The sequence below is a fragment of the Yoonia sediminilitoris genome (assembly GCF_003058085.1).
Classification (GTDB): Bacteria; Pseudomonadota; Alphaproteobacteria; order Rhodobacterales; family Rhodobacteraceae; genus Yoonia; species Yoonia sediminilitoris.
The window spans coordinates 1-57,671 of the sequence record NZ_QBUD01000003.1; the positions used below are offsets into that span (position 1 = coordinate 1).

Genomic DNA, 57,671 nt, shown 5'->3' on the forward strand with positions numbered 1-57,671 from the left:
GGTTCGTCAGTTCACAAAATGCGCGACGTCAGGAACAATGCGAAACATCAGCCACAAGCGCCATTGCCGCGCGAGCGGCTTCGTCCATGAGCCCATCCTGTGAATTCACTTTTTCGCTGCGTGCGCACGCAGCAGGAATTTTGCCGCGTACGCATCATCTTGAGCTCTGCAATGCGGCGCAGAATGAGGCCATTGGTAACGGGTGTAGCGAGGTTTTGTCAGGCAATGAGCAAGATGCGGACGGAGCGGTCATTGGTGTTTACGCAGCATTGCATTTTTTAGTGCGGCTAATTTCTTGCTGTGATGCGGCTCAAGTCACGGAAGCGGTCATTGCCGAACAGTTTTAGCGTCCCGTCAAAGCGGCTCTCTCGCTGAATGACACTTGAACTTGAGTGGTGTGGGACAAACCAGGCTTTTGCTGGTGCGGCCAGAGCAGTCGCAACTTTTTCTCGCACTTGCGGAAACACGTGTCTCGCTACTCAGCAAATTTTAGCGAGGCGGCCTTCGCGTGCTTAGACACTAGGAAAGACCAAACAACTAAACGCGGCATAATAAAGTACATGACGACTTGCGAAGGACGCCGAGCTTGAGAGTTCCTCACCCAATGGCCGCATTTCCAAAACAGATTTACCCGTGGTCCGTAAGATGCGTCGCAAGGAGAGAATGAATCAGGAGCGCGTTTCGGACAAAGTGGGCCGCTGTTTTGCGACCTGCAATAGACGGCCGTCATTCATATCCCAAACCAACCGCAGATTCATTCGCCAATATAGGTCCGATACAGATCCGAAATCGCAGAGGTCACCTGTCCGGGTTTGCCAAGGCCAACGGGACGCCCGTCAATCATTGTAACGGGCGTAATGCCGCCTAAGGTGCCCGTGACAAATGCTTCATCAGCGGCATAGGTTTCTGCCAGCGTATAGTCCTTTTCGAATACAGGCTTTCCCGCATCACGCCATAGCTTGATGACCTTTGAGCGGGTGATCCCATTGAAACACATTGATCCTGTGGAGGTCCATAATTCCTCGCCACGGATGATGAAAAAGTTGGTGGAATTGCAACTGGCGACGAACCCGCGATCATCCAGCATGAGCGCCTCATCCGCGCCCATATTGATGGCTTGGATCAGGGCCTGAATGAAATTCAGCCGGGAATGAGAGTTGAGTCGCAGATCAAACACATCAGGTGTTGAGCATCGGATGGTTGAGGTCAGCAGTTTGAGCCCGCGCGCCTTGAGAGTCGCATTGGGTTGCTTGTATTCCGCCACGATCACGATGGTCGCGGGACCAGTGATAAATCGCGGATCCTGATTGGGCGTCGACTTTACCCCGCGCGAGATCATCAAGCGGATATGCACACCGTCTTGCATGTTGTTATGGCGCAGGGTTTTCCAGATTTCCCCCACCAGCGCATCACGATCCATGCCGATATCAAGCTGGATGGAATTGGCCCCTTCATACATCCGCGCCATATGCTCATCCACGGCCAACAGCTTGCCATTGACCAGCCGCATCCCTTCCCAGATGCCGTCACCAAGAACAAAGCCTGCGTCAAAGACGGGCACCATAGCCTTGTCGCGGGCAAAGAACGCGCCGTTGACATAAACCTCTACGGTATCGTTTCGTGAATCTGGCGCATAGCTTTGGGCACTGTCTTGGGGGGCATTTGTCATGGATGTGTCCGTTCAGAATTCGAATTGCTTGTGGCGGGCGAGGAACGCCTGAGTGAGTGGGTTTTGCGGGTTTTTCAGAACTTGCTCGGGCGGTCCTTCTTCTTGGATGATGCCGTCTGCCATGAAAATCACACGGTTAGCCACGTGATAAGCGAATCCTATTTCGTGGGTGACAAGCAGCATGGTGCGGCCTTCATCAGCGATGCCGCGAATAACGTTCAGCACTTCACCCACAAGTTCCGGGTCCAGCGCCGAGGTGGGTTCGTCAAACAGCATCAATTCCGGGGCAAGTGCCAGCGCGCGTGCAATGGCGACCCGTTGTTTTTGGCCACCGGACAGGCGCGAGGGGTATTCGTCTGCCTTTTCGGCCAGACCGACGCGCGCCAGTTCTTCACGGGCGCGGGCATCGCTGCTGGCTTTGTCTTTACCCTGCACGATACGCAACCCTTCGGTGATATTGCCGAGCACGGTTTTATGGGGGAACAGATTGAATTGTTGAAACACCATTCCGACCTTTTGGCGCACCTTGGTCAGTTCATCTTCAGAGTAGACACGCGGCTTACCAGGGCGTTCTGTGCCGATTGTTTTCCCCGCATGGGTAATCGCACCATCCGAGGGGATTTCCATAAAATTCAGGCAGCGCAGGAACGTGCTTTTACCAGACCCCGACGCGCCCAGAATGGCGATGCAATCCCCTTGCTGCACGTCCAGATCAATGCCGCGCAAGACGTGGTTGTCCCCGAATGATTTATGCAGCCCGCGTATGGTCAGGATTGGCTCTTGTGACATGGATTAGTCTCCTTTGGCCAAACGCCGTTCAAGCGCATAGGTGGCCCGCACAATGGGGTAGAGGATTACGAAAAACGCAATCGCAACGACCGTGTAGGCCTCAATCGGGTTGAAATTGACCGACGCAATCAGCCGCGCCTGATGCAAGACATCCGCATATGCAATCGCTGAGGCCAAGGTTGTCATTTTGAAAATCTCGATACCGCGATTGGTAAGCGCGGGCATCATGCGCCGCACGGCTTGGGGCAGAATTATGCGGGCCATGATTTCACGGTAACGCATGCCGATGGCGCGCCCGGCCTCCCATTGACCGGGGTCGATGGTTTGGATGCCTCCACGAAAAATCTCAGCTGAGAAAGCCGCGGAATTTAGGGTGATCCCTAGAGCTGCGGCCATCAGGGCCGATATTTCAAACGGCGCGAGGATCGGGAACGCGAAGTAGAACCAAAAGATCTGCACCAGAACCGGCGTGTTGCGGAAAAATTCGATAAAACAGGCGGCAGGCCAGCGTAACCAGCGGCGCACCGAGTATCGCGCCAGCCCCATCGCCAGCCCCAGCGACAATCCCGCAAAAAGGCAGATGACAAAGATGCGCAGGGTGTTGGTCAGGCCAACCCACAGCGCCTCGCGGTATTCCCATACCGACCCGAAATCCCAAGTGTATTCCATATCAGCGCACCGTGCTGTCGCCGCTGACGGCAAGGCGGCGTTCGACCGCCTGCACACAGAGGCTCAGCCCAAAAATAACAGTAAAGTAGATCAGTGCGGTTACCGTGAAGACTTCGATGGGCCGGAAGGTTTTCTGCGCCAGTTCGTTGGCTTGATACAGAAGGTCTGCATAAGAGACCGTGGCCACAAGTGTGGTGGTTTTCATCAATTCGATCGAGCGTTCGGTGAAGGCTGGGATCATGCGTTTGACCGCTTGCGGCAGGATAATGCGCCGCATCGCTTGTGGGCGTTGCATGCCGATGGCGCGTGCAGCCTCCCATTGGCCGCGTTCGATGGAAACGATGCCTGCGCGAAACACCTCGGCAAAGAACGCCGAGGACTGAATGGAAAACGTGATGGCCGCCGCAAGGTAGGGCGTCATCTGGATATCCATCAGGATCGGCAGGGCGAAAAAGAACCAGAAAAGCTGCACAAGCGGCGGAGTGGTTCTGAAGAATTCAATGATGAATCCCGCAGGCCACGCCAACCACTTGCGCGGGGACAACCGCGACAGCGCCAGCATCAGACCCAGCGGCAGCCCGAAGGCCAGCGCCGTGCCGGTAATCGCCAGCGTCCCAAGAAGCCCCTGCCACAAAAGGCCAGAGTTTTCGATGACGGCGGTAAAGTCCCACTCATACATTGCCTTTTCGCCCTGCTGTTTGGGTTACAGGCGTTCGCGAATGATCGCGGGCACCGTGGACGGATCAAGGCCGAAGTCGCTGAGGAACTCTTCGTACCACGTTTGGGTTTGGCCGGACTTATAGTAGCCGTCGATCTGCTCATTCACCCAGTTTACAAATGCGGGATCGCTTTCCTGACGCACGGCCACGGACGAAGGACGCGATTCAACTGGCTGAGGCACAACGATCTGACCTGATCCCAATTTCTGGCGGGCCGCGATCAGTGGGGGATGGAACAGCGTGACCGCATCTACACGACCAGCCTGGAAGGCAGCAATGGCTTCGGCGTTTCCGGGGAACCGTTGAATATCTGCGTTGGGAGCGTTTTCCGTCAGGAAGGCATCCATGCTGGTCGCCTGTGGGACTGATACGCTGATGTCAGGCGAATTCAGATCGGCCCAATCTGTGAGCTCAAGATCATCACGCGCCAAGACGGCCAACGAATAGTAAAGCAGCGGCGTTTCCGGGAAATTGACCGCCTCTTTGCGCGCATCCGTCGCATCCAGCACAAACATCAGATCAATGCGATCCGCCTGCAACGCCGCGACTGCGGTGCCCCATGTAACCTCAACAGGTTCAAATTCTACGCCAAGGGTTTCGGCCATCGCCTTGCCCATCGACACGCCCAGACCGCCGGTCCATTCACCGCTGACGATATCCTTGGAATACCAAGGCGGGGCTTGTGTGACGCCGACGCGCAACACGCCGTTGTCGCGGACCTGATCCATCGTGCTGTCTTGGGCTTGGGCCATTGTGCCCATTCCCAGCGTCGCTGCGGCAACTGCGGCGGCCAATACCATACGTCTTTTCATCATTCTCTCCTTGTTGGTTTCTGGTTGTGGTCTTGTTCTTTCAATGCGCTTCGGGATTCGACAAATGCCTTGGTCGTCTCAAGCCCCAACCGCATGTGATCGCGAAGGTTGTCTTGCATCGCGCCAAGGCTGTCACCCAGCGCAAATCGTATGTAGTCGTCATGACTTTCACGCTTGGGCACGCTGGTTCCATGCGCGCGGCGATGCGCAGCCCAGTACATTTGAAGATGCCCACGCAATCCGGTCCACGAGTTCTTGAGAATGCGATTGTTTGCATGCTCGTACACAAGGCCGTGCAAATCGAGTTCCGCTTCAATGGCAGCCACGTGATCGCCCTGGTCAATCGCTTTCTTCAGAATATCGTTCCGACGCAGCAATTCTTGTTCAAAGTCACCGCTGCGCCGATCCCAAATCTGTTCAAACGCAAACTGTTCGAGACAGGTGCGCATGGCGTAGATATCATTCACATCCTCAAGCGAGATGTCGACAACGCGGGTGCCGATGTAGGGTACGCTGATCAACAACCCCTCATCAATCAGTTGCCGCATCGCTTCGCGCAGCGGCCCCCTGCTTGTTCCAAGTCGTAGTGCAAGCGCATTTTCGATCACTTGACTGCCAGGCTCAAGCTCGCCTGTCAAAACGGCGTGCCGCAGAAGCGTAACGATCTGGGCGCTCAGTGTCTGACGTTTTAAAGGTGAAGAAAGCATGAATCACTCATCAATTTTGGTGCCTCTGATAGATAGTTGACGGTAGATTGAAGATTGTCAACAATATTGGCAGTTGTAGAGTTTCGCGCTCATGGCAAAGCCAAGATGTACGGCGCCCCCCAAATTGAAATCGACGGAGTTGGTTAACTCTTCCACAGATTACCGCAGCCTTTCCAAATATCTGCCCAACAAAAGATCACTGCGGTGAAGACCCATGAAGTTCAAAACCCCCAATGCTGATCATGAAAGGAAATGCTGCGGCCTGGAATAAGGGGCGGATCATCGGTCAAAAACGACCTTTGCTGCCAAAACAGGTCTGGGCGATCCGGACGCGGCTCGAACTGGCAGGTTATCTACGCGATCTGGCGCTGTTCAACGTCGCCATCGACAGCAAGCTTCGCGGCTGTGATCTCGTGAAATTGGCCGTGTCTGACCTTGTGAAAGATGACCGCGTGCGAGAACGCGTGTCGGTCATCCAGAGCAAGACCAAGCGGCCGGTCCAGTTTGAACTGACGGAAAACACGCATGAAACCGTCTTGGCCTGGGTCAAATCACCCGAGATGTTCGCGTGTCCGTTTATGTTCCCCAGCCGCTTCCATGATCGGCCAGACATTTCAACCCGCCAATATGGTCGCTTGGTGCGTGATTGGGTCACAGCGATCGGGCTAGAACCAAGTGGATATGGCACTCATTCGCTCCGCAGGACAAAAGCAGCGGAGATCTATCGAAGAACTGGCAAACTTCGCGCGGTCCATCTGCTACTTGGTCACACAAAGGTCGATAGTATTGTACGCTACCTTGGCGTGGAACTCGAAGACGCCCTGAGCATCGCTTAGCGTATCGATTTCTGAGCTATCTTGGCGAACGGTTCCGCCGTTCGCCATTCTGAAGCGGGTGTCTGTCCCTCGTGCGGCGTTGGTCGGTGCCGAGCCCAAAGCAGAAGTACCGAAGTCTTGCTGCCCGCACACGTTGCATGACAACCGCCGCAGATGAACAGGTCTTGGTGGAATTGCGCAGCGTTTATACCAGTCGTTCATGCAGTCTGCAGCGAGGAAATGGGGACGGTTTTCCACATCGCAGGACGAACCCATCCTTAGCCGCCATACGCCGCATTTCTAAAATAGGTATGCTTGTGGACAAATGAGAACAACGCCAATGTGGGCGTCACCAAGACCGTTGCAGCAGCTTAAACGTCTCCGAAAGCATCGGGTTGTCCTTGCGTTGGTCCAGCGCGATGAAGCACAAACACGCAGGCACGGAGACCGCATCGGCGACAACCAGGCCGAAGGTCTGCTTTTGGTGCAACGCGATGGAGTCTCGACACAAGCTAAGGCCGATGCCTGAGCGGACCATCTCTAGCATCGACGGTTCCTGATCGACCAAAGCAACCACGTTCGGGCGACAGCCAAGGTTTTTGAAGACAGATGCCAAGAGCCGATGGTGGACGGATTTTTCTGGGGTACCGATCCAGGGGAGCGCCGCCAGCGATGCCCAATCGGCATTTTCAACCTGCTTTTGCCAGCCATCGGGGGCGATCACCCGGTACGTAAAGTCAGCCAGCTTGATTGTGTGCACCGTTTCCTCGTTGTCGGAACCGATACCGGGTAGATCATCCGGGCCGGACAGATAAAACCCCGCGTCGATCCGGCCCTGCTTGAGCCACTTCAGAATATCTCCACTGACCCCATGCACAAGTTCAGTCTCGATATCGGGATGCTCGCTACGCAGGAGCGCCAGCAACCGTCCCAGCCGAATGAACTCAGGATCGACAATGGTGCCAATCTTCAGCTTGCCGCTGACATGCCCGACACGCTTGCTGGCATGTCGGCGAAACTCGGCCATGGCTTGCAGTACCTGCTCTGCCTTTTCCAACATCGCGCTTCCGTCAGGGGTGATACTCAATCCGGTTGCTGAGCGGGTGAACAGCGTGATTCCTGTCTCTTCGCTCAGTCGCTTGATCTGATGGCTGATCGCCGGCTGGGTCAGGTTCAGCACGTCTGCCGCGCGCGAAACACTGCCCTCGCGCGCCACGGTCACGAAGGCTAAAATATTGTTAATGTTAGAAATACGCTCCATATAAAAAATACTAATATCGCAGAGTGAGATTTGTCATTAGGTTTTTTCCGGCCATTGCCACATGAGACACTCACCAAACGGCTAAACGGCAAAGAACGGATGCTCACATGACTGACGGCAGGACCAGCTTCGACTATATCGTGATCGGCGGCGGCTCGGCCGGGTGCCTGATGGCCAACCGGCTGAGTGCCGACCCGAAGAACCGGGTGCTGCTGCTGGAGGCGGGCAAACCCGACACCTATCACTGGATCCATATTCCTGTCGGCTACCTTTACTGCATCGGCAACCCGCGCGCGGATTGGATGTACAAGACGCAAGCTGCCAAGGGTCTGAACGGGCGCAGCCTGCTCTATCCCCGTGGCAAGACACTGGGTGGCTGTTCGTCGATCAATGGCATGATCTATATGCGCGGTCAGGCGCGTGACTATGACAAATGGGCTGAACTGTCAGGGGATGACGCTTGGAACTGGGAAAACTCGCTGTCCGATTTCAAGGCGCATGAGGACCATTACAAGCTGGATGACGGTTCCGACCCAGCCACCGGTGACAACAGCCGGTTTTCTGACATGCACGGACATGGTGGCGAATGGCGCATCGAAAAGCAGCGCCTGCGGTGGGACGTGCTGGACAGCTTTGCCGACGCGGCGGCCGAGGCCGGCATTGAAAAGACCGACGATTTCAATTCAGGTGACAATGCAGGCGTGGGTTATTTCGACGTGAACCAGCGGTCAGGCTGGCGTTGGAACACCTCCAAGGCGTTCTTGCGCCCCGCCAAGTCGCGTGAAAACCTGACCATCTGGACCGAGGCCCAGGTCGAGAAATTGACGCTCGACAAGGATGCGGATGGACAGTTGCACTGCACTGGCGCCAAGGTACATCGCGCGGGCAAACCTGTGTCTGTCAGCGCCGTCAAAGAAGTCGTGCTGTCGGCAGGCGCGGTGAATTCACCGCAGATCCTGCAACTGTCGGGGATCGGCCCATCGGCGCTGTTGAAAAAACACGGGATTGAGGTTGTGAAGGACGCACCACAGGTCGGAGAAAACCTGCAAGATCACCTTCAAATCCGTGCGGTTTACAAGGTCAAGGGCACCAAGACGCTGAACACGCTTGCGAATTCGCTGGTCGGCAAGGCCAAGATCGGCCTCGAATATGTCATGAAACGCTCCGGCCCGATGAGCATGTCGCCCAGCCAGTTGGGGGCCTTCACCCGGTCGTCCCCTGACCGCACGCATGCCAATCTGCAATACCACGTCCAGCCCCTTAGCCTTGAGGCCTTTGGCGACGATCTGCATGATTTCCCGGCGATGACGGTCAGTGTGTGCAATCTTAACCCCACCAGCCGTGGTCATGTGCGCATCGCTTCGGGCGACTTCCGGGATGCGCCTGACATCTCGCCCAACTATCTGGACACTGATGAAGACCGCAAAGTTGCGGCCCAGAGCCTGCGTCAGGTGCGCGAGATCATGGCGCAGCCTGCGTTGAAAGCCTACGAGCCTGAGGAATACAAACCCGGCATCCAATATCAGACCGACGAGGAATTGGCCAAGCTGGCCGGTGACATTGCCAGCACGATCTTTCATCCTGTCGGTACAGTCAAAATGGGCCGCGAGGATGACAATACCGCTGTTCTGGACCCGCACTTGCGCCTGAAGGGCGTGAACGGTTTGCGGGTCGTTGATGCTTCAGTGATGCCGGAGATCACCAGCGGCAACACAAATTCACCCACAATCATGATCGCAGAGAAAGCCGCGGGCTGGATTCTGGCGGGCCAGTAAACTCTGCTGGCGAAAAGACAAGAAAAGGCCGCGGGAGGTCCTATGCGCAATTCATTTTCCAAACTGCCCCTGACGGGTGTGAAGGTTGTCGATTTCGGTCAGTACATCGCGGGACCAGCAGTTGCGATGTTGCTGGGTGATCTAGGGGCAACCGTAGTTCGCATCGACCCGCCGGCTGGCCCAATGTGGGACAGTCCTGCCAATGCGACGCTGAACCGCAACAAGGTGATTGTGAACCTCGACCTCAAGACCAACGACGGCCTTGAAAAAGCGCACGCGCTTTGTGCCGAGGCCGACATCATCGTAGAGAACTTTCGCCCCGGAAAGCTGGCGGCGCTCGGCATTGATTTCGCCGAGATGCGGATCGCCCGCCCAGAGCTGATCACCATTTCGCTACCTGGTTTCGCCTCAAACGACGCAGAAAAGCGTGAGCAACGTGCTTTTGAAAGCATCATCGCAGCCAGTTCCGGCGTCTTTACCGATATGGGCCTGAACCGTGTTCTGATGGGTCTGAACCCGTCGTTTTCGCCACTACCGTTGGCGTCGGCCTATGCGTCACAGATTGCGGCGTCCGCGACTGTTCTGGCGCTGCAATCGCGACAGATCACCGGCCTTGGCGACCAGATCGAGGTGCCGTTGGCTGCCGCTGTGATGGAGGGGCTGTGCTACAACTCGATCAAGGTCGAAAACATGCCGGAGCGCTATCTGACCCAGCGCGAAGTCGAGATAGAGCGCCGCAGGCTTGAAGGTCTGCCGATGAACCTCAGCTATGAAGATCTTCAGGAGCTGCTTGATCCGTTCTTTCGCAGTTACATGTGCAAGGACGGACGCATGTTCTATGTTGTCTGCCCCAGTCATAAACACCATGCCCGTCGCTGTCTGGAAGTGCTGGGCATCTATGACGAGTTGGTCGAAGACGGGCTGACCTCGGAAGAAGATACCTACAAACCGTGGTCCGAGTGGGAACATCGGACATCGCTGGGTGTCTATCCAATGCCCAAGGACTGGGCCGACAAGATTTCGGCGCGGATGAAAGAGGTGTTCATGACCCGCACCTCCCACGAATGGAAGAAGATGTTCGGGCGCGGGCATGTTCCTGGTGCGGCGCAACGCTGGTTGCAGGAATGGGTGCACGACGAATTCGCCGAAACATCCGGCCTGATGATCGACGTCAACGACCCGGTTTATGGGGACATGACCCAACCCGGACCGGTGGTCTGGATGGAAGAAAGCGGGGAAGAGGCGTTAGGACCTGAACCGCGCCGTTGGGTGGAATTCGACGAGGCGCTGAAAATCCTCAAGAAAATCCGCACTGAAATCCCCGAACCATCGGACGAAACCACACAAGAGGGCTGGCTTTCCGGTGTGCGGGTGCTGGATCTGTGCAACGTGATCGCCGGGCCGCATTCGGCCAGCTATCTGGCGCGGTTCGGGGCGGAAGTGATCAAGCTCGACCCCTCGCAGCCGATGTATGATAGCTGGAACACCGTGATCTATGGGCTAAGCCAGATGCGCGGCAAGCGTTCGATCCTCGCCGATATAACCTCGCGGCACGGGCGGCAGGTTTTCGAAGATCTGGTGAAATCTGTCGATGTGATCGTCTGGAATGCGCCCGACAACCAGATCAAGAAAATGGGTCTGGATGCAGAAAGCCTGCGCAAACTGAACCCCGATGCGTTGTTCTGCAAGCTCGATTGCTTTAGCGGCGTGCGCCGCGGCACGCGCACCGACTACATCGGCTATGACGATTTGGTGCAGGCAACGACGGGCATCATGCTACGTTTCGGAGGTGCGATGGACCGCCCCGAAGAACACGCCCATGTCGGCACAATTGACGTGATGTGCGGATTTGGTGGCGCGCTCGGTGTGGCGGCAGCATTGTATCAGAAATACCGTCATGGCCGCATTGGTCGCGGCCGCACTTCGCTTAGTGCAAACAGCGGCTTGCTGCAGGTCCCGTTCGCATACGACTACAAGGGTCGTGATCTTTACGATGAACCATCAGGCCCTGAAACCAACGGCTACGACGCGCTAGCGCGATTTTACAGCACAGCGTCAGGGCGCCACATCCTGCTCAGCGCCTATGAGTCCGATCTGCCCCGGTTCCGCAATGTTGAAGGTTTGGAAGAATTGCCGGATCTGCCCGAGGAAGACCGCGCCGCTTACCTGGCAACTGCATTCCAGGGCCAACGTGCCGCTGAATGGGTCGAACGATTGCGCGCAGCGGACATCGGGGGCGCAGTCTGTGAGTTTCTCGATGCGATCAGGGCAGAGAATTCGCGCGAGACGGACGGCACACCAGGCACGGAAAACGGCAGCTATTCGTTCTCAGTCTATCCCGATCACCCTAGCGGGCACGCAGTCACCCAACTTGACCCTTACGCGGTCCGCACAATGCGCGGAGCCGTTGCGGCAGTTCGCCCGGCCGAGAAGTTCGGGACGTCGACCCGAACCATTTTGAAAGAACTTGGATACGCCGATCAAGCCATCGAGGCGATGATCAAATCTGGCGGTGTCAGCGAATCCTGGAGCGACGAATACTTGCCTAGCTAAGGCAATCACCGGGCCGCAGACACTCTGTGACCCTCTCACCCGAGCTTGATGACACATGCTAACGCAACTTCGTTGCGTTGGGAGGAAGAATACCTGTGTCCAATGCTCTCCTGCCATTTAGGAGGAAACATGGCTAACAAACCCCCATTGATGGACTTACACATCAAAACAGCAGATCGCGGCTTTTACACCGGATTCAGCAAAGACGTCGCGATCACATCCAAAATTCTAATTGCCGCGCTCATCGTTTGGGCCATTGCAGTCCCGGAGACAGCCGCAAAAATACTTGGTGATTTGAACGGCTCATTGCTTGGCACATTCTCAAGCTGGTACATCTATGTTGTCGCACTGTTTTTGATTGTATGTGTGGTTCTCGCACTTATCCCAAGCACTGGCCGTTTGAAGCTTGGTCTTGAAGGCGACACGCCAGAATTCTCCAACTTCTCTTGGTTCTCAATGATGTTTGGTGCAGGGATCGGCATTGGCATGCTTACCTTTGCAACCGCAGAGCCGATGTATCATTTCGCGACAAACCCGAACGTGATCATGGGGCAAGCAGGCGCATCTTCCGCTGATAACGTCAATAACGCCTACCTGTGGTCGTTCCTGCACTGGGGCTTCACCGCATGGGCTTGCTACGCAATTGTTGGTCTGTCACTCGCCTACTTCTCGTACCGTCGTAACTTGCCATTGACCATTCGATCCGCGCTGACACCACTTTTTGGTGAAAAGCTCTCAGGCGTCTTGGGTCACATCGTGGACGTCGTCGCCGTTGTTGCGACCATTCTTGGCGTTGCTCAAACACTTGGATTTGGTGTTCAGCAATTTGTTTCCGGTCTGCACCGGATTGGTTTTGGCGACTGGCTGATCGTTGCTGAAACAGGTGACCCATCCACTGCCGGTGTGATCACTGCGCTTTTGATTATCATGGGTGCGTCCACGCTGTCTGCCCTGTCGGGTGTTGGCAAAGGAATCAAATGGCTCTCTAACATCAACATGGGCTTGAGCTTCTTCCTGCTCGCTTTTTTCTTGCTCTTTGGATCCACATTCTTTGGCTTGAGCGCACTTGTTGAGGGTCTGATTACCTACATCATTCAACTGCCCAAGTTGCTTTTCGCCGTTTGGGCAACTGACGGCGTGGAAGGGAGTGAAGCCGCTCAACTGGCAAGCTGGCAAGGCGGTTGGTCCGTCTTCTATTGGGCCTGGTGGATCGCATTTGCGCCATTCGTCGGCGTGTTCCTTGCGCGTATTTCACGCGGTCGCTCCGTTCGCGAATACATCCTTGGGGCAATCATCATCCCATCTGTGATGTGCTTTGTCTGGTTCACGATCGTCGGTGGCACAGCCATCGATCTGACGCTGAACGGCGGCGCAGCAGATGCGATTTCCGGAGCAGGCCAGCAAAACCAGTTGTTCGCGATGCTCGACTTCATGCTCGGGTCTGGTTTGGCATGGGTTATGGCCATCATTGTTGTTGTTCTGCTGCTCACATATCTTGTGACAACGGCAGACTCCGCAATTTTGATCGTAAATACGATTAATGCAGCAGGCGCTGAAAAGCCATCGGGCCGCCCACACATCCTTTTCTGGGGGGCGGCATTGTCCTTGGTCGTTGGTGGCCTGTTGATCGCGGGCGGTGTTGGCGCAATCCAATCCGCCATGGTCATCGGCGCTTTGCCATTCTCACTTGTGATGGTTCTGATGAGTGTCTCACTTATCAAAGCAATTGTGCGAGACGGTATGCGTGCGAAGAACGGTGTGCAGGCAGTTCACGCTGCCGAATGATACTGAAGGGGGGCCACGCGCGCCCCTTTCTTTCGTCTGGCGTCAAAGCCCTGGTGAAAACAACCCACGATCCTGGCGCACAGTATCGATGATGAAGCGTGTTGTAGCGGCGATATGCGGGATCGCATCCATTGCTTCGTGCCAGACCACCCAATAACTTCGTTCGGCTTTCGTCTCGGGAAACAACGGGACGAGTTCGGGGTCGTCGCGAACGGTAAAGTCGTGCAAGATCCCGATCCCCGCGCCGGAGCGCACGGCCGTCAACTGAGCCAAGGCGCTGGATATCTCAATTTGAGACTCCCAACCCGGCCAGAAGCTTTTGTTGAAATCAAGTTCTGGTGTATAGATCAGATCATCCACATACCCCACGAGTTCATGTTCGCTTAGATCGTCCGCAGTGTCTGGTACGCCGCGTCCTGCCAGATAGGATTTCGCGGCATAAAGCCCGAGCGAATAATTGGTTAGCTTGGCCGCCTTGAGCCGCCCCTTTTGCGGCCGCCCAATGACAATGGCAATGTCCGCTTCGCGTTGGGAGAGCGAAAAAGAACGCGGCGCGGGAACAAGTTGTACCTTCAGATCAGGATAGAGGGCCCTTAGTTTGGGAAGATGTGCTGCAAGATAGGACGTCCCAAAGCCGTCAGGCGCGCCTATGCGCACGGTCCCCTTGATGCTGGTTGCAACTCCCGCATCGTTGGTCGTGTGCAACCCAAGCATCGCCTCTTCGGCGGCAAGCGCGTTTGGCATCAGAGCGCGACCCCTGCGGGTCAAACTGCACCCAACCGTGCGCCGATCAAATAGCTTTTCTCCAATGGCTTCTTCAAACTGGGTGATCCTGCGATTGACCCGCGCTTGTGACGTACCAAGCCTTTGGGCCGCGCGCAGGATCTGCCCTTCGCGTGCCACGGCCAAAAAGAAGCGCAGATCATCCCAGTTCAACTCTTACATCCATTTTCGGATAACGGTTCGTCAATATTATGTATATTTTTGGAGACATCAAGACGGTAAAGGTGACTCAGATTTCAGGAGGACCCCATGACCGAACTTACACATTACATCGACGGCGCGCATGTGCAGGGCGCATCCGGCCGCACGCAACCCGTTTTCAACCCCGCCATCGGCGCGTCCGAGCGTAGCGTTCCGCTGGCCTCGACCCAAGAAGTGAACACCGCCATCGCAGCCGCCAAGGCCGCTTTCCCCGCGTGGTCGAAAACCCCGGTTTTGCGCCGCGCGCGCATTCTGGACAAGTTCAAGAATATCCTGTGGGACCGTGCTGATGAGCTGGCCGCAATCCTTGCATCCGAGCATGGCAAGACCCACGACGACGCGGTGGGTGAAGTGACCCGCGGCCTTGAGGTTGTGGAATTCGCGGTCGGCGCACCCAACTTCATGAAGGGCGAGTTTTCCGAGAACGTCGGCTCCGTCGTCGATAGCCACAACATACGGCAGGCACTTGGTGTTTGCGCGGGTATCACGCCGTTCAACTTTCCCGCCATGGTGCCGATGTGGATGTTCCCAGTGGCCTTGGTGACAGGCAACACATTCGTGCTGAAACCATCCGAACGGGTGCCTTCTGCATCGCTTAAAGTGGCCGAGTGGCTAACCGAAGCAGGCCTGCCCGCAGGCGTCTTTAACGTCGTCAACGGTGACAAAGAAGCAGTTGATGCACTGCTGCACAGCCCAGACGTCAAGGCCGTCAGCTTTGTTGGTTCCACCCCGATTGCAAAATACATCCACCAGACCGGCACAGCCAACGGCAAGCGCGTGCAGGCCCTCGGCGGCGCCAAGAACCACGCCATCATCATGCCGGACGCTGATCTGGAAATGACCGCGAATGCGCTGATGGGTGCGGCCTATGGATCCGCTGGTGAGCGCTGCATGGCGATCTCGGTCGCGGTTCCCGTAACGGACGCTGTTGCCGACGCGCTGATCGACATCATGGTGCCCAAGATCAACGCGCTGAAAATCGGCCCGACCACCGACAAGACGTCTGACATGGGGCCGCTGGTCACAGAGCAGCACCTTGCCAAGGTGCGTGGCTACATCGACGCGGGCGAAGCCGAAGGTGCCAAGGTTGTTGTCGACGGGCGTGACTTTTCGCAGGACATGCAAGGCTACGAGGATGGCTGTTTCCTCGGCGGCACCCTGCTGGACAATGTCACAGAGGACATGACCGTCTGGAAGGAAGAAATCTTTGGTCCGGTTCTGTCCGTGGTGCGCAAGAGTTCCTACCAAGAAGCGCTCGATCTGGTACACAGCCATGACTATGCCAACGGCACTGCGATTTTCACCCGCGACGGTGACACTGCGCGCAGCTTTAGCCAGGACGTCGAGGTCGGCATGATCGGGATCAACGTGCCGATCCCGGTTCCGATGGCGTATCACTCGTTCGGGGGATGGAAATCTTCGATCTTTGGCGAACATCACATGCACGGCATGGAAGGTGTGCGGTTCTACACCCGCATCAAGACCACCACGACCCGTTGGCCCTCCGGTCAGCGCACTGATCCGGAATTCACGATGCCAACTCTGGGATAAACCTCCGGTCGGTGGACGTCAGTCATGCCTATCATCTGTGCAAATGAAAGCGGCCCGGCAAATGTCGGGCCGCTTTTTGCTGCTGTCTGACCTGGTTCATCACATGAACACAAACTGCGTTCGATAGTCGCCAAACTTTGGCGGGCTGGATCGTCCTCATTCAGCGTCTCGCCTTTTCATTGCTTCGACATGTTTTGCCAGTGTCCGAAAAGCGCCTAAGGCGTTTCAGGGTTTTGGTGGCTCAAGTTAAGGGTAAGGCGATCCAGATGGATGGGAAAGCATGCAGCAGTAAGCAGATTTCATATCCTCCTAATTCCGGCGGTTTGATCGACCGCTTCGGCGACATCAGCTGCAACGCAGCGATAGCTATGCCGCGGATGCAAGGGTTTTCTGCATGAGCAAAAGCTGCACCTGCACAAGTCCGCTTTGTCCGCATAGCAGACCTCTATGCAATCTGCAGCGAAGGTCTCCTATGAGCCAAAGCGCCCATTTTCTCTGATGTATCGAATGGCGGCTATTACAGGCCACATCCAAAATACGTCCCAACCCTAGCGAAGCTAGATTGTACCAGGCGGCGGATTTGCCGCAATGAGCGGCACACAGAGGGTGTATAATTAGGGGGGTATGAATGTGATTAATCATTAAATATTATTATATAATAATGACTTAGACTAATTATATGGTGCCCGCGGCCGGACTCGAACCGGCACGGCCATAAGGCCAAGAGATTTTAAGTCTCCAGTGTCTACCATTCCACCACGCGGGCACACGCCCTTCCTAGAATGGCCAGCTATCCACGGCAAGTGCAGATCAAAGGTCGGTGCCAACTGGCCCAATCAATAGCGCGCGCTCATGCAGCCACGGGTTCAGCGCAAGTGCTTCGCGCAGAGCAACCTGCGCTTCGTCGTTCCGGCCCAATCCGATGAGTGTCAGAGCCTTGCCTGAAAGTGCTGCGATATGCAGCGGGTTCAATGCCAGCGCTTTGTCCAGATCAATCAGGGCGGCACTGTAATCCTGACGCAGGTAGCTGGCAAAGGCGCGTTGGTTATAGCCTTCCGCATAGTGCGGGCAGTAGGCGACAAGCCGGTCAAAACTCTCTTGCGCGCCCAAAAAGTCATAGACGCTGCGCTTGCGCATCCCGTCATCCAAAAGGGCCTGCGCCGGTTCATCCGGTGCCGTCGTCCAGAGCGCCCAGAGTTCAGCCCCTAGCAGATCGGCCTGTTCTTGCGTCTGGGCGCGGCCAAGGGACGTGATAATCTGGGACGTGCGCGCAGAATTTTCAGCGGCAGGCGGGCAGCTTTCGGCGAACGCGGGCGCAGCCAGCAGGCAAAGCGAATAAATCCATTTCATAGTCTATTATCTGACGCACGCGCCCCACGGGTCAAGCTATCCCGGGGCGACTGGCGCCAACCCTTCTTCTTTCACCGCCTGCATCGCCACATAGGTGGAGGTGTGAGCCACATAAGGAAGCGTCGATAGTTTCTCTGCCAGAATGGCCCGGTAGCCGGTCATGCCAGACGTGCGGACTTTGAGCAAATAATCAAACGCGCCGGCGATCAAATGACATTGCTCGACCTCGGGAATGCGCAAGACAGCGGCGGCAAAACTGGCAAGGGCCGCTTCGCGGGTGTCGGTCAGCTTCACTTCGACAAATACCACATGATCCCGACCCAGGCGGATCGGATCAAACAACGCCCGATAGCCGCGGATGATACCTGTATTCTCAAGACGGCGCAGGCGCGCCTGTGTCGGCGACTTGGACAGCCCAATGCGCGCGGCAAGTTCCGTGACGCTGATCCGGCCTTCTGCAGCAAGAATATTCAGAATCTTGTCATCAAACCGATCAAGATCAACAGTGCGATTGTCAGCCATTGCCACCTCATTTCAGGCAAAAACACCACGATTTTTTAAATTTGCAGCCGAAATTACTTTCTCGGCTACGCTATCATGGTGTCAAGCCGAAAGGAGCCATTCATGCCAAATGACATTTCCCCGTTGCCGACTGATGCGATCGACCAAGCCATGTATCTTGATACGGAAACCGCGCTCAGGTCACTTGTCGAAACCGCCGGGCTGTCCGATGCCGACCGTGCGCGAATCAGCGCACACGCCGCTGAATTGGTGCGCCAGATCAGGGCCAGCGCAGACCCCGGTTTGATGGAAGTGTTCCTTGCAGAATACGGGCTTTCCACCGACGAAGGCATTGCACTGATGTGTCTGGCAGAGGCGCTGCTGCGGGTGCCGGATGCAGATACGATCGACGCACTGATCGAAGATAAGATCGCGCCGTCGGACTGGGGCAAACACCTTGGGCATTCGACGTCATCACTGGTCAATGCATCGACTTGGGCGCTGATGCTGACCGGTCGGGTTCTTGATGATGATCAGGCGGGTATTACCGGCCATTTGCGCGGTGCGGTCAAACGGTTGGGCGAGCCGATGATTCGCAAGGCTGTCACCCGGGCGATGCGCGAAATGGGGCGGCAGTTCGTCTTGGGCGAGGATATCGGCAAAGCGATGAAGCGTGCCGCAGGCATGCAGGCCAAGGGCTATACCTACAGCTATGATATGCTGGGTGAAGCGGCACGCACGGACGCAGATGCCCGGCGCTATCACCTGTCCTATTCCAAGGCGATCAGCCTGATCGCCAAGGACTGCACCCATGCCAATATCGCGCAGAACCCTGGTATTTCGGTCAAACTGTCCGCTTTGCACGCCCGCTATGAGATCGCCCAGAAAGACCGTGTCATGGCCGAACTTGTCCCGCGCGCCCGGTCGCTTGCCTTGCTGGCGAAATCCGCTGGCATGGGGCTGAACATCGACGCAGAAGAGGCCGACAGACTGTCGCTTTCGCTGGAAGTGATCGAGGCAGTCCTGTCGGAAAAGGCGCTTGCCGGATGGGATGGTTTCGGGGTGGTCGTCCAAGCCTACGGACAACGCGCGCCGCTGGTTATTGACCACTTGCATGACATGGCAAAACGTCTGAACCGCAAGATCATGATCAGGCTCGTCAAGGGCGCCTATTGGGACAGCGAGATCAAGCGCGCGCAGGTCGCTGGGCTTGATGGTTTCCCTGTATTCAGCGCCAAAAGCCATACAGACGTCAGCTACATCAGCAATGCGCGCAAATTGCTGTCTGCGACTGACTGTATTTACCCCCAGTTTGCGACACATAACGCGCATACTGTTGCTGCGATCCTTGATATGGCCAAAACCATGGGGCGCAGCCCGCAGGAGTATGAATTCCAACGGCTCCACGGCATGGGCGAAACCCTGCACGGGCTTGTCCTGCGGTCGGAAAAGACCCGCTGCCGCATCTATGCGCCGGTTGGCGCCCACGAAGACCTGCTTGCTTATCTGGTGCGGCGGCTGCTGGAAAACGGAGCCAACTCAAGCTTTGTCAATCAGATCGTCGATGAAGACGTGCCCGCAGAAACCGTCGCCGCCTGCCCCTTTGACAGTATTGATGACGCGTTGCCCTTGCCGACGGGCCCCGACCTTTTTAAGCCAGAGCGCACAAACAGCAAAGGCTGGGACATCACCCATCAGCCCACGCTCAACCAGATCGCCAAAGACTGCGCACCCCACCGCAACGCGCAATTCAACGCGGGCCCCTGCCCTTCTTATGGCGACAAATATCCCCGCCGGAGGCTCCTGCCTGCGCAAGATATCCTGAACCCCGCCAATCCAGGCGATCTGGTCGGTCAGGTGCAGCAATCACAGGCAGACGACATTGCAGAGGCGCTCGAAAATGCGCGCCCGTGGCAGGCTGACCTCGCAAACCGGCGCGCCGCCTTGCTTGCGGCGGCCGACGCTTATGAGGCCAACGCGGGGCTGCTTTTCGCCATCCTGACCCGTGAAGCGGGCAAAACCTTGGCCGACGCAGTGGCCGAGTTGCGCGAGGCTGTTGATTTCCTGCGCTATTACGCCGCGCAAGCGACCCCCGACAATCAGCCGCGCGGCATCTGGACCTGCATCAGCCCATGGAACTTTCCGCTGGCGATTTTCACTGGCCAGATCGCGGCAGCGCTGGCGGCAGGCAATGCGGTGCTGGCCAAACCGGCAGAGCAGACGCCTCTTATCGCCTATCAGGCGGTACGGTTGCTACATGAGGCGGGGGTGCCGCAAACGGCGCTTCAGCTTTTGCCCGGCGGCGGATCGGTTGGGGCCGCGCTGACCTCTGATGCGCGTATCGGTGGTGTCGCTTTCACCGGGTCCACCGCCACCGCGCTCAGGATTCGCAGCACAATGGCTGACAACTGCGCCCCCGGCACACCGTTGATTGCGGAAACCGGCGGGTTAAACGCGATGATCGTCGATAGCACGGCCCTGCCCGAACATGCCATTCGCGACATCATCAACGGGTCGTTCCGGTCCGCAGGACAGCGCTGCTCGGCACTGCGCTGCCTTTATGTGCAGGAAGATATTGCTCCCAACCTGCTGGCAATGCTCAAGGGTGCCATGAACGAATTGACCATGGGTGACCCGTGGCACCTGTCCACAGACGTGGGGCCCCTGATTGATGCAACGGCACAAAGCAATATCAGCGCATACATCGCTGACGCCGCCGCCGAGGGACGCATCATCCACCAGTTGCCCACACCTGCTGATGGCCATTTCGTGGCCCCAACCGCGATCCGGGTAAACGGTATTGCCGACATGGACCGTGAAATCTTCGGCCCCGTCCTGCATGTGGCCACCTTCAAAGGCGACGCACTGGAAAAAGTGATCAATGACATCAACGCAACCGGCTACGGTCTGACCTTTGGCCTGCACACAAGGATTGATGACAGGGTCCAGACAATCGTTGAACGTGTCACAGCAGGCAACATCTATATCAATCGGGACCAGATCGGTGCCGTCGTTGGTAGTCAGCCATTTGGCGGCGACGGTCTGTCCGGCACCGGGCCGAAAGCAGGCGGGCCGCTTTATCTGCCACGCTTTTCCAGTCACCTGGCAACGCAGACAGATGCAAAATGGGACAACACCGCAGACATGAACAGTCTGCAATCCCAACTCAAAACCCCCGCTTTGCCATCTGCCGATCAGCATCTGGACCTGCCCGGTCCGACCGGCGAATCAAACCGCTACGCCCAGCACAGCCGCGGACCTGTCTTGTGCCTTGGGCCCGGCCCGGATGCAGCCGAGGCACAAAAGAAGGCGGTCCAAGCACACGGTGGGCAGGCCATCAAACCAAGCGGCAGTGTCGATGCAAAGACCCTCACCCAGCTTTCACCGCTTGCCGCTGTGATCTGGTGGGGTGATCCTGACACCGCCCGCAGCTATGAGCAGGCATTGAGCGAACGCACGGGTCCGATTGTCCCCCTGATCACCCAGATGCCCGATGTGGCCCATGTCATGCAGGAACGCCACGTCTGCATCGACACCACTGCAGCAGGTGGCAATGCGGCCCTGCTCGCCGAGGTGGCCGCCTTGGGCACTTGACCAGCCATACGTGATCGGGGACGGTCTGCCCCATGTTCCCGATCCGCGATCACAACCCGTCAGAAAGCGTGCCATATATCACCTATGGTTTGATCGCGGCCAACATCGGCATCTATCTGATCACCTTGATCCTGTTTCCCGACGACAGGGCGCTTTATCGGCTTTACGCCGATTACGCGATGATCCCGGCCCGATTGACGGTTGAACAGACCTACTCCACCCTGTTCACATCGACTTTCCTGCATGCAGGCTTCATGCATCTTGCTGGCAACATGCTGTTTTTGTGGGTCTTTGGTGACAATCTAGAGGACAAGATGGGCCATGCGCCCTTCCTGATGTTTTACCTGCTCAGTGGTCTGGGCGCAGGTATGGCGCAATATCTGTCAGAGACGATGTCACCGGTCCCCATGGTTGGTGCTTCGGGGGCGATTGCGGGAGTGATGGGGGGCTATCTCTTGATGTTTCCCAAGGCCCGCGTCGACATCCTGATATTCTTTGTGGTGTTTTTCCGGATTTTGCCCGTCCCGGCGTGGATCATGCTTGGGCTGTGGTTCGGGATGCAGTTGTTCAATGGCGTTCTGTTCAACACGGTTGGCGGGGGCGTGGCCTATTGGGCGCACGCGGGCGGCTTTGTTGCGGGTATGATCCTGACCTTTCCGCTTTGGCTGCGCGCTGGCGGCACGGGGTTCTGGAAGCGCACAGGCGGCCACCCCGACCATCCGGCGGCAACCTATCGGCGCAGCAGCGTCCCACTCGTGCGGCGCTAGATGGCCCGGATCACTTTCGCAAAGCTGGCGAAAACAGGCTCGTTTGCACAGATCAGCGCCCCATCGTTCAAGATATCGCCTTCTGCGTCCATCGGCTCGATCATGCCACCCGCCTCGCGCAGGATAATGATGCCAGCAGCAATGTCCCAAGAGTTCAGGCTACGTTCCCAATATCCGTCATAGCGACCGGCGGCGACATAAGCCAAATCCAACGCGGCAGAGCCAAAGCGGCGGACCCCGGCACAGACAGGCAACAAACGCGCAAGTTGCTGGAACGTCTCGGGTAAATCACCACGCCCGGCCCACGGCAGGCCCGTCGCAAAGATGCAATCATGCATGCGCGAGCGGCCAGAAACACGCAGTCGGCTTTCGTTCAGCCACGCGCCGTTGCCTTTTTCCGCATAGAACATCTCGTCCTTGACCGGGTCATAGACGACACCGGCCACGATCTGACCCTTATGTTCAAGGGCGATGGACACCGCCCAGTGCGGCAAGCCATGCAGAAAGTTCGTCGTGCCATCCAGCGGATCAACAATCCAGCGGCGGGTCGGGTCTTCGCCTTCGATTTCGGCACCTTCTTCGCCAAGAAACCCGTATGACGGGCGCGCGTGTAGCAGGTCTTCCTTGATCATCGCTTCGGCCGCCTTGTCCGCGCGGCTGACAAAATCGCCGGGGCCTTTTGTGCTGACCTGCAAATTCTCGACTTCGCCGAAGTCCTTGACAAGGGCACGCCCTGCCTTGCGGGCAGTTTTCATCATAACATTCAGATTAGCGCTTCCAGCCATCGGAGACTCCTACGTGTGGGACAAGCCGGGCGTATAGGCGCAAGACCCAACGTGAACAAGGGGCGTTTGCACCGATTTGTTGCCAGGGCTTAACGAGTTGTTTTCTCTCTTCCGGCATAAACTGGCAAAATTCATTGAGACTGAATATGCGCACAGAAGTTGTCGAACAGTTTTTCAAACAGTCACGCGCTGCGGCAAAGGCCTGCGTGCGTGAAGTGGGGAAGCGTGCGGGTCTGGCCGGTATGATGACGCTCATTTGTAGCCTTGCGGGCTACACGGCGAGTGCGGCAATGATTTTTGTGATCATTGCGCTCGCCGAAACTGTCACTTTGCCGATGAACAGATATGGTGCCAAGGCCGACAGCCAGATGACACCGCGCAAGGTCGGGCTTCTTTGGCTCGCCAATTGCTGTTTGTTATTGCCCTATCTGGCATACGGGATCGTTCTAAGCCAAAGCAGCAGTCTGCCCTTTGTGATAGCGGCCTATATCTGGATTTTCGGGATCTTGTTGCATGTCAGCTATACGCCGGACAACCTGTCATTCTATAGCTGGCCGCTTGTGGGCCTGTGTGGCGGCGCAAGCATTGCTATGCTGTTGATGGTGGCAAACAATCCCGCTTTTGCCGCCCCCACCTGGCAATGGATCATTACAGCGGCCTTGTTTCTACTCTGCGGGATCAATGTCTTTTCCACGATGCATTGGCACCGCAGCACGCAAGCAACATCGGTACAGGCGCGCGACACCGCGCTATCAGCGCTAAACAAACTGGAGGCGCTTTCGGGGAACGACAATCTGACAGGGCTGATGAACTGGCAGATGTTCGAAGATGCCGTTAAACAGGCCGCCAGAGAACAGGGGGATATCACCGTCTTTGTCATTGACGTTGACGGGATTAAACCGATCAAAGACAGCTACGGCCACGCCGCGGGCGATGCGATGACTTGTGCGGTTGCGGACCGACTGCGCGATCTGGCCGGGCCGAACGGATTTGTCGGGCGGCTGTCCGATAGCGCGTTCGGGCTTGCCTGCCACGATATCGGTGGACCGGCGCAGGCACAAATGCAGGGCGACAAGATCGCGTTTTCACTGCGTCAACCACTGACCCATGACAACAAGAGGCTCAATATCGGCACATGCGTTGGGATCGCGCAGCTCGGCAAAGACATTGATTCAGCGGTCGACCTTTTATCGGGGGCCGATCAGGCAATGGCACTGTCGCGGCAGGACCCTGATCACAGGGCAATCGTCTTCGACAAACGTGCATTTCCAGTCCGCGTCACATTGAAGGATCGGGCTGTGCTGCTGGCAGCCATGCAAAGCGGTGAAATATTGCCCTACTATCAACCCAAGGTCTGCACCGAAACAGGTAAAATCATGGGATTTGAGGCGCTGTCACGGTGGCAACATCCCGACCGCGGGCTTTTGTCACCGATGTCATTCCTTCCGATGATCGCCGAGTTGGGCCTGCATTCAGAGTTCATGTTGCACACAGCGGCGCATGTGCTTGATGACATTCAAACATTAGTGGCCGATGATCTTGACCCTGGGCAAGTCTCCATCAACATCCCCGAAGTGACGTTGGCCACCGTGTCGGGCCGCACCGAACTGTCCAACCTGATCGACAGATACCCCGACTTGCGCAAGTATCTGACCTTCGAGATAACCGAGGATGTTTTCATCGAACATTCCAGCGGCATTATCCGCGAATCGATCGCAGCTTTCCACAAGGCGGGTGTGCGGATTTCACTTGATGATTTCGGAACCGGATTTGCTTCTTTTCAGCACCTGCGCGACTTGGAATTCGATGAGCTCAAACTTGATACCCGCTTTATCAGCGATCTGGGCACCGACCCAGCAGCGACCGTGCTGATCGATGGTTTTCTGACGATTGGTGACGGGCTGGGCGTGCAGGTGATTGCCGAAGGTGTGGAACATGAGGTGCAGCTTGAGATGCTGCGCAAAATGGGCTGCAAATACGCGCAGGGCTACTATTTCGGGGCGGCAGTCGCCTTTCCGGAAACACATCTTCGGCTCATGATTGCAGATGCCAATTTTTCATCTGCGCACCGCCGAAAATCCGACGCAGCTCAGCCACGTTGCAATTTGACCGCTTCCTGTTTTGCCAACCGGATCAAGTGTGCCATGAATGGGGTCGCGGTGTCCTCTGCGCGCGTAGCCGCGTATAGCCTGCGCGTAATGCCGTGCTTTGTCAGTGGCCGAGTAATGTAGTCGGAATTATAACGGACTTGGCGCACAACCCAGTCAGGTAAAACGGCCACCCCACGATTTGACGCCACCAACAACAGGATCACTGCGGTCAATTCTACCTGCCGGATTGCCAAAGGCTCAACTTTCGCAGGTGTCAGCAATTGCGAGAAGACATCCAACCGCGCCCGATCCACCGGATAGGTAATCAGCGTCTCGCCCCTGAAATCCTCTGCTTCGATAAACGCCTTTTGCGCAAGCGGGTGATTTGCTGACGCCACGAAAACAGGCTCATAATCGAAAAGCGGCGTGAAATCCGTTTCGGGCAGGTCTTCGGGGTCCGACGAGACAACAAGATCAACCTCTTCCTTGCGCAAGGCAGGCAAGGCGTCAAATGCCAGACCCGGCCGGATATCGACATCAACTTCGGGCCAGGCCTTGCGGAATTGCTCCAGTACAGGGAACAGCCACTCAAAACAGGCGTGGCATTCGATGGCGATGTGTAGCCGCCCGGCACTTCCCGCGACCAGATCAGAAAACTCCGCCTCCAGCGCGGCCACTTGCGGAAGGATGCGCTCGGCCGCCGCCAGCATTTTCATGCCTGCAGCTGACAGCTTCAATGGCTTGGAACGACGCACGAAAAGCTCCACCCCGGCTTGGTCTTCGATGCCCTTGATCTGATGGCTCAGTGCGCTTTGGGTGATGTGCAATTGCTCGGCTGCACGGGCCAGACCGCCGGTATCATGTATCGCCTTGATCGTCCGCAAATGCCGAAATTCGATATGCATCTATGAGTCATCCTCATGACCATGGTGAAGTTTATGAATTTGCCTCAACTCCATAGCCATGAGAAGACGGGATATCAAGAGAGAGGTCAGACATGTCAGCCCCCGCCGTTTCATTCGAATTCTTCCCACCCAAATCGCTTGCGGGTTCATTCAGGCTTTGGGACTGCGTCAACACGCTGGCGCCTCTGGACCCCACCTTCGTATCTGTCACCTATGGCGCGGGCGGCACAACGCGCAAACTGACGCACGAGGCGGTGAGCACCATCCACCGGACCAGCGGTCTGAATGTGGCGGCCCACCTGACTTGTGTGGACGCCACAAGGCAAGAAACGCTCGAGATCGCAAGCGCTTACGCCGATGCAGGCGTGACCGAAACCGTCGCACTGCGCGGCGATGCGCCCAAGGGCAGCGCAAAGTTCACCCCCAATCCGGAAGGCTTTGCCAGTTCGGTGGAGCTTATCAGCGCCTTGGCAGACACTGGCAAGTTCCAGATCCGGGTCGGGGCTTATCCCGAAAAACACCCTGAAGCCGCTGATCAGGCCGCTGACATTGCGTTCCTGAAACGCAAGATAGACGCCGGTGCCTGCTCTGCGATCACACAGTTTTTCTTTGAAGCTGAAACATTCTTCCGGTTCCGCGACGCTTGCGTCAAGGCTGGCATAGATGCGCCTATCATTCCCGGCATCCTGCCCATCGAGAACTGGAAGGGGACGCAGAAGTTCGCCGCGCAATGCGGCACGGCGATCCCGCAAATCATTCATGATGCGTTCACCAATGCTGAACGCGACGGCACGTGTGATCTGCTGGCAACCGCATTAGCAACAGAGCTTTGCGATGATTTGCGCCAAGGCGGTGTAGATCACCTGCATTTCTACACCTTGAACAAACCAGAACTGACCCGCGACGTATGCCATGCCCTTGGCGTCACGCCAAAAGTGCGCTTGCAAAACGTCGCCTGAATGCGCAGCTTCGGGCAACTCAAAGCGCGGGGCGACCCAATGTTCACTGCCCAATCTCCTGCCGATCTACCGGACATAGCGACCATGCGGTCGATGTCGGGGCTTGATTTCATGTTTGGTATCCTGAATGGGGATATCTCCATGCCTCCCATAGGGCAGGTGATGAATTATGCATTGGCAGAAGTTGCACCGGGCAAGGTTGTGTTTCGCGGCGCGCCAGGTTTCACCCATTGCAATCCCATGGGCGGGGTCCACGGCGGCTGGTACGGCACGCTGCTAGACAGCTGCCTTGGTTGTGCGGTGATGACAACCGTGCCCAAAGGGTCAAGTTACACGACCCTTGAATATAAAGTGAACCTGAGCCGGGCGATCCCGGTCGATACTGAAATTCTTGCCACCGCATGGATTGATCACGCCGGACGCAGCACCGGGACCGCCCACGGCGAGATCAGGGGGGTGGCGGATGGAAAGCTTTATGCGACAGGATCAACCACTTGTCTGATCATGAAATTGCCGGAGAGTTGATTGCCCCTGCCTGTCAGCAACAGTGTCATGCAGCGACTCTGATCCATCACGCCCGATCAGCCGGCGGCGGCGATAAAGAAAGATTTTCGACCACCCCCGCCAGTTGCCGATAGAGGGCGCGTTCACGTCCTGGACGAAACGTGTCTGCCAGCCCTGCGGCAACAAGACACCGCACATCTCAAGCCGCTCCAGCATCCAGATCAGCGGGATATTGGCCAGCGGTCGGGCGGCCAGATGGCCCCCCACCTGACCACCGACATCACCGTGATTGCCGCGAAACCAGACCTGTTCAATCCGTCCGCGCCACGCCTCTGGCGTTGTCCATAGCACCGGGGCATAGGCCTCTCGGCGTTCATCAATTCCTAGGGCATGAAAGCCGTTGCGCACATGTGGCCCCAGTGCGTGGCTGTGAAAATCCTGATCGTCGCGCGCGAACCAACGCCAGACGATCGGCATCCGCAGTCCCAGCGCCTTGACCGTATCCCAGACTGCGACCGCTTCGATCTGCACATCCGGGTGGCAGTGAACGTCACGGAATGCCCTGGCATATTTGCTGCGCCCGCCCAAACGGTAATGGCGATAGGCTTGGGTGATTGCCCGCTCTGTTGCGCAATCATGTTTCAACAAGCCCACAACATCAATCACGCCAGCCAGCGACCGCACGGCATAGGCACCGCGCGAGTACCCCACCAGAATGATCTGATCCCCGACCCTGTAGCGCGATGCGACCACGCCGTAAGCCCGCTTGATCTGCCGGTTGATCCCTTTGCCGGTCATCACGTCCCACGTGCTGGCCCAGTCGCGCCACTGAATGCCAGCCTCGTAATAGATTGTCATGTTGGCCGCCTGACTGGCCTCTGACAACAGCTTGAAGGTGATCCCGGCATTGGTTTCATGCCCGGTGTCCAACGTGGACTGCGTCCCGTCCAGAATAATCACATGGGTCGCAGGACCCCGCTTGCGCAACCCGCCGTCTTCGTGGCGCGCGCGGCGCCCGAAGAGGCCAAAGAACCAGTCACGCAGCTGCACTGTCACCCTTTGCTGACTCGATTGCCCGCCAAATACGATGCGGCGTAAATGGCATTTCAACCTTGCGCACGCCCACGTCCCACAAGGCATCGACAACAGCGTTGCTGATTGCCGCAAGCGCGCCAACAGTGCCTGCCTCGCCGCAGCCCTTCATCCCCATAGGGTTGTAAAGCGATGGCGTACATTCTGTCGAAAAGCTGATCATGGGAAGATTATCCGCACGCGGCATGCCGTAGTCCATGAAACTTGCCGTGAGCAACTGACCATCGGCATCAAAAACCACTTGCTCTGTCAGTGCTTGCCCAAGACCTTGGGCCACGCCGCCATGCACCTGCCCTTCGGCGAGCATCGGGTTGATCAGGTTGCCGAAATCATCAACGACCGTATAGCGGTCAACGGTCACAACGCCTGTATCAGGGTCAATCTCAACCTCTGTCACATGGGCCCCGTTGGGAAAGCTTCGGTTGTCCAGTGTGATGCGGGCCGATTGGCTCAGGAGATCATCGCGCCCGGCCTCACGGGCCATGTCAGCCACATCCAGCATGGTCGGCGTCAGGTTTGACCCGGCGATGCGGAACCGTTCATCATCAAAACTGACGGCAGATGCATCTACCCCTTCGGCATCGGCAAGGAAGGCGCTGAAGCTTTCCAAAATCACATCAACCGTCGCCAAGGTTGCAGTATTCTGCACCGTCACGGAGCGCGAACCGCCCGTTCCACCACCGGTGGGGATCAGGTCGCTGTCGCCCTGAATGACCTCAATCTGGTCGGCTGGGATACCTGTCTGGTCCGCAAGGAACTGCGCATAAACCGTCTCATGGCCCTGCCCGTTGGACTGGGTGCCGACGAAAATCTTGGCGCCACCGTCCACAAAATCCACGCGCGTCGTCTCGGACGGATCGCCAAGGATGCTTTCGATGTAATAGCAAAGCCCCTGCCCGCGCAGTTTGCCTTCCGCATTCGAGGCCGCCTTGCGCGCGGCAAATCCGTCGCGGTCCGCTTCGCGCGCGGCACTGGCCAGCACCTTGGCAAAATCGCCAACGTCATAGGTTACGTTGCTGACTGTGGTGTAGGGGAACTTCGCAGGCGCGATAAAGTTCTTTTCACGCAAGCTCCAAGGGTCCACGCCCAATTGCCTTGCCGCCTCATCCATGACCCGTTCCAACACAAAAATCGCCTCTGGTCTGCCTGCCCCACGATATGCATCAACAGGTGTGGTATTGGTAAAGATTCCGCGCGTCCGCATATAGGCGGTCTGCACATCATAAGTGCCCATCATGACCTTTGAAAACAGATCGGTCTGGATTGGCTGGGCGAACTGGGAATTGTAAGCCCCCATATTTGCAATGGTATCAATGCTGTAGGCAGTAATCCGATAGTTAGCATCAAAGGCAAGTGTCGCTTCGGTTGTCAGGTCCCGGCCTGCATTGTCCGACAGCATTGCCTCGGTCCGGTCGGACATCCAGCGCACCGGACGGCCCAGCACGCGGCAGGCGTGGGCGACGCAGAAATACTCGGGATAACGCATGCCCTTCATGCCGAATCCGCCCCCCACATCGGGCGTCGTCACATGCACATCAGCCGCATCCATCCCCAGATGCTTACACAGATCGTCCTTGATCCCCCAAACGCCCTGCCCGCCAAACGCCAGATGCAAGCGACCGTCTTCCATTTCGGCATAGCAGCCGCGGGCCTCGAGCGAATTGACGATCACACGATTGTCGAACACATCAACCGTGACCACATGTGCCGCGTCCTTGATGGCGGCCTGTACGGCGGCTTCGTCTCCCAACCCCCAGTCAAAGGCAAGGTTGTGTGGCGCCTCAGGATGGATTGCTTCGCCGCCAATGGCCAGATCGACATGCACGGGCAGATCGTCAATATCCAGCATGATCATTTCAGCGGCATCTTTCGCCTGCTCCATGCTGTCGGCTACAATCATCGCCACCGCTTCGCCCACATGGCAGACGCGTTCCTTGGCCAGTAGCGGGCGCAATGGTGCTGCGCCGCGCGACCCGTCACGATTCTTGACCGTGACACTCCCCAGCCCGATCTTGACGCCAGCGGCCTCCAGATCATCGATGGTGCAGATCATGTGCACACCGGGCATGTCGCGGGCATCATCAAGGTCCAAAGCCGTGATCTTACCGTGCGCCACGGTCGAGCGCAGGAAATAAGCGTGCAGCGCATCCGCTGGTGCGATGTCATCCACATAGCGCCCATGACCTGTCAAAAGACGCAGATCTTCCTTGCGTGTGACGGACTGGCTTTTTCCGAACTTTTCCATGGGTGATACTCCGTTACTGGACCAAGCCCGAACCTAACCTTTGTCCCTGCGCTGTCCAGCCTAAAGGGCCTTTCCCTTGCCATTCCCATTCGGTATCTGGTCCCAAACCGGTAAGGGATGACAAACATGGCGATGGAAAAATTCGACGCAAGCGAAGTTGAGGCCCGCATTTACAAAATGTGGGAAGAGGCAGGTGCGTTCAAGGCAGGCGCAAATGCGTCTCGGGACGAAACATTCTGCATCCAACTGCCACCGCCAAATGTGACAGGCCACCTGCATGTGGGCCACGCCTTTAACCACACGCTGATGGATATGCTGATCCGCTGGAAGCGGATGCAGGGGTATGACACGCTATGGCAACCGGGGCTGGATCATGCAGGCATCGCCACCCAACTGATGGTCGAAAAGGAACTGGCCGAAACCCAGCAACCCAAGCGCACCGAACTGGGCCGCGAGAAATTCCTCGAAAAGGTCTGGGAATGGAAAGCCGCCAAAGGTGGCATGATCGAGCAGCAGGCCCGCCGTCTTGGCGACAGCCTGGACTGGTCGCGCTCCGCCTTCACAATGTCCGGCGCGGAAAGCGCGCCTGCAACCGAAAAGCCCGGCAATTTCCATGATGCGGTGCTGAAAGTCTTTGTTGAAATGTACAACAAGGGGCTGATCTATCGCGGCAAGCGTCTGGTCAATTGGGACCCACATTTCGAAACCGCGATTTCTGATCTCGAGGTCGAGAATATCGAAGTCGACGGCCACATGTGGCACTTCAAATACCCGCTCGCCGGCGGGGAAACCTATGAATATGTCGAGAAGGACGAAGACGGAAACGTCACCCTGCGCGAGACGCGTGACTATATTTCCATCGCCACGACCCGCCCCGAGACCATGCTCGGCGATGGCGCGGTCGCAGTCCACAAGGACGACGAACGCTATGCCCCAATCGTGGGCAAACTATGCGAAATTCCGGTCGGGCCAAAGGACCAGCGCCGCCTGATCCCGATTATCACAGACCCATATCCCGACCCCGATTTCGGATCAGGTGCGGTGAAAATCACCGGCGCGCATGATTTCAACGACTATGAAGTCGCCAAGCGCGGCAACATCCCGATGTATTCCCTGATGGACACCAAAGGGTACATGCGCGCCGATGGCCTGCCTTACGCCGAGGAAGCCGCCACCGCCCAGCGCATCGCGGGCGGCGAAGAAGGGTTTGACGAAGGCAAGATAGCCGCCATGAATATGGTCCCCGAAGACTATCGCGGGCTGGACCGTTTCGAAGCGCGCAAGCGCGTGGTGGCCGACATCACCGCCGAAGGCAACGCCGTGATGATCGGTAACCCGGCCTATGAAGCAGCCTTTGCCCGCGATGGCGACCAGACCGAGGTGCCACAGCGCATTCCTTTTGTCGAAAACAAGAAAATCATGCAGCCCTTCGGCGACCGTTCCAAGGTCGTGATCGAACCCATGCTCACCGACCAATGGTTCGTCGATACCGCCAAGATCGTCGGACCTGCATTGGATGCGGTCCGCGAAGGCCGTGTCACAATCATGCCCGAAAGCGGCGAAAAGGTCTTCTATCACTGGCTGGAAAACATCGAACCATGGTGCATTTCCCGCCAGCTCTGGTGGGGGCATCAGATACCTGTTTGGTATGGCCTCGATCTGGGTGTTGAGGATGAACAAAACCCATCCGGCACATTGGATGAGGTTGAACTGCTTGGCCTGCTGCTGGATGGTCTGGTCCATCGTGGCACAGTCATGCATTGCGGCACGGACCTTGAGGCCGTCAAATCGGCCTTTGTATTTGACAACGCCGACGTGCCCAGCCCGCTAAGCCACGCCAGCATCATTGAAGTCGCTGACAAATCAGAGGCAATTGACCGCTTTGCCGCCGCACTTGCGGAATATAACGTCACGCAGGACCCCACGGTGTTGGTCTATCCGGTCTGGCGCGACCCTGATGTGCTTGACACATGGTTCTCCTCCGGCCTCTGGCCATTCGGCACGCTGGGCTGGCCCGATGAAAACGACCCGGCGATGAAATACTTTCCCGGTGACGTGCTGATCACGGGGCAGGACATCCTGTTCTTTTGGGTCGCGCGCATGATGATGATGAGCCAGGCGGTTCTGCATCAGGACCCGTTTCACACTGTCTACCTGCACCAGTTGGTCCGCGACGCGAAGGGCGAAAAGATGTCCAAGACGCGCGGCAATGTCATCGACCCGCTGGATATGATCGACGCTTACGGCGCGGACGCCCTGCGGTTTTCCAACGCACAGATGGCCGCGCTTGGCGGTGTGCTGAAAATCTCCGAGGACCGGATCAAAGGGTACCGCAACTTCGGCACCAAGCTGTGGAACGCTTTCAGCTTTGCTGACCATTACGCCATCCCCTATCCCGGCGACCCTGAAATGCCTGTTGTCAGCCAAACGCTGAACAAATGGATCATCGGCGAAACCGGCAAGGTGCGCGAAACCGTTGATGCGGCCCTGACGGCGTATCGGTTCAACGACGCGTCAGACGCGCTTTATGCCTTCACTTGGGGCAAGGTCTGCGACTGGTATCTGGAGTTCTCCAAACCGATCCTGCAAGGGACCGATACGGCTGCGAAGGCGGAAACAGAACAAACCCTGCGTTGGGTGCTTGACCAGTGTCTGGTCCTGCTAAACCCCATTATGCCTTTCATCACCGAAGAGCTGTGGGGCATGGCCGACAGGCGCGCCAAGATGCTGATCCACGCCGACTGGCCGACCTACGCGGCCGCTGATCTGGTCGATACCGATGCCGACCGCGAAATGAACTGGGTAATCGGGCTGATCGAAAATGTGCGATCCGCGCGCGCGCAGGTGCATGTGCCTGCTGGTGCCAAAGTGCCGCTGCTGGTCACGGGACTCGACGAAAAAGGACAATCCGCCTGGGACAACAACCACGTGCTGATCCAGCGTCTTGCGCGGATCGAGAGCCTGTCAAATGTGGACCGCTTCCCCAAAGGTTGCGTGACCGTCCCGATGGACGGCGGCACCTTCGGTATTCCGCTGGAGGGGCTGATTGACGTTGATGCCGAAATCGCCCGCCTTGAAAAGACGCTACAAAAACTCGCCAAGGAACTCGGCGGTTTGCGCGGGCGGCTGAACAACCCCAAATTTGCAGCCTCCGCCCCCGAAGACGTTGTCGCGGAAGCCCGCGAAAACCTGCGCCTGCGGGAAACGGAAGAAAGCGAGCTGAAAGCGGCGATCGCCCGCCTGCAAGAGTTGGGCTAAGACACAAAAGGGGCGATCCTGAGCGGTCGCCCCTGTCTTTCTTCGTCCAATCAAACTTTCGCCGAAGGCAAACGCTCCAGCTCAACCCGCTCTGCCGCGTGCATTGTGCCAAGCGCTTTGTCACAGACCAAAGGCCAAACCCGCGTCTACTGATCTTCATCGGAGTCTCCTGCGTGTCTCGCCAAGAGCGAAACTTGAGTTGCGAACAATTCTCACACATGCATGCTTGCAACCAATTCAAGGGCTTGCTTAGCTGCATCCATGAAAACACCACAGCTGACCCCGCTTGCCGCATCACTTCCCGCGACTGTCCCCTTTGTCGGACCAGAGGCACAAGAGCGCCAGTCAGGGCAGCCGTTCGTTGCCCGCCTTGGGGCCAACGAAAGCGCCTTTGGCCCATCCCCCAAGGCGATTGCGGCCATGCAAGAAGCTGTCAAAGATGTTTGGATGTACGCCGACCCCGAAAGCCATAACTTGCGCCAAGCGCTTGCCAGGCATCACGCCATTCCGGCCGAAACCATCATGGTTGGCGAAGGAATCGACACGCTGCTTGGTCTGGCTGTCCGGCTTTACGTGGGGCCGGGCGACCATGCAGTCACATCCGCCGGGGCCTATCCGACCTTCAACTATCATGTCGCCGGTTTTGGCGGCACGCTACACGCTGTCCCCTACAAGGATGACCACGAGGACCCCGACAGCCTGATCGCCAAAGCGGTCGAGGTCGGGGCAAAGATGATCTATATCGCCAATCCCGACAACCCGATGGGCAGCTACCATGACGCCGATGCAATCACGCGGATGATTGACCGGTTGCCGGACGATTGCATGCTGATCCTTGATGAGGCCTACATCGAACTGGCTCCCGACGGGACTGCGCCCGACATTACCCTGACGCGGCCGAACCTCTTGCGGATGCGGACCTTTTCCAAAGCTTTCGGCATGGCAGGGGCGCGGGTTGGTTATGCAATCAGCACGCCTCAGTTGATTTCCGGTTTCAACAAGGTGCGAAACCACTTCGGCATGTCGCGTATCAGCCAAGCGGGCGCGCTTGCCGCTATAGCTGACACAGAATGGATCACCCATATAAGGCAGGAAGTCACAACCGCACGCGCCCGGATTGCGCAGATCGCGACAGAAAACAGCCTGCGTGCCCTGCCCTCTGCAACAAACTTTGTCACAATTGATTGTGGCCGCGATGGCGCTTTTGCCCGCGCCGTACTTGCCGCGCTGATCCAACGGGCAATCTTTGTGCGGATGCCGTTTGTCGCCCCGCAAGATCGCTGCATCAGGGTCAGTTGCGGGCCCTCAGTGCAGCTTGATGCCTTTGCCGCCGCCCTGCCAGCGGCGCTCAAACAGGCTCACGCAGAATTTGAATGATTTTAAGCATCCTGTCTGTAAGCTTTCTGCATCAGCAAAAGGATTCTTCCATGTCGCACCGTCCGCCGATCCAAGCCGTTGAAGATTACACCGACGCATTTCTGACCACGCTTGGGGTCTTTTTGTTCATGGTTTTCTGGATGATCGCGGCTGCGCTTGGATACGCATGGGTCGCGATCACCGCCTATGTGATTGACCATCTTTTTAAGCTAATCGGGCGCCTGCGCACGGATTAGCGTCAGGACCCTAGCCTGCGGCAATCACAACCGCTGCCGCATCCAGACCACCGCTGCCATGTGGAATATCAAGTGCAATCAGCCCTGACTGGATCGCCCCAAGCGCCCCCATGATCATATGCGCATTGACGTGCCCCATGTGGCCGACCCGAAAATAGGCGTCGCTCGGCGACCGCCCCAACCCGATGCCCAGGGTCAGGCCGCAGGTCTTTTCGCACCATTGCCGCAAGCGGTCCCCGTCAGGCGATGCCATCCCGACTGAGGTGACAGCATGTGATCTGTGCCCCCGGTCCGCGATATTCAGATGTATGTCGCCCGTCGTCGACCATGCCTCGAACGCGGCCCAGATCGCCTTTGCAAGGGTTTCGTGGCGGTCAAAGACATGATCCAGCCCTTCTGCCTTGATCAGATCCAGCGCTGTCCGTAGGCCATATAGATGATGGGTCGGCGCTGTTCCGTCAAAATACTGGAAATACATTTCCGGATCAGTGCGCGGCTGCCAATCCCAATAGGCTGTATTGCATGCCCCCCGCACTGCGTCCGCCTTGGCGTTGTACCAGACAAAACTCATGCCTGCTGGGGTCATCAAGCCTTTTTGACAGCCCGACACCATCACATCGACGCCCCATCCGTCCATCTCAAACCGGTCGCAGCCAAGTGAGGCGATACAATCCACCATCAGCAACGCAGGATGTTGCGCAGCGTCCAACGCCTTACGCAATCCGGGGATGTCATTCTTGACGCTAGTCGAGGTATCGACATGTACCGCCAGAATAGCCTTGATGCGGTGCCCGTCATCTGCGGTCAGTGCGGCCGCGACCTGTGGCAAATCAATGGGCGATGCCTCACCGAAATTGATTGTCTGCACATCAACGCCCAGCCGCGCCGCCATTTCGCCCCAACCGATACAAAACCTGCCCGTGGCCAGCACCAGCACGCTATCGCCCGGTGACAGCGCATTGACCAGCGCCGCTTCCCACGCAGCATGGCCGTTCCCGATATAGATCGCGACGTTTTCATCTGTCCGTGCCACCGCTTTCAAATCGGGTATCAGACTATGGGTCAGATCATGTAGTTCCCCTTCATAGATATTGGGCGAGGCACGATGCATCGCTTGCAGCACAACATCGGGAATGACCGACGGACCGGGGATGGCCAGATAGGCACGACCTTGAGACAACGACATTTCGGGAGCCTTCAACATATGATTTTCGGCGACACTACTGGAGCATCGGCCAACGTCAAGCTTGCCAAACTTGCCCCCCGATACCATTTACGATTAGACGGTGAAATTCCCATGCGGCAGGTGGCCAAAGCGGTCCAACCCATCAATCAACCAAAGGCAACGTTAAGATGCGTGATCGTACAATCCTTGCAATCACCGGAACCGACCGGCTCGGCTTTCTACAGGGGCTGGTGACAAACGACGTGGAAAAGGCAAAGGACGGGATCATCTACGCGGCCCTGTTAACGCCGCAGGGTAAATTTATCGCGGACTTCTTTATCATAGGCGAAGCAGACAGGCTGTTGATCGATGTGGCTGCGGATGTGGCCGATGACCTGTTGCGGCGGCTGACCATGTATCGGCTGCGATCTGACGTGCAAATCGACAAGACTGACCTACACGTAGTGCAGACGGCTGACAAAGGGTTGCCTGACCCGCGCCATCCCGAACTTGGCTTTCGCCATTACAGCACAGATGCCAATGCGGTCGCGCCGCTGGCGCAGTGGGATGCGCTGCGCGTGGCGCATCTGGTCCCGGAAACCGGTATCGAACTGACGCCCGACAGCTATATCCTCGAAGCCGGGTTTGAACGGCTACACGGTGTTGATTTCAAAAAAGGCTGTTATGTCGGCCAAGAGATCGTCGCCCGGATGAAGCACAAAACCCAGTTGAAAAAGGGGCTCGCACGGGTGGACATCACGGGTGCGGCCAAAGCGGGTGACGCAATTAAAGCTGGCGAAAAACCCGTAGGCACGCTGCACACGGTCGCTGGGCAGCAAGGGATAGCATATCTGCGCTTTGATCGCGCCACCGGGCCAATGCAGGCCGGTGACGCGGTTCTGACTTTGGCGGATTAGTGCCAGGCCCCATTAATCCTTCACCGTCAGCGTAGATTTCACGAAATATCAGTGGGTAAGAGGCGTCTTGGAAACGATCCAGAGGATCGTTTCAGCCCTGAACGGGCGGAGCCTAGGCTTGCGCTGCAACGGGCATGGTTATTCTGTGGACAAGCGGCGCACGCCGCTGAGATGATGTGAAATCACCGCCCTGCGGGTTTGCCCAATGCGTTTCGCGAAAAACCTGATCCACAGCTTTTCCGGAAACGCCGTGTGACGTTCATATGTTGTGGCCGTTTCGCCTTTATCTGATGCCACAGGTCAAAGGCGAAACGCTTTAGGGCACCGCCCGTTCGCGCCTGAAAATGTCCCACGGACATTTTGTTGTTCCGGCGCAAATTCCCGCTGATCCGCTGCCCGAGAGGGAGCGTTACATCTGCTTGAAGGTGAACAACTATTCCTGCGCAGATGTACCTTGTCAGAAAAAAAATCTGTCAAACTGATAATGTAGGATGAATGGGTCCTGCCACTAAGCCCGTTCGGCGTACTCAAACGTCTCGGTGTTGACGACGATATCTTCGTCCTGGCCGACAAACGGCGGGATCATCACGCGCACACCGTTATCCAATATAGCTGGCTTAAAGCTGTTGGCCGCTGTCTGTCCTTTGACCACCGGTTCGGTCTCGGCCACTTTGCAGACGACTTTTTGCGGCAGGCTGACGTTCAATGCTTCTTCGCCGTAATATTCGATCTTGACGGTCATGCCATCTTGAAGAAATGGACGCCGCTCGCCCAGAATATCCGCAGGCAGCGCAATCTGGTCATAGGTTTCAGTGTCCATAAAGGTCAGCATGTCGTCAGCCTCGAACAGAAACTGCTGGTCTTTCTGGTCAAGACGGACGCGTTCAACCTTGTCGGCGGACCGGAACCGTTCGTTCAGTTTGCGCCCGTCACGCAGATTCTTGAGTTCGACCTGCGCAAAGGCACCGCCTTTGCCCGGCTTGACGTGATCGACTTTGACTGCGCCCCAAAGGCCACCATCATGTTCCAGCACATTGCCAGGGCGAATTTCGTTTCCGTTGATTTTGGGCATGTTTCACTTCTTGTCAGAAATTTGTCAAAAGGTTGATAGAATGTTGCAGCGCTCTATATATGGGTGGTGATTGACTGGCAAGCGCACGAAATATGCTTGTTTTGACGACGGAGCTATGCGATAAACGCATGGCTGCCATTCCAAAAGAGAACCCCCGAATCAGAATGAAACGGGCATATTGCCGTAATTGCGGGAACTACAAGACCAAAAATAAAGGAAACAAGATGAGAGATTTCGTCGACGGTACAGCTTTCAATAATGAGCAAGGCAACCGTGCCCGAAAGCTGTTCGCCGCAGTCGTCCTTGCTGCTTTGGACGATGCAATTGCTGACGACAAGAAATATGGCAATGGCCCCGAGCAGATTGCGCGTTGGGCGAGGTCTCGTGATGGGCGCGAAGTTTTGTCTTGCGCCGGGATCGACCCGAACGAGCGGGTTGTCGAAGGCCTGATGGACTTTGTCGGAAAAGGTGTGCGGACATCTGTCGCATTGTCTCGCGAAGAAAGCGAACGCCGCAACGCTGCCGAACAGGAAGCACGCGCCGCTTAATCGTAGCCACATGATCTAACAGTCAAGCGCGGTCCTTCGGGGCTGCGTTTTGGTTTGTGGCCCGCGCTGTTGCTTATGACGACAGATGCATATGGCTTGAGCCAAACCGGGGGAGCGCAATGGCCAAGGCCATCATGATTCAAGGTGCAGGGTCCAACGTGGGCAAGTCGATCTTGGTCGCGGGGATCGCACGGGCCTGCGTCAGGCGCGGTTTGTCAGTTGCCCCTTTCAAGCCGCAGAACATGTCCAACAACGCTGCTGTCACGGCTGACGGCGGTGAGATCGGGCGCGCTCAAGCCCTTCAGGCACGCGCCTGCGGGCTGGACCCGGTCGTGGATATGAACCCGGTTTTGCTGAAACCCGAAACGGACGTCGGCGCGCAGGTGATTATACAGGGCAAACGCTTCGCAACGATGAAAGCCCGCGACTACGGCAAGCAGAAAGCCAGCCTCCTGCCTCCCGTGCTCGAGAGCTTTCATCGTCTCAGCCGACAACACGATCTGGTCATCGTCGAAGGGGCAGGCAGCCCGGCAGAAGTCAACCTGCGCGCTGGCGATATTGCCAACATGGGCTTTGCAGCGGCGGCGAATGTGCCGGTTGTCCTGATCGGCGACATTGATCGTGGCGGCGTCATTGCCCAGATGGTTGGCACCCATGCCGTTCTACCGCCAGCTGACAGGGCGTTGATAAAAGGCTTTGCAATCAACAAATTCCGTGGGGATACGTCACTTTTTGCCGACGGAATGCGCATCATCGACGAACACACTGGCTGGGCCCCGCTTGGGATCATCCCCTGGTTTCCAGACGCATGGAAACTGCCCGCAGAAGACGTGATGGACGTCGCCAGCCGCACTGGTGGCGACATAAAAATCGCCGTGCCGCGCCTGAACCGGATCGCGAACTTTGACGATCTTGACCCGTTGTCTGCGGTGCCCGGCATCAGCGTTGAAATCATTCCCGCAGGCCGCCCCCTGCCCGGCGACGCCGACCTTGTGATCATTCCCGGATCAAAATCGACGATCGCTGATCTTGCCCATTTTCGCGCTCAAGGGTGGGATGTGGACTTGCAGGCGCATGTGCGGCGCGGTGGCCGTGTGCTGGGCATTTGTGGCGGCTATCAGATGCTTGGTCAAAGGATTGCAGACCCAGATGGGATCGAAGGGCCGCCTTCCGAAGTTGCCGGTCTGGGCCATTTGGACATCTCAACAGTGATGAAGCCGCAAAAGCGTCTGGCGCTGACAAAGGCCACCTATCTGCCCGGCGGCCAGAGTGTCACCGGCTATGAAATCCACCTTGGTCACACCTCCGGCCCCGATTGCAGGCGCAATTGGCTTTCAATCGACGGGCGGGGCGAAGGGGCCGCATCGGCAGACGGGCGCGTTCTGGGCTGTTACCTGCACGGGCTTTTCAGCGCCGACGCGTTTCGCGAAGCGTTCTTTGCGCAATGGGGCATGATGACCGAGAAATACAATTATGAGGCAGGCGTGGATACCACGCTTGACCAGCTATCGGAACATCTGGAAGCGGCGATGGATATCGACCGACTGCTCACCCTCGCAGGTGTGGTTGCGCAGGGGTAGGCAAAGTCGCGCTAACGTCGCATCTGTGTGATCAAAAGGACCGGCTGCCGATGCCTTTTGGCCAAACGCTCCTTGGCGACCTCAAGTTTCAGGCGCGCGGTTTGCAACTGCTGGATTGCGCGTTCGCGCCGATCATAAAGCCGCCGCATGGGCGAGCCGGGATTGCCCATCTTTGATGCGGGCGACTGGCGCGCCGGTGGAAACCAGCTTTGCGTTTCGCGGATCGCCAGTTTCCAGGCACGGTCTGCCGCCATATAGCGTTGGTAGGTGAGCAACAGAACACGGCGTCTTGTCACAAGGTCAGCGTGCATTTTTACATCCTCCGTTTTTCCTGTCTTCGATTTTCAGCTGCGGGCCCTAAGTTGCCGTCATGCAAGATCAACTGCTGCGTGCAGTGTCGGACACTCAACGCGTAAACCCTTCTTTTCCAACTCTTTCTGCATGGTGGTCATGCCCTTGTCATAGTCGCCATGCACCAGAAAAATCTTCTTGGGTTTTCCGGTTTTCGACACCCAATAAAAAAGCTCTCGCTGGTCGGCGTGCGCCGAAAACCCGTTGATGGTGTGGATTTCGGCCTTGACTTGAATGTCCTCTCCGAAAATGCGGATATGTTTCGCACCATCCACAATCTGGCGGGCCAAGGTGCCTTTGGCTGCGAAGCCGACGAAAATAACACTACATTCCGTGCGCCAGATATTGTGTTTCAGGTGATGACGCACGCGCCCTCCCGTACACATGCCAGAGCCCGCCATAATTACGGCCCCTCCCCTTATCCGATTAATCGCCATGGAGTCTGCCGCCTCGCGGGTAAAACGCACGCCCGGCGGATGAAATGGCCGTTTGCCAGCCAGCATGGCGTCGCGCACCTCATCACTGAAACCATCCGCATGGCGGCGGAAAATCTCGGTTGCCGAAACAGCCATGGGGCTATCCAGGAAGACCAGCAGCGACGCCGAAAGTTCCTTGCGTTTGATCGCCTCTTTGAGGTGAAAAAGGATTTCCTGCGTGCGTTCCATGGCAAAGGTCGGGATCACCACATTCCCACCCCGCGCATGGGTGGCCGCGATTGCGTCGATAAATTCCGTCACTGACGCTGCAAGGTCCCGGTGCATCCGGTCGCCATAGGTTGTTTCCATCACCACATAGTCGCATTCAGGCGGCGGGGTCGCATTGGCCAGCACCGCATGACCGGGGCTGCCAAGATCGCCCGAAAACACAATCCGTCGCGCAACGCCATCTTCGACCGCTTCCACAATGACACTGGCAGAGCCCAGAATATGCCCCGCATTGATGAAACGGACGGTCACGGCATCATTCAAAGGGATGTCATTATCATAGCGCGCATTTCGTCCGAAATTATCAAGGGCGGTCAGCACATCGATTTGATCGTAAAGCGGCCTGATTTCATTTGCACCGCCGCGCCGCCTGCGACGCGTGGCCCGCGCGGCATCTTCCTCCTGAATATGGGCAGAATCCATCATGATCAGCTTGGCCAGATCACGGGTCGCGGCTGTCGTGATGATTTCACCGGTAAAGCCACGTTTGACCAGCAAGGGAATACGTCCGCAATGATCAAGATGCGCATGTGTCAGCAAAAGGAAATCAACCTCTGCTGGGTCAAAGCCGAAAGGGCCCGCATTTTCCTCATCCGCATGTCTGGCACCCTGAAACATGCCGCAATCAATCAAGATGCGCAGCCCACCTGCTTGCAGCAGATGGCACGACCCGGTGACGTTTTGCGCGGCGCCATGGAATGAAAGTCGCATTGGATGGGTTCCTTCGGGTTTGGGTCCGGCTAGACGCTTGTGGGTTTTTCAAACAGTGGTTCACCCGCCCGCGCGTGCCAGTGAACGATAATCTCCAGAATTTCAGTCGCGGTTTCGGCAAAGCAGAACAGTTCCTCATCCTCGGGGTCGATCACCCCTTCTTCGACCAGAAAGCGGAAATTCACCGCGCGTGACCAAAATTCGCGCCCGACCAAGACAATGGGCAGCGGCGCAATCTTGCGGGTTTGTATGAGCGTCAGCGTCTCGAACAGTTCGTCCATGGTGCCGTACCCGCCCGGAAAGGCCACCAGTGCGCGCGCGCGGTTGAGAAAATGCATCTTGCGCAAAGCGAAGTAATGAAACCGGAAACAAAGCCCCGGCGTCTGGTAGGGGTTGGGATATTGTTCGTGCGGCAGCGTGATGTTCAGCCCGATTGACTTTGCGCCAGCGTGGAAGGCGCCGCGGTTTGCCGCCTCCATGATCCCCGGCCCGCCACCGGTCATCAGGGCAATGCATCCATCGTCGCGGAGCGCGGTTAAACGCCCTACGGCCTTGCCGAACTCCTGTGCGATGGCATAATAGTGGCTGCGTTTGCGGACCTGCTCTGCAATCTTGACTTTCTGTTGCGCCTTGGGGTCTTTGGGGTGCGCGTCAAGCGCCCGGCGCGCCCGGTCCAGTCGCGCACGCGCGGCAAGCGGTTCGGGAATGCGCGTGCTGCCGAAAACAACGATCGTATGGTGCACATTCTGCTCTGCCAGACCGTGTTCGGCCTTCATGAAGTCAAGCTGCAAGCGCACGCCGCGCATGTCGTCGGATTGCAGGAAAGCGACATCTTCATCCGCTTGCAGATATCCTGCACTGTTGAGGATCGCCGCGACGCGAGCGGGGGCGTCTTTGTCCTCGCTTGCGGCCTTAGGCTGCTGCCAAGGCAAAGGCACATCCCGGGTCCGGGGGGCAGGCCCCGGCACTTCGCCAGTCGCTGCGACGGTCTGATCAGATTTTTTCAAGGCCGCTCCCTCTGTTCCAATGCCGCGCGTACTGTCATGTCACACGATGGCTCACCGGACCGCTTGATCAAAATCAAACGCTTCTTTCAGCATTCAGCGTAAAGGCGCGCGCATCCCTTATAAGGCAGGCACCAGACAATCGCTCGCGCGCATGTCCTGTACTGGATCAGTTGGCGCGCATTCTTCCCCGCTGACCGGATATCGTCCGGGTTCTGAGCAGCCCGCAACGGCCAACAGAAATGCGCAGATCGCAAATGTGGAGACTTTTTTCATCGTACTTCCTTTCAAGGTTCGGGTTTGGATGTCTGCCGCAAGGTCACTGGCGGACGGTGGACCGCGGCACGTTCGCGGTTTTTCTTCAGCGCCTCAAATCCGATGATCACATCCAGAAGCTCTGTCGTGATCTCACTTTGCCGCACCGACCGCGTTTGGGCAATCAGGCTTTCCAGCCTGTCATCTACGGATTGTTCTGCCTTCTGCATCAAAGCCAGACGAGCCGCATTTTCAGTGACCAGCGCCTCGGCAGCGGCCCGGAACAGGCTTGCAAACAGGTGGCCCTTGACCAGCGCCTGAAACAAGCTCGTTGGCGGCATGGAAAACGTGGGCAGGCTGCGCGAGACCCAGGGTCTGGTCTGTAGGTCCTGCAACAGGGCCCGGTCCAAAGGCAGCAGCGCCGTCAGCGTCGGCTTTTGCCCGTTGTCACCTTCGCGCATGAAATAAGCGAGCGACACAGCCATATCCCCAGCTGCCGTCTTGCCTCTGAGCTCATCCAGATGTTGCGTCAGCAGATTGGCCAACCGCCCAATCCCGTCCACGGAAGCAGGGGGGAAGAACGTGGTATCAATCATAATCCCCTGATCCTTCAGTGCATCCGCCATCTGCGCACCGATACATAAAACAGTGAACGGGGCCGCAGTATTATCGCGCTGCTCAACGACAAAGCGGGCAAGCACTTCGTTGTAGTTTCCGCATAATCCATGATCTGACCCGAATGCGATCAGCACTGTTGTTGTGACGGCTTGCTGGTTAGGTTCGAGCGGGCCGACTTGGCTCAGGAACGCATGCAGTCCCATGACCACCGTGTCATGATATGCCCCAATATCACGGGCCGCGTGTTCGTAGGGGGCCGCGTTGATCACCGACAGGGTCTTCATGGTGTGCACGATGCTGCGGATCCCCTGCATGCTGGCCGTGCGCCGCGCCAGAAGTTCAAGGCTTTGGGTCATGCGTACCCCCTGTGCTTTCGCGCGCGGCTTGTCCCAGTTGCACCAGAAGACTGCGGTCTTCATCGGTCAGTGGGGCGTTGTCGGCGATACGCTTTGCCAGATCACCCAGTTTGCGGTTAGCCTCCCCGCGCAGCTTGGTCATCACCTTCAGCGTCTCGGCCTCGCCGAGCCCATCGAATTGTCCCGCCATTGCTGATACCAGAACGGCCAACTGTTCAATCGCGGGCATCGGGTCCCGCTCGGTCTGGTGCAGCGCCATGCGGACCGCAGCACCCCGTGTCAGCCGGGCGCGCGTGGCATTGTCAAGACGGGTGCCAAAGCGCGCGAATTCTTCAAGCTCTTCGAATTGCGATAGTGTCACTCGCAGATTTCCGGCAACGGACCGGAAAGCCTTGGTTTGCGCCTTACCACCGACGCGGCTAACCGAAATGCCCAGATCGACCGCCGGAAACTGGTTTTTGCGCATCAGCCGTGGCGACAGGTAGATTTGCCCGTCAGTGATCGAAATCAGGTTCGTGGGGATATAGGCAGACAGGTTTTCGGCCTGTGTTTCGACCACAGGCAAAACGGTGATCGACCCGCCACCAGCCGCCTTGGTGAATTGTCCGGCCCGTTCCAGCAACCGCGCATGAATATAAAAGATGTCGCCCGGAAACGCCTCTCGACCGGGCGGGCGGCGCAGCAAGAGCGACAACTCGCGGTAGGATCTTGCATGGTGGGTCAGATCATCAAGGATCACCAGCACGTCTTTGGCCTGATCCGCGAAATATTCGGCCATTGTCAAAGCGGCATAGGGGGCGACAAAAGCCAGACCCGCGGCATCTTCGTCACCGGTTGCCATAATGATTGTCCGGCTTTCCATACCCCCGTCACGGACCGCGCCAATGACCTTGGCCACCGCATCGCCGCGCTGGCCAATGGCGCAATAGATACAAATCACATCGGTGTTCCGCTGGTTCAGGATCGTATCAACCGCAAGTGACGTCTTGCCAGTCTGCCGATCCCCGATGATCAACTGCCGTTGGCCCAGCCCAATCGGAACCGCCGCATCAATCACCTTGATCCCAGAGGCAAGCGGACGCGAAACCGCCTGCCGCTCAAGAATTTTCGGCGCTTCGGCCTCGACCGGGCGCTCTGCTTGCGCGCGGACCGGGCCTTTGCCGTCTTCCGGGTTGCCCAGCGCATCCACCACACGGCCCAGCAAGGCAGCGCCTACCTTGGTGCTGACCACCGTTTGCGTGCGTGTCACGCTTTCACCAATGGTCACACGGTCCGACCCGCCCAGCAACACAACGCCAAAGCGCCCCGGCTCAAGGTCAAGTACGATGCCCTGCACGCCACTGGCAAAATGCAGCAACTCATCTGACAGAGCCTGTTCCAACCCTTCGACAATGGCGATCCCGTCGCCCACTTCGGTCACTGTGCCTATTTCGCTCAGGTGCGGCGCGGGTGATGGCGCAGCCAAAAGCATATCCAGAATCGTTTGCGGCGTCTGTGCGGTTTGGGCAGGCTCAACCGTCATCGGATTGCTCCTTATGGTCAGCACCAGCCGACAGTTTTTCGGCCAACAACGCTTCAAGCCCGTCGATGTAGGTATCCAGCGTCCATGCCAGTTGCGCGCCACCGATCCGCAAGACAAGACCAGGGGCCTGATCTTTGTCGGTCTCGCACCGCAAGGACACTTCGGGAAACAGGTCATGCAATGCTGTGGCAAGCTCTTCCTGTGCCGAAGCAGGTAAGGGTGTGTGCGAGGTCGCCACAGCCTCGGCCGCCTCGCCCGCGGCGCGGCGCAGGTTTGTTGCCATCGGCTTTATCTGGTTTACCACGTGCTGCGCCATCTGCGATTCCAACGTTGCATCAGCCAAATCGCCTAGCGCCTTGCGGGTCAGCGCCAACAGGGCGCTGGCGCCGGCATGATGCAGCTTGGCGGTATATTTGCGGGTCTCTTCATCCATATGCGCCTGCCAGCGGGCGTGTGCCTGATCGAGGGCCTGCTGCGCCTCGGCCAACAGAAAATCGCGCTGTTCTTCAGCTGTCTTGCGGATTGTCTCGGTCATTTGTGCCTGTGCCACATTCAGCGCCTGCACTTTGTCGTGATAAGCGTCTTCCTGTGCCTGCGCCTGCTTCTTGGCGCGGACGGCCTGCTGCATCCGTTCTGCAATCTCTGCCTCGCGCGCGTCGATACCATCAAGAATGGGACGGTATAGAAATCGGCGTAGCAGCCAGACCAACACCAGAAAATTGGCGATCTGGGCGACAACTGTGATCCAGTCGATCGACATGCGTCAATTCCCGGTCGCCTGCGCCAGTTCCAACGCCGCGTTCCAAAATGGGTTGGCAAAGATCAGGATCATCGCAACCACAAAGCAATAGATCGCTGTGGATTCGATCATTGCGAGGCTGACAAACAAAGTCCGCGAAATGGTTGAGGCACTGTCGGGTTGCTGGGCAATCGCATTTACCGCTGCCGAGGCCGTGCGCCCTTCACCCAGAGCCGGGCCGATGGCCCCGAATGACACGGTCAAACCGGCAGTAAAGATGGAAATGGCCGCAATGATGGCAAGTTCAGTCATGGACTATCCTTTTCGTTTGGAGGGGTATCAGGGGCCGGGGTTTTAGGGGCGGGCGTTTCAGCGGCGGGGGCGGTCGCGCTGGAAATATAAACCGTGGCCAGAACCGCAAAGATATAAGCCTGAATCAGGCCGGTCAGCAGACCCAGCACATCCATCACCACCGGAAAGAAAAACGGTGCGACGCTGAGCAGGATCGCGGCGATCACGGCCCCACTCATGATGTTGCCGTAAAGGCGAATGGCCAATGAAATTCCGCGCGAGAATTCCGAGATGATATTGAAAGGCAGCATCAAGACAGTCGGCTTGATGTATATCCGCAGATACCCGCCCAACCCACGACTGGTGATCCCGAACAGCGGCACCGCGATCAGGACCGACAGCGCCAGCGCCGTGGTCGTCGACAAAGAGGCCGTCGGCGGTTCAAACCCGGGAATGACCAGCAGCAGGTTCGAGGTGGCGACAAACAGAAAAAGCGTGCCTGCAAAATACAGAAGATGGCGCTCGGGGCGTCCGGCAATTTCTTCAATCTGGGATTGAATCGCCTGCACGATCACCTCGAGCGTGGTCCGCCAGCGGTTTGGCGGCACATCCGGGCGCAGATTGCGGGTCACAAGGATCGCCACACATGTCAGCACCGCCATCACCACCCATGTAAAAAAGATGGTCGCGTTGATGGCCAAACCCCAGGCTTCGAACATCACTGTCTGATCCGGCGAAAGTTTCATGGCCTATTCCGCTCTGCGGGGGCCATGCGGGCAATCGTGATGGCTGCAAAGCGCACGCAAACAAAGACGAGCGCAAACCCCAACAGCGCCCACGGCCCGCCCTGCGCCACAACCAGCCATCCCACACCCAAAAGCGCCGCAATGCGCAATGCGGCACTGAGCAGCAGCAAGGTAACCGGATTAGCGGCGCGTAAGGCGATCTTCATCCCCCAACCAAGACCTGCGAAAAACACAACGCTCATGATTGCACCCATCGACAGGCCCAAGACCAATCCGCCCGGGTCAAACGCCATCATTTGCCGCCTCCCTCCTTGTTGATCCAGGCTGCCGCAATAAAGCCGCCCAACACGACACCCCCAAGGATTAGGGCCAACGTCCACGAAAAATTCTGTGGTGCGATCCGGTCAAGCCAAAGCCCCAGAAATGCCCCGCCAACGGTGGGCACGGCAATCGACCAACCGATCATTCCAAATGTGCCGATGCCACGCAGCGGGCTGGGGCCGGGGTTGTCACGTCGCGATTTCATCCGCGCGGCCTGACGGGCAATATCACGCACGGATTTGTCAGGGTCCGGTGTCATGAAAAAGGCCCTTTCAGTTCGGCAAATCGGCGCACCATATCCGCCTCGAGCCGCGACAGGGCCGCACGCGCTTGCCGCTCTTCTTCATCCATCTGGATGAAGCTGGCGGCGACCGTGTCCTGCAACGTGACCAGATCGTCGCCACGCACACCGCGCAGGACAACAACTGCGACCTTGTGGCCCTTCTTGACCAAAAGCCCTTCGTCCAGACCGAAAATCTCGTCTGTGCCGTCGCTCATCCGGAGTGTCAGGACGGAAGGGACAATCGCGGTGACGAAATCAACATGGTTCGGCAGCAGCCCGAATGCACCATCGGGTGCGACGCCCCCCAGATACGCCGCGCGCCCTTCAAACAGCGTCCGCGTCGGCAGGCGAATGATGACGGCCATGTCCGGTGCCATGCTCATGCGTTCGCCCCCAGTTCATCCAAGCCACCAATCATGTAATAGGCGCTTTCGGGTTGGTCGAATTTGGTCTGGTTCAGGATTTCTTCGCACCCGTCCAACGTTTTGGCGATGGGCACGCGCCGACCTTCGGCATTGCTGAAGGACTCGGTTGTAAAGAATGGCTGTGTCAGAAACCGCTCAAGCCGCCGCGCACGCGCGACAGTGGCCCTGTCGGCTGACGATAGTTCCTCCAGCCCCAGCATCGCAATGATGTCGCGTAGATCCTCGTAGTCAGCCAGGGTGCGGCGCACCGCGCGGGCGATGTCATAGTGTCTTTGCCCCACCACGGCAGGGGCCAGCATGACCGACGCCGATGCAAGCGGGTCAACCGCCGGGTACAGCCCCTCGCTTGCCCGCTTACGTGACAGAACCACCGAGGCCGACAGGTGCGAAAAGATATGCGCCGCTGCCGGGTCGGTGAAATCATCAGCGGGCACATAGACCGCCTGCACCGATGTGATTGCCCCGCGACTGGTGGAGGTGATGCGTTCCTCCAGTCCCGCCAGTTCGGTGGCCAGCGTCGGCTGATACCCCACCCGCGACGGCATCCGACCCATCAATCCTGACACTTCGGCACCCGCCTGCACAAAGCGAAAAATATTATCGATCAACAAAAGGACATCCTGCCCTTTGTCATCGCGGAAGTATTCCGCCATGGTCAGGGCCGTTTGGCCAACGAGAAAGCGCACGCCCGGTGCTTCGTTCATCTGACCAAACAGCATCACAGTCTTGTCGCGCACGCCTGCCTCGCCCATTTCACGGTAAAGTTCTTCGGCCTCGCGCGATCTCTCGCCGATGCCGCAAAACAGGCTGACACCTTTGTAATGCTGGACCGTGTTATTGATCAGCTCCGTAATCAGGACTGTCTTGCCAACCCCGGCCCCGCCAAACAGCCCGGTTTTACCGCCTCTTTCAATCGGTGAAAGCAGGTCAATCGCCTTGATCCCTGTTTCCAGAATTTCGGAGTGCAACACACGGTCACTCAACTTGGGCGGATTTTGGTGAATGGAACGATGATGGGTTGCGTGCGGCGCTGGTCTTCCATCAATCGGTGCGCCAAAGACATTAAGCATCCGCCCCAGCACGGGATCACCGACGGGCACCTTGATAGGCCCGCCCGTTGCGCGCACCGTCATGCCCAGACCCAAGCCCCGCACAGGGGACAGCGCCACCGCACGCACCATCCGCTGCCCGATCAGCGATGCAACCTCAAGCGCTTTGTCCCCGACGTAAAGCAGTTCATGGATATGCGGGACAGCACCCTCAAACGCGATGTCAACCACACCACCACGGATCGCCGCGATACGCCCCTGAACGGGGGCATCGGTTTGCGCGGCAACACCGTTCAACATCTGGCTGCACAAGCGTCTTTTTCCGTAGTGAGGGTCGGCATCTGCTTGCTCCTTTGGTCAATGGGATGGCGCGTACCCATGTCTGTGGAAATTCACGACAAATTTGACAGAAGCTGCGCCCGCAGAATTGATTTGCGTCAATGAAGCAGCAGCTCAGCAACCAATGCGCCTGTCCTCTTCATTCCGGCGGAGTGACCAGCATGAAACATGGCCGCAGCCCCGCTGATTGAGAAACATCAAGCCGCACACGTCGTTTTTGGTCTAACGGTCATCGGAATTGATTCTGCCCAGAGAGAGCGCTGGACATGGCACAGGTGACACCCATCCACGCAAAAGCATCCCAGCGGCACAAGACCGTTATTCCTGGCGGTCGCGGTCTGATCAAGGTCGCAAGCCCCGGTGGTGATGACACAGACATTTCCCATGCCCACACCACGATGGAACAGGCTTTGGACAAGGGGCTAAAGGCCGCTTTGGCCAAATCCACAGCAGGACTGTCCCCGATTGCGCTGGCTTCGGCCTATTCGGACTGGGCTTTGCATCTTGGCACCGCACCCGGCAAGCAATTGCAGTTGTTGGAAAAGGCGGGGAAAAAGATTTGGAAATGGGCGAATTACGCAGCGCGTTGCGCAAGCCACCCCGACGGGGCAGACCCCTGCATCACGCCGCTGCCGCAAGATCGCCGTTTCAGGGGCGAAAGCTGGCAGAAGTGGCCATATAACGTGATGTATCAAGGCTTTCTGCTGAACCAGCAATGGTGGTACAATGCCACGACGGGCGTTGAAGGGGTGACAGCCCAACACGAAAACGTGGTGACATTCAGTGCGCGCCAGATGCTCGATGTATTTTCGCCGTCAAATTTCGTGGCAACCAACCCCGAAATTCTGGCAAAGACCATCAGCCAAGGTGGCTTGAACCTTTTCCGGGGCTGGCAAAATTTTGTCGAGGATATCTCGCGTGCCAACAGCGGCAAGAAGCCGGTCGGACTTGACGCATTTGAAGTCGGACGCAATCTGGCCACGACCCCCGGCAAGGTGGTCTATCGCAATCACCTGATCGAATTGATCCAATATGCCCCAAGCACAGAGCAGGTCCACCCCGAACCGATATTGATCGTGCCTGCATGGATCATGAAATATTACATCCTTGATCTTGGGGACCACAATTCACTGGTGCGATATCTGACGGCACAGGGGTTCACCGTTTTCATGATCTCATGGAAAAACCCGGATGCAGATGACCGGGATCTGGGGATGGACGATTACCTGTCACTGGGCGTGAGGGATGCGCTTGATGCCGTTGATACCATCACCAACGGGCAAAAGGTGCATGCGATGGGCTACTGTCTGGGTGGCACATTGCTGTCAATTGCCGCCGCTGCGATGGCCCGCGACAAGGATCAGCGGCTCAGGACCCTGACCCTGCTTGCCACGCAGACCGACTTTACCGAAGCGGGCGAACTGATGCTTTTCATCAATGACAGCCAGCTTGCCTTTCTTGACGATATTATGTGGGACAAAGGGTATCTGGACACCAAACAGATGGCCGGTGCCTTCCAGATATTGCGGTCAAATGATCTGATCTGGTCACGGATGATCCACGATTATTTGATGGGCGAGCGGTCACAGATGTCAGATCTGATGGCATGGAACGCCGATGCGACACGGATGCCTTACCGGATGCATTCGGAATATCTGCGCAGTCTGTTCCTGAAAAACGACTTGGCCGAAGGGCGTTACCGCGTGGGGCTTGGCCCGATTGCGCTGTCAGATATCCGCGCACCAGTGTTTTTGGTGGGCACTGAACGGGACCATGTGGCCCCGTGGCATTCTGTCTATAAATTCAACCTGTTGTCCGACACGGATGTGACCTTTCTTTTGACAAATGGCGGGCATAACGCGGGCATTATATCCGAACCCGGGCACCCGCACCGCCACTACCGTGTACGTGAAAAATCAAAGGATGCCCCCTATACAGGCCCGGATCGCTGGATGGCAGAAACCCCCGCTGTCGATGGGTCATGGTGGCCGGTCCTTGCCCAATGGCTGTCGCAGCGATCCGGCGCACCAGTAAAACCGCCGCCAATGGGCGCAAAGGAAAATGGATACCCCCCGCTTTGCGATGCCCCCGGCACCTATGTGCTTCAGGACTAGCAACTGAGGTGCCCCTGTCCGTGTCGTGATTGATGTGCATCAATGGGCCCCGTCATCTAGCAGGTTAAGGTGACCAGACGCGCGGCGCACAAACGAGGTGACACAATGACCAAAGACACCAAACCCAAAGACGCTATTTCACCGGTGATGGACTTCATGAACACCATGCAGGAAACCGGGCTCAAGGCGATGCCGGGATTTGAAGTCGCGTGGCTGGAAACCATGAGCAATATGGGCAGCGAGATGCTGAACTTTGTCGCGGAACGTGTCAAAAGTGATGTGCAGACCCAACACGACTTGCTGCACGCAAAAGACATTTCCGACATCCAGCACATTCAGGCCCAGTTCATGCAAAGGGCGATGGATGATTACGCAGCCGAAATCGCCAAGATGACTGAATTGGGCAAAGATATGATGCCCGGGAAACCCGACGACTCTGACTGACCTGCGCTTGTTTGGCCGCTGGCAAGTGCCGCTCTTTTATTTTCTGGCAGCGCCACCGGGACAATTCTGTTCTACGCTGTCATACTTGCAACGACACATCTGCAAGTCAAAGGCACGTGTGATCGCAACATGCACAGTACGGTGAACAGTCTGCTTCCGTCCCTCGAAGCCTTTGGGTTGTGGGGATATTGGGTCGTTGGCCTGCTGGTTTTTGGCGAAGCGCTGGTTTTAACCAGTGTCTTTGCCCCCGGCACTGCGGTTGTCATTCTTGCCGGGGCGCTGACCGCAAAAGGAGTCTATGACTTTGGCGACATGGTCTGGTTCGTGGCCATCGGCACCATTCTGGGTTCAGAGGCCAGTTTTCGGATTGGGTCCGGCGCAGAAAATCTTTTCAGCGCAAGTCGCCGTGTCCTGTCGGCATCAAATCTGGCCCGTGGCCAGCGTTTTCTTGAGCGGTTTGGTGGGGTCACGATTGTTGTGGCGCATTTTCTTGGGCCACTCAGGCCAATCATGCCGGTCGTCGCTGGCATGTCCGGCATGGACCGGCATCGCTTCTGGCTTTGGAACCTGATCGGCGGATCGACCTATGCCGTGTCGTTGCTGGGCGTGGGCTATTTCTTTGGCACTGCACTTGGATTTGCCACGTCACCGTAGGGCCACCCTTTAGCGATCAAGACAAGCGCAACATATGCCGCTAGACTGGCTTTTGACGACATTGCAGAAAGCCCTCAGAATGCCTCAAGTTCACTTGAACGGTGCGGATATCCACTACACCGATAGCGGCGGTGATCGGCCCGCGATCATCTTCTCCCACGGACTGCTGATGAGCGGAGCAATGTTTGACGATCAGGTCGCATATTTCAGTGACCGCTATCGCTGCATCACATTCGATCATCGCGGTCAGGGGCACAGCGGGGTTACGAAAGATGGCTATGACATGGAGACGCTTGCGGCAGACGCCGCAGCGCTGATCACCCATCTGAAGGTTGCGCCTTGTCATTTCGTCGGCCTGAGCATGGGCGGGTTCATCGGCATGCGGCTGGCTGCAAAATACCCCGCATTGATCAGCACATTGACGCTTTTGGGCACCTCGGCTCTGCCCGAACCCAAAGAAAATATCGCGAAATACCGGCTTTTGAACCTTGTTGGGCGCTGGATTGGCCTTTGGGCCGTCATTGGCAAGGTGATGCCGATCATGTTCGGAAAGACTTTTCTGAACGATCCCAAACGAACCACGTTGAAACAGCGGTGGGCGAATGCCATTGTCGGCAATCATCGTATCGGCATCAGTCGGGCGGTTAAGGGCGTGATTGAACGCGAAGGTTGCGCCGAACTTCTGGACGCTATCCAGATTCCCGTTGGTATCGGTGTCGGTGATGAAGATGTCGCCACAAAACCCCCAAAGTCGCAAGCTATCCACGCCGCAGTGGCGGGTTCCGAGTTGGTACTGTTGAAAGGTGCAGGCCATTCCGCCTCTGTTGAAGCGCCAACAGAAGTGAACGCCCTGATTGAACGTACGATCGCGCGTTCAGGGTAGGGCCATTTTGGTGTGTCGGTACAGGAACGGCTTCCAATTTTGCGGGCGCACCAAATAATAACAATTGTAATCTGTCACCACCCACCAACGGGCAGAGGCTTTGCCAACCGCACGTGTCACAAAACCGCGCGCTGGCAAACATTTTAAGATAATAAACGGTATTTTAACCAAACAGGCATTTCGCGGGGTTCAACAGGCATTCGGCTCTGTCCCGGGAAGTCTGGATCACTTTAAACCCAATGATTTTCCTAAAAAGCCGAATTTTGTCGATCTTTTCAAAAACACCGTAACACATCTACTGTGCCGCTGGGTCGCCCGTATCGGCCAACCTGTATTCTAGGAAGGCGGTATATCATGTGTATTTGCATCATTGACGACGAGAGCATTAGCCTGAGCGTCAATCGGGCCGTCTTGCGGCTGACCGAGCATGAAGTCGAAATCTTTCTCAGCGCGCGTGACGCGCTGGATCGGTGCCGCGAGGTCACTTTATGACCTTGTCTTGATCGACAACCGGATCAACGAAATGAACGGGATTGACTGCCTGACGCAATTGCGTGCCATGCCCGAGTACCAAAGCGTACCGATCATCATCCTGACAGCCGATGATGATTGCGATTTGCGATTAAATGCGGTGAAAACAGGCACGACCGATTTCCTCAACAAATCATTTGACCCCGGGGAATTGCGGGTGCGCGCCACAAATCTGCTGTCATTGCGCGAAGCGCAGCTCGCTTTGATGGACCGCGCCCGATTTCTGGATCACTAAGTCAAGCAAGCTACCCGCAAATTGGTGGTTCGCGAAGAACAGCTCATCTGGAGACTGTCACGCGCAATAGAAACGCGCGACCGTGCAACTGGCGAACATATCTCGCGCTTGGCGGCAATTGAAAAAATTATCGCGCAACAACCCGGGCTTGATAAGAATTATTGCCACACTCCATATCTGGCCAAGCCACTTCATGATGCCGGTAAAATCGGGGGCAGCGATGCGGTTCTGAACAAGCCCGGCAAACTGACGCGGGAAGAACGCAAGGAAATCGAACGTCACACCGAAATCGCCGCAAATATCCTGCAGGGTGACGAAAACGACTTGATACGCATGGCTCACGAAATTGCCCTTTCTCACCACGAGAAATGGGATGGCACCGGTCACGGGCGTGGTCTGGCGGGCCAAGACATCCCGCTGTCCGGACGCATCGCTGCGGTTCCCGATGTGTTTGACGTGCCCTGCTCCGACCGCGCCCACAAGGACGCATGGCCCTTTGATGACGCTGTGGAAGAAGTGCTGCAACATTCCGGAACACACTTTGACCCTAAATGCGTCAGCGCTTTCAAGGCCGGTAACGCAGAGATCAGAAAATTATACACCGCCCAACCCGCCGCCCTGCAAGAGGCCTAGATCGTTCAGAGAGACCAGACCATGAGAATGTTCGCCATTATCGCCCTGTTCCTACCCTCGCCCACGCAAATCAGCTGCTTGAACAACAGGGGCCCGTGATCCTGACCGTATCGGGCAATATCGCCCATACGAATGGCGACGGCGTGCGGCGTGGCCAGCTTTGACTGCGCCATGCTGGAAGCACTCGATCAGCGGACCACGACAGCCAGCACGCCATGGTTCGGGGGTGCACATGACTTCAGTGAGTCGCTCGGTACGGCGCTTCTGGATGCGGTTGGTGCAAGCGGTGAAAACTTGCGCGTTGTCGCTCTGAATGACTATGCAGCCGAAGTGCCCGTTCAAGGTTTGCACGACTATCTGGTTGTCTTTGCCACCCATCTGGACGGGCAGCAAATGTCAGTCCGCGAAAAAGGACCATTGTTCCTGATCTATCCCTTCGACGAAAACGCTGAGCTATTCAACGAAGTCTATTTCAGGCGCTCTGTCTGGCAAATCGCGCGGATTGAAGTAAACGATTGATGTGTCGGAGGCACATTCAGAAATAGTACCACCTCGGAGGATTGGGTGGGGCAACGCCGGTCCTCATTGTGTTGGGCGTCGTGATGATCGCGACCAATGAACAGCGCGGGAAATATCGAACGGGGGGAACGCGCGCGGATTCCCGATGATTATGAGCGTTTGGCGACAGTCGTCGCCGCGACCGCCATGCTGTTTGTCGCCACAATCGGCCTGCAATTCACACAAATGAAGACATTCCAACAGGCACAATGGCAACTCAAGGATTTATCCGACCGCAATTGCGAAAGCGCGAAACTGGCGCAGGCGGCCAGTGATGCAAAATCCTGTTCCTCGCCACGATGAGCCACGAAATCCGCACGCCGCTAAACGGGATTATCGATGCCGCTGACCTGTTGATCGGCACCGACCTGCAACCGGATCAGACCCGCAGCGCGCTGACCATTCGCCGGTCGGGCCATATCCTGTTGGATATGATCAGCGATATTTTGGATTATTCCAATTTGGCCACGAACGGCATCACATGTCAGAATGCGCCCGTTTCGCTCGTTGAATGAGCGGACCTGCTGTCTGATGTGTTCCGTCAACTGCCAACTGGATTTCGAAATCGATATGCCGCCTGTTATTGTTTCAAGCGACGATATGCGGCTGCGTCAGGTCCTTTTGAACCTGATTGGCAATGCAATCAAATTCACCCCTGTGGGCAAGATCAAAGTCCGGGCGCACGTCAGCGAAGGGTCGGTTTTGCGGATCGAAGTCGAGGATAACGGCATTAGTATCGCGAAAGAGGATCACCCGAAACTGTTCCAGAACCTCAGCCAGATTGCTGGCAAGGGCGCTCATAAAATTGGAAGCACCGGGCTGGGGCTTGTGATTTCAAAGCGGATCATCACCGGCATGGGCGGTGAGATTG

54 protein-coding genes, 1 tRNA gene and 1 pseudogene (1 of these 56 running past the window's edge) are annotated in these 57,671 nt (G+C 57.1%); 27 read left to right on the forward strand and 29 right to left on the reverse strand.

The genetic code is table 11. The features are described 5' to 3' along the window. On the forward strand, positions 1-347 hold a 347-nt coding region (locus C8N45_RS23190; RefSeq protein WP_168769431.1), incomplete at its 5' end, for a hypothetical protein. A gap of 407 nt (positions 348-754) precedes the next feature. Here C8N45_RS23190 and C8N45_RS08260 read toward each other — a convergent pair. From C8N45_RS08260 to C8N45_RS08285, 6 genes are read right to left on the reverse strand one after another with little or no spacing between them, the layout of a single operon-like run. Then, positions 755-1,669, reverse strand: a complete 915-nt coding sequence (locus C8N45_RS08260; protein ID WP_108385784.1) for an aminotransferase class IV — start codon at positions 1,667-1,669, stop codon at positions 755-757. A gap of 12 nt (positions 1,670-1,681) precedes the next feature. After that, positions 1,682-2,458: an amino acid ABC transporter ATP-binding protein gene (locus C8N45_RS08265; protein WP_108385785.1), complete on the reverse strand. Its 777-nt coding sequence runs from the start codon at positions 2,456-2,458 to the stop codon at positions 1,682-1,684. Positions 2,459-2,461: 3 nt separating this feature from the next. Continuing rightward, complete coding sequence (locus C8N45_RS08270; protein WP_108385786.1) at positions 2,462-3,127, reverse strand: amino acid ABC transporter permease; 666 nt, start codon at positions 3,125-3,127, stop codon at positions 2,462-2,464. A 1-nt stretch (position 3,128) separates the two neighbouring features. Continuing rightward, positions 3,129-3,806 carry an amino acid ABC transporter permease gene (locus C8N45_RS08275; protein ID WP_108385787.1) on the reverse strand — a complete coding sequence of 226 codons (678 nt, stop codon included), beginning with the start codon at positions 3,804-3,806 and terminating at the stop codon, positions 3,129-3,131. Positions 3,807-3,830: 24 nt separating this feature from the next. After that, positions 3,831-4,658, reverse strand: a complete 828-nt coding sequence (locus C8N45_RS08280) for a transporter substrate-binding domain-containing protein (RefSeq protein WP_108386054.1) — start codon at positions 4,656-4,658, stop codon at positions 3,831-3,833. Beyond that, complete coding sequence (locus C8N45_RS08285) at positions 4,658-5,365, reverse strand: GntR family transcriptional regulator (RefSeq protein ID WP_108385788.1); 708 nt, start codon at positions 5,363-5,365, stop codon at positions 4,658-4,660. Before C8N45_RS08285 ends, C8N45_RS08280 begins: the two co-directional genes overlap by 1 nt. Before the next feature lie 242 nt (positions 5,366-5,607). Here C8N45_RS08285 and C8N45_RS08290 point away from each other — a divergent pair, with 242 nt between their 5' ends. Beyond that, positions 5,608-6,201: a tyrosine-type recombinase/integrase gene (locus tag C8N45_RS08290; RefSeq protein WP_181868924.1), complete on the forward strand. Its 594-nt coding sequence runs from the start codon at positions 5,608-5,610 to the stop codon at positions 6,199-6,201. A 328-nt stretch (positions 6,202-6,529) separates the two neighbouring features. Here C8N45_RS08290 and C8N45_RS08295 read toward each other — a convergent pair whose 3' ends face one another. Continuing rightward, positions 6,530-7,441 (reverse strand): LysR family transcriptional regulator, encoded by a 912-nt coding sequence (locus C8N45_RS08295; RefSeq protein WP_108385790.1) that lies wholly within the window; start codon positions 7,439-7,441, stop codon positions 6,530-6,532. Between the two features lie 107 nt (positions 7,442-7,548). Here C8N45_RS08295 and C8N45_RS08300 point away from each other — a divergent pair, with 107 nt between their 5' ends. The 3 genes from C8N45_RS08300 to C8N45_RS08310 all read left to right on the forward strand — a co-directional run bounded on the left by C8N45_RS08300 (position 7,549) and on the right by C8N45_RS08310 (position 13,554). Continuing rightward, on the forward strand, positions 7,549-9,216 hold the full coding sequence (locus C8N45_RS08300) for a GMC family oxidoreductase (RefSeq protein WP_108385791.1): 1,668 nt from the start codon (positions 7,549-7,551) through the stop codon (positions 9,214-9,216). A 42-nt stretch (positions 9,217-9,258) separates the two neighbouring features. Beyond that, the gene (locus tag C8N45_RS08305; RefSeq protein ID WP_108385792.1) at positions 9,259-11,769 is read left to right on the forward strand and encodes a CoA transferase; all 2,511 of its coding nucleotides are present in this window, start codon (positions 9,259-9,261) and stop codon (positions 11,767-11,769) included. Positions 11,770-11,898: 129 nt separating this feature from the next. Beyond that, positions 11,899-13,554, forward strand: coding sequence for a BCCT family transporter (locus C8N45_RS08310; RefSeq protein WP_108385793.1), 1,656 nt, complete (start codon positions 11,899-11,901; stop codon positions 13,552-13,554). A 42-nt stretch (positions 13,555-13,596) separates the two neighbouring features. Here C8N45_RS08310 and C8N45_RS08315 read toward each other — a convergent pair whose 3' ends face one another. Next, on the reverse strand, positions 13,597-14,490 hold the full coding sequence (locus C8N45_RS08315; protein WP_108385794.1) for a LysR family transcriptional regulator: 894 nt from the start codon (positions 14,488-14,490) through the stop codon (positions 13,597-13,599). A 96-nt stretch (positions 14,491-14,586) separates the two neighbouring features. On the opposite strand from C8N45_RS08315, the gene C8N45_RS08320 reads away from it, so the two are divergent. Then, entirely contained in the window at positions 14,587-16,089 is a 1,503-nt protein-coding gene (locus tag C8N45_RS08320) for a CoA-acylating methylmalonate-semialdehyde dehydrogenase (protein WP_108385795.1), read from the forward strand. Positions 16,090-16,769: 680 nt separating this feature from the next. Here C8N45_RS08320 and C8N45_RS08325 read toward each other — a convergent pair. The 3 genes from C8N45_RS08325 to C8N45_RS08335 all read right to left on the reverse strand — a co-directional run bounded on the left by C8N45_RS08325 (position 16,770) and on the right by C8N45_RS08335 (position 17,961). Continuing rightward, positions 16,770-16,855 (reverse strand) — tRNA-Leu (locus C8N45_RS08325). A gap of 44 nt (positions 16,856-16,899) precedes the next feature. Beyond that, on the reverse strand, positions 16,900-17,439 hold the full coding sequence (locus tag C8N45_RS08330; RefSeq protein WP_108385796.1) for a tetratricopeptide repeat protein: 540 nt from the start codon (positions 17,437-17,439) through the stop codon (positions 16,900-16,902). A 36-nt stretch (positions 17,440-17,475) separates the two neighbouring features. Then, positions 17,476-17,961, reverse strand: a complete 486-nt coding sequence (locus tag C8N45_RS08335; RefSeq protein ID WP_108385797.1) for an Lrp/AsnC family transcriptional regulator — start codon at positions 17,959-17,961, stop codon at positions 17,476-17,478. A gap of 102 nt (positions 17,962-18,063) precedes the next feature. Between C8N45_RS08335 and putA the strand changes: the two genes are divergently transcribed. Beyond that, positions 18,064-21,534, forward strand: a complete 3,471-nt coding sequence (gene putA, locus C8N45_RS08340; protein WP_108386055.1) for a bifunctional proline dehydrogenase/L-glutamate gamma-semialdehyde dehydrogenase PutA — start codon at positions 18,064-18,066, stop codon at positions 21,532-21,534. A 32-nt stretch (positions 21,535-21,566) separates the two neighbouring features. Next, positions 21,567-22,301 (forward strand): rhomboid family intramembrane serine protease, encoded by a 735-nt coding sequence (locus C8N45_RS08345; RefSeq protein ID WP_108385798.1) that lies wholly within the window; start codon positions 21,567-21,569, stop codon positions 22,299-22,301. Here the strand turns inward: C8N45_RS08345 and C8N45_RS08350 are convergent. After that, complete coding sequence (locus C8N45_RS08350) at positions 22,298-23,086, reverse strand: inositol monophosphatase family protein (RefSeq protein WP_108385799.1); 789 nt, start codon at positions 23,084-23,086, stop codon at positions 22,298-22,300. The two genes, C8N45_RS08345 and C8N45_RS08350, sit on opposite strands and share 4 nt — an antisense overlap. 695 nt (positions 23,087-23,781) lie before the next feature. On the opposite strand from C8N45_RS08350, the pseudogene C8N45_RS23580 reads away from it, so the two are divergent. Continuing rightward, positions 23,782-25,074: pseudogene (locus tag C8N45_RS23580) on the forward strand (putative bifunctional diguanylate cyclase/phosphodiesterase); the annotation flags it as partial. A gap of 101 nt (positions 25,075-25,175) precedes the next feature. Here the strand turns inward: C8N45_RS23580 and C8N45_RS23585 are convergent. After that, positions 25,176-26,081: a LysR family transcriptional regulator gene (locus C8N45_RS23585; RefSeq protein ID WP_108385801.1), complete on the reverse strand. Its 906-nt coding sequence runs from the start codon at positions 26,079-26,081 to the stop codon at positions 25,176-25,178. Positions 26,082-26,173: 92 nt separating this feature from the next. Between C8N45_RS23585 and metF the strand changes: the two genes are divergently transcribed. Next, on the forward strand, positions 26,174-27,040 hold the full coding sequence (gene metF, locus C8N45_RS08365; RefSeq protein WP_108385802.1) for a methylenetetrahydrofolate reductase [NAD(P)H]: 867 nt from the start codon (positions 26,174-26,176) through the stop codon (positions 27,038-27,040). A 39-nt stretch (positions 27,041-27,079) separates the two neighbouring features. Then, positions 27,080-27,565, forward strand: coding sequence for a PaaI family thioesterase (locus C8N45_RS08370; protein WP_108386056.1), 486 nt, complete (start codon positions 27,080-27,082; stop codon positions 27,563-27,565). Here the strand turns inward: C8N45_RS08370 and C8N45_RS08375 are convergent. Together C8N45_RS08375 and C8N45_RS08380 are read right to left on the reverse strand one after the other, a co-directional pair. Then, positions 27,527-28,594, reverse strand: coding sequence for a T6SS phospholipase effector Tle1-like catalytic domain-containing protein (locus tag C8N45_RS08375; protein ID WP_181868914.1), 1,068 nt, complete (start codon positions 28,592-28,594; stop codon positions 27,527-27,529). The genes C8N45_RS08370 and C8N45_RS08375 overlap by 39 nt on opposite strands. Then, complete coding sequence (locus C8N45_RS08380) at positions 28,581-30,881, reverse strand: xanthine dehydrogenase family protein molybdopterin-binding subunit (RefSeq protein WP_108385804.1); 2,301 nt, start codon at positions 30,879-30,881, stop codon at positions 28,581-28,583. The genes C8N45_RS08375 and C8N45_RS08380 overlap by 14 nt, the downstream gene beginning before the upstream one ends. Positions 30,882-31,007: 126 nt before the next feature. Between C8N45_RS08380 and C8N45_RS08385 the strand changes: the two genes are divergently transcribed. The 3 genes from C8N45_RS08385 (at position 31,008) to C8N45_RS08395 (ending at position 35,752) form a co-directional block, all read left to right on the forward strand. Next, on the forward strand, positions 31,008-34,139 hold the full coding sequence (locus tag C8N45_RS08385; protein WP_108386057.1) for a valine--tRNA ligase: 3,132 nt from the start codon (positions 31,008-31,010) through the stop codon (positions 34,137-34,139). A 261-nt stretch (positions 34,140-34,400) separates the two neighbouring features. Further along, on the forward strand, positions 34,401-35,516 hold the full coding sequence (locus C8N45_RS08390) for a pyridoxal phosphate-dependent aminotransferase (RefSeq protein WP_108385805.1): 1,116 nt from the start codon (positions 34,401-34,403) through the stop codon (positions 35,514-35,516). A gap of 50 nt (positions 35,517-35,566) precedes the next feature. Beyond that, positions 35,567-35,752 (forward strand): hypothetical protein, encoded by a 186-nt coding sequence (locus C8N45_RS08395; RefSeq protein WP_133175959.1) that lies wholly within the window; start codon positions 35,567-35,569, stop codon positions 35,750-35,752. A 10-nt stretch (positions 35,753-35,762) separates the two neighbouring features. Here C8N45_RS08395 and C8N45_RS08400 read toward each other — a convergent pair whose 3' ends face one another. After that, positions 35,763-36,938 carry a pyridoxal-phosphate-dependent aminotransferase family protein gene (locus C8N45_RS08400; protein ID WP_245882600.1) on the reverse strand — a complete coding sequence of 392 codons (1,176 nt, stop codon included), beginning with the start codon at positions 36,936-36,938 and terminating at the stop codon, positions 35,763-35,765. Between the two features lie 167 nt (positions 36,939-37,105). Between C8N45_RS08400 and ygfZ the strand changes: the two genes are divergently transcribed. Beyond that, positions 37,106-37,834: a CAF17-like 4Fe-4S cluster assembly/insertion protein YgfZ gene (gene ygfZ / locus C8N45_RS08405; protein ID WP_108385807.1), complete on the forward strand. Its 729-nt coding sequence runs from the start codon at positions 37,106-37,108 to the stop codon at positions 37,832-37,834. Between the two features lie 508 nt (positions 37,835-38,342). On the opposite strand, the gene efp is transcribed toward ygfZ, so the two are convergent. Further along, entirely contained in the window at positions 38,343-38,906 is a 564-nt protein-coding gene (gene efp / locus C8N45_RS08410; RefSeq protein WP_108385808.1) for an elongation factor P, read from the reverse strand. 224 nt (positions 38,907-39,130) lie between these two features. Between efp and C8N45_RS08415 the strand changes: the two genes are divergently transcribed. Then, complete coding sequence (locus C8N45_RS08415; RefSeq protein WP_108385809.1) at positions 39,131-39,454, forward strand: DUF6280 family protein; 324 nt, start codon at positions 39,131-39,133, stop codon at positions 39,452-39,454. A gap of 119 nt (positions 39,455-39,573) precedes the next feature. Continuing rightward, positions 39,574-41,034 (forward strand): cobyric acid synthase, encoded by a 1,461-nt coding sequence (locus C8N45_RS08420; protein WP_108385810.1) that lies wholly within the window; start codon positions 39,574-39,576, stop codon positions 41,032-41,034. A gap of 11 nt (positions 41,035-41,045) precedes the next feature. Here C8N45_RS08420 and C8N45_RS08425 read toward each other — a convergent pair whose 3' ends face one another. The 12 genes from C8N45_RS08425 to atpD form a co-directional block, all read right to left on the reverse strand. Beyond that, the gene (locus C8N45_RS08425) at positions 41,046-41,345 is read right to left on the reverse strand and encodes a hypothetical protein (RefSeq protein WP_108385811.1); all 300 of its coding nucleotides are present in this window, start codon (positions 41,343-41,345) and stop codon (positions 41,046-41,048) included. A gap of 57 nt (positions 41,346-41,402) precedes the next feature. Next, positions 41,403-42,800 carry an MBL fold metallo-hydrolase RNA specificity domain-containing protein gene (locus C8N45_RS08430; protein ID WP_108385812.1) on the reverse strand — a complete coding sequence of 466 codons (1,398 nt, stop codon included), beginning with the start codon at positions 42,798-42,800 and terminating at the stop codon, positions 41,403-41,405. A gap of 29 nt (positions 42,801-42,829) precedes the next feature. Further along, complete coding sequence (locus C8N45_RS08435; RefSeq protein ID WP_245882601.1) at positions 42,830-43,807, reverse strand: LOG family protein; 978 nt, start codon at positions 43,805-43,807, stop codon at positions 42,830-42,832. 284 nt (positions 43,808-44,091) lie between these two features. Next, the gene (locus C8N45_RS08440; protein ID WP_108385813.1) at positions 44,092-45,033 is read right to left on the reverse strand and encodes a F0F1 ATP synthase subunit gamma; all 942 of its coding nucleotides are present in this window, start codon (positions 45,031-45,033) and stop codon (positions 44,092-44,094) included. Next, entirely contained in the window at positions 45,017-46,555 is a 1,539-nt protein-coding gene (locus C8N45_RS08445; protein ID WP_108385814.1) for a F0F1 ATP synthase subunit alpha, read from the reverse strand. The genes C8N45_RS08440 and C8N45_RS08445 overlap by 17 nt, the downstream gene beginning before the upstream one ends. Then, positions 46,545-47,315: a F0F1 ATP synthase subunit B family protein gene (locus C8N45_RS08450; protein WP_108385815.1), complete on the reverse strand. Its 771-nt coding sequence runs from the start codon at positions 47,313-47,315 to the stop codon at positions 46,545-46,547. Before C8N45_RS08450 ends, C8N45_RS08445 begins: the two co-directional genes overlap by 11 nt. Before the next feature lie 3 nt (positions 47,316-47,318). Then, complete coding sequence (locus C8N45_RS08455) at positions 47,319-47,606, reverse strand: F0F1 ATP synthase subunit C (protein ID WP_108385816.1); 288 nt, start codon at positions 47,604-47,606, stop codon at positions 47,319-47,321. Next, positions 47,603-48,331, reverse strand: a complete 729-nt coding sequence (locus tag C8N45_RS08460; protein WP_108385817.1) for a F0F1 ATP synthase subunit A — start codon at positions 48,329-48,331, stop codon at positions 47,603-47,605. The genes C8N45_RS08455 and C8N45_RS08460 overlap by 4 nt, the downstream gene beginning before the upstream one ends. Continuing rightward, positions 48,328-48,627: an N-ATPase subunit AtpR gene (locus tag C8N45_RS08465; RefSeq protein WP_211095461.1), complete on the reverse strand. Its 300-nt coding sequence runs from the start codon at positions 48,625-48,627 to the stop codon at positions 48,328-48,330. The genes C8N45_RS08460 and C8N45_RS08465 overlap by 4 nt, the downstream gene beginning before the upstream one ends. Beyond that, positions 48,624-48,911, reverse strand: a complete 288-nt coding sequence (locus tag C8N45_RS08470; RefSeq protein WP_108385818.1) for an AtpZ/AtpI family protein — start codon at positions 48,909-48,911, stop codon at positions 48,624-48,626. The genes C8N45_RS08465 and C8N45_RS08470 overlap by 4 nt, the downstream gene beginning before the upstream one ends. Further along, positions 48,908-49,318, reverse strand: coding sequence for an ATPase (locus tag C8N45_RS08475; protein ID WP_108385819.1), 411 nt, complete (start codon positions 49,316-49,318; stop codon positions 48,908-48,910). The genes C8N45_RS08470 and C8N45_RS08475 overlap by 4 nt, the downstream gene beginning before the upstream one ends. Beyond that, the gene (atpD, locus tag C8N45_RS08480) at positions 49,315-50,709 is read right to left on the reverse strand and encodes a F0F1 ATP synthase subunit beta (RefSeq protein WP_108385820.1); all 1,395 of its coding nucleotides are present in this window, start codon (positions 50,707-50,709) and stop codon (positions 49,315-49,317) included. Before atpD ends, C8N45_RS08475 begins: the two co-directional genes overlap by 4 nt. A 437-nt stretch (positions 50,710-51,146) precedes the next feature. Here atpD and C8N45_RS08485 point away from each other — a divergent pair, with 437 nt between their 5' ends. The 10 genes from C8N45_RS08485 to C8N45_RS08525 form a co-directional block, all read left to right on the forward strand. Continuing rightward, entirely contained in the window at positions 51,147-52,862 is a 1,716-nt protein-coding gene (locus tag C8N45_RS08485) for a PHA/PHB synthase family protein (protein ID WP_245882618.1), read from the forward strand. Between the two features lie 105 nt (positions 52,863-52,967). Continuing rightward, entirely contained in the window at positions 52,968-53,306 is a 339-nt protein-coding gene (locus C8N45_RS08490; protein ID WP_114427825.1) for a phasin family protein, read from the forward strand. A 141-nt stretch (positions 53,307-53,447) separates the two neighbouring features. Further along, positions 53,448-53,960 (forward strand): DedA family protein, encoded by a 513-nt coding sequence (locus tag C8N45_RS08495; RefSeq protein WP_168769432.1) that lies wholly within the window; start codon positions 53,448-53,450, stop codon positions 53,958-53,960. A 79-nt stretch (positions 53,961-54,039) separates the two neighbouring features. Then, positions 54,040-54,843, forward strand: coding sequence for an alpha/beta fold hydrolase (locus C8N45_RS08500; protein WP_108385824.1), 804 nt, complete (start codon positions 54,040-54,042; stop codon positions 54,841-54,843). Positions 54,844-55,270: 427 nt separating this feature from the next. Beyond that, positions 55,271-55,609: a response regulator gene (locus C8N45_RS23590; protein ID WP_245882602.1), complete on the forward strand. Its 339-nt coding sequence runs from the start codon at positions 55,271-55,273 to the stop codon at positions 55,607-55,609. Positions 55,610-55,633: 24 nt separating this feature from the next. Beyond that, the gene (locus C8N45_RS23595; RefSeq protein ID WP_245882620.1) at positions 55,634-56,242 is read left to right on the forward strand and encodes an HD-GYP domain-containing protein; all 609 of its coding nucleotides are present in this window, start codon (positions 55,634-55,636) and stop codon (positions 56,240-56,242) included. Between the two features lie 150 nt (positions 56,243-56,392). Further along, on the forward strand, positions 56,393-56,761 hold the full coding sequence (locus tag C8N45_RS08510; RefSeq protein ID WP_181868915.1) for a putative pterin-binding protein: 369 nt from the start codon (positions 56,393-56,395) through the stop codon (positions 56,759-56,761). 96 nt (positions 56,762-56,857) lie between these two features. Beyond that, positions 56,858-57,103: a hypothetical protein gene (locus C8N45_RS08515; RefSeq protein WP_108385825.1), complete on the forward strand. Its 246-nt coding sequence runs from the start codon at positions 56,858-56,860 to the stop codon at positions 57,101-57,103. Next, complete coding sequence (locus tag C8N45_RS08520; protein WP_108385826.1) at positions 57,100-57,315, forward strand: histidine kinase dimerization/phospho-acceptor domain-containing protein; 216 nt, start codon at positions 57,100-57,102, stop codon at positions 57,313-57,315. The genes C8N45_RS08515 and C8N45_RS08520 overlap by 4 nt, the downstream gene beginning before the upstream one ends. 16 nt (positions 57,316-57,331) lie before the next feature. After that, on the forward strand, positions 57,332-57,671 hold the 5' portion of the coding sequence (locus C8N45_RS08525) for an ATP-binding protein (protein ID WP_168769433.1). 626 nt of this gene lie beyond the right edge of the window; the window shows 340 of its 966 coding nt (coding positions 1-340); the start codon lies at positions 57,332-57,334; its stop codon lies off the right edge, out of view.

Bases quoted from the DNA above. Each gene is read 5' to 3' on its own strand.
- C8N45_RS08260 (WP_108385784.1), bottom strand. From the start codon at position 1,669: ATGACAAATGCCCCCCAAGACAGTGCCCAAAGCTATGCGCCAGATTCA.
- C8N45_RS08265 (WP_108385785.1), bottom strand. From the start codon at position 2,458: ATGTCACAAGAGCCAATCCTGACCATACGCGGGCTGCATAAATCATTC.
- C8N45_RS08270 (WP_108385786.1), bottom strand. From the start codon at position 3,127: ATGGAATACACTTGGGATTTCGGGTCGGTATGGGAATACCGCGAGGCG.
- C8N45_RS08275 (WP_108385787.1), bottom strand. From the start codon at position 3,806: ATGTATGAGTGGGACTTTACCGCCGTCATCGAAAACTCTGGCCTTTTG.
- C8N45_RS08280 (WP_108386054.1), bottom strand. From the start codon at position 4,658: ATGAAAAGACGTATGGTATTGGCCGCCGCAGTTGCCGCAGCGACGCTG.
- C8N45_RS08285 (WP_108385788.1), bottom strand. From the start codon at position 5,365: ATGCTTTCTTCACCTTTAAAACGTCAGACACTGAGCGCCCAGATCGTT.
- C8N45_RS08290 (WP_181868924.1), top strand. From the start codon at position 5,608: ATGAAAGGAAATGCTGCGGCCTGGAATAAGGGGCGGATCATCGGTCAA.
- C8N45_RS08295 (WP_108385790.1), bottom strand. From the start codon at position 7,441: ATGGAGCGTATTTCTAACATTAACAATATTTTAGCCTTCGTGACCGTG.
- C8N45_RS08300 (WP_108385791.1), top strand. From the start codon at position 7,549: ATGACTGACGGCAGGACCAGCTTCGACTATATCGTGATCGGCGGCGGC.
- C8N45_RS08305 (WP_108385792.1), top strand. From the start codon at position 9,259: ATGCGCAATTCATTTTCCAAACTGCCCCTGACGGGTGTGAAGGTTGTC.
- C8N45_RS08310 (WP_108385793.1), top strand. From the start codon at position 11,899: ATGGCTAACAAACCCCCATTGATGGACTTACACATCAAAACAGCAGAT.
- C8N45_RS08320 (WP_108385795.1), top strand. From the start codon at position 14,587: ATGACCGAACTTACACATTACATCGACGGCGCGCATGTGCAGGGCGCA.
- C8N45_RS08330 (WP_108385796.1), bottom strand. From the start codon at position 17,439: ATGAAATGGATTTATTCGCTTTGCCTGCTGGCTGCGCCCGCGTTCGCC.
- C8N45_RS08335 (WP_108385797.1), bottom strand. From the start codon at position 17,961: ATGGCTGACAATCGCACTGTTGATCTTGATCGGTTTGATGACAAGATT.
- putA (WP_108386055.1), top strand. From the start codon at position 18,064: ATGCCAAATGACATTTCCCCGTTGCCGACTGATGCGATCGACCAAGCC.
- C8N45_RS08345 (WP_108385798.1), top strand. From the start codon at position 21,567: ATGTTCCCGATCCGCGATCACAACCCGTCAGAAAGCGTGCCATATATC.
- C8N45_RS08350 (WP_108385799.1), bottom strand. From the start codon at position 23,086: ATGGCTGGAAGCGCTAATCTGAATGTTATGATGAAAACTGCCCGCAAG.
- C8N45_RS23585 (WP_108385801.1), bottom strand. From the start codon at position 26,081: ATGCATATCGAATTTCGGCATTTGCGGACGATCAAGGCGATACATGAT.
- metF (WP_108385802.1), top strand. From the start codon at position 26,174: ATGTCAGCCCCCGCCGTTTCATTCGAATTCTTCCCACCCAAATCGCTT.
- C8N45_RS08370 (WP_108386056.1), top strand. From the start codon at position 27,080: ATGTTCACTGCCCAATCTCCTGCCGATCTACCGGACATAGCGACCATG.
- C8N45_RS08380 (WP_108385804.1), bottom strand. From the start codon at position 30,881: ATGGAAAAGTTCGGAAAAAGCCAGTCCGTCACACGCAAGGAAGATCTG.
- C8N45_RS08385 (WP_108386057.1), top strand. From the start codon at position 31,008: ATGGCGATGGAAAAATTCGACGCAAGCGAAGTTGAGGCCCGCATTTAC.
- C8N45_RS08390 (WP_108385805.1), top strand. From the start codon at position 34,401: ATGAAAACACCACAGCTGACCCCGCTTGCCGCATCACTTCCCGCGACT.
- C8N45_RS08395 (WP_133175959.1), top strand. From the start codon at position 35,567: ATGTCGCACCGTCCGCCGATCCAAGCCGTTGAAGATTACACCGACGCA.
- C8N45_RS08400 (WP_245882600.1), bottom strand. From the start codon at position 36,938: ATGTCGTTGTCTCAAGGTCGTGCCTATCTGGCCATCCCCGGTCCGTCG.
- ygfZ (WP_108385807.1), top strand. From the start codon at position 37,106: ATGCGTGATCGTACAATCCTTGCAATCACCGGAACCGACCGGCTCGGC.
- efp (WP_108385808.1), bottom strand. From the start codon at position 38,906: ATGCCCAAAATCAACGGAAACGAAATTCGCCCTGGCAATGTGCTGGAA.
- C8N45_RS08415 (WP_108385809.1), top strand. From the start codon at position 39,131: ATGAGAGATTTCGTCGACGGTACAGCTTTCAATAATGAGCAAGGCAAC.
- C8N45_RS08420 (WP_108385810.1), top strand. From the start codon at position 39,574: ATGGCCAAGGCCATCATGATTCAAGGTGCAGGGTCCAACGTGGGCAAG.
- C8N45_RS08425 (WP_108385811.1), bottom strand. From the start codon at position 41,345: ATGCACGCTGACCTTGTGACAAGACGCCGTGTTCTGTTGCTCACCTAC.
- C8N45_RS08430 (WP_108385812.1), bottom strand. From the start codon at position 42,800: ATGCGACTTTCATTCCATGGCGCCGCGCAAAACGTCACCGGGTCGTGC.
- C8N45_RS08440 (WP_108385813.1), bottom strand. From the start codon at position 45,033: ATGACCCAAAGCCTTGAACTTCTGGCGCGGCGCACGGCCAGCATGCAG.
- C8N45_RS08445 (WP_108385814.1), bottom strand. From the start codon at position 46,555: ATGACGGTTGAGCCTGCCCAAACCGCACAGACGCCGCAAACGATTCTG.
- C8N45_RS08450 (WP_108385815.1), bottom strand. From the start codon at position 47,315: ATGTCGATCGACTGGATCACAGTTGTCGCCCAGATCGCCAATTTTCTG.
- C8N45_RS08455 (WP_108385816.1), bottom strand. From the start codon at position 47,606: ATGACTGAACTTGCCATCATTGCGGCCATTTCCATCTTTACTGCCGGT.
- C8N45_RS08460 (WP_108385817.1), bottom strand. From the start codon at position 48,331: ATGAAACTTTCGCCGGATCAGACAGTGATGTTCGAAGCCTGGGGTTTG.
- C8N45_RS08465 (WP_211095461.1), bottom strand. From the start codon at position 48,627: ATGATGGCGTTTGACCCGGGCGGATTGGTCTTGGGCCTGTCGATGGGT.
- C8N45_RS08470 (WP_108385818.1), bottom strand. From the start codon at position 48,911: ATGACACCGGACCCTGACAAATCCGTGCGTGATATTGCCCGTCAGGCC.
- C8N45_RS08475 (WP_108385819.1), bottom strand. From the start codon at position 49,318: ATGAGCATGGCACCGGACATGGCCGTCATCATTCGCCTGCCGACGCGG.
- atpD (WP_108385820.1), bottom strand. From the start codon at position 50,709: ATGTTGAACGGTGTTGCCGCGCAAACCGATGCCCCCGTTCAGGGGCGT.
- C8N45_RS08485 (WP_245882618.1), top strand. From the start codon at position 51,147: ATGGAACAGGCTTTGGACAAGGGGCTAAAGGCCGCTTTGGCCAAATCC.
- C8N45_RS08490 (WP_114427825.1), top strand. From the start codon at position 52,968: ATGACCAAAGACACCAAACCCAAAGACGCTATTTCACCGGTGATGGAC.
- C8N45_RS08500 (WP_108385824.1), top strand. From the start codon at position 54,040: ATGCCTCAAGTTCACTTGAACGGTGCGGATATCCACTACACCGATAGC.
- C8N45_RS23590 (WP_245882602.1), top strand. From the start codon at position 55,271: ATGAAGTCGAAATCTTTCTCAGCGCGCGTGACGCGCTGGATCGGTGCC.
- C8N45_RS08515 (WP_108385825.1), top strand. From the start codon at position 56,858: ATGAACAGCGCGGGAAATATCGAACGGGGGGAACGCGCGCGGATTCCC.
- C8N45_RS08520 (WP_108385826.1), top strand. From the start codon at position 57,100: ATGAGCCACGAAATCCGCACGCCGCTAAACGGGATTATCGATGCCGCT.